The 57,671-nt window shown below is 39.1% G+C and carries 43 protein-coding genes (2 of these 43 cut by a window edge); 42 read left to right on the top strand and 1 reads right to left on the bottom strand.

Features of this window, described 5'->3' with window-relative positions; genetic code table 11:
• From BMZ99_RS06615 to BMZ99_RS06605, 3 genes are all read left to right on the top strand, one after another.
• A protein-coding gene (locus tag BMZ99_RS06615) for a thiamine pyrophosphate-dependent enzyme (RefSeq protein WP_090934229.1) crosses the window boundary here: on the top strand, nt 1-263 show its end. 484 nt of this gene lie to the left of the window's left edge; 263 of the gene's 747 nt are visible here — the last part of the coding sequence; its start codon lies off the left edge, out of view; its stop codon occupies nt 261-263.
• 1 nt (nt 264) lies between these two features.
• On the top strand, nt 265-804 hold the full coding sequence (locus BMZ99_RS06610; protein WP_090934226.1) for a 2-oxoacid:acceptor oxidoreductase family protein: 540 nt from the start codon (nt 265-267) through the stop codon (nt 802-804).
• Nucleotides 805-1,002: 198 nt separating this feature from the next.
• Nucleotides 1,003-2,745, top strand: a complete 1,743-nt coding sequence (locus BMZ99_RS06605; protein ID WP_090934223.1) for a sigma-54 interaction domain-containing protein — start codon at nt 1,003-1,005, stop codon at nt 2,743-2,745.
• Between the two features lie 101 nt (nt 2,746-2,846).
• On the opposite strand, the gene BMZ99_RS06600 is transcribed toward BMZ99_RS06605, so the two are convergent.
• Nucleotides 2,847-3,449 carry a spore coat protein gene (locus BMZ99_RS06600; protein ID WP_090934221.1) on the bottom strand — a complete coding sequence of 201 codons (603 nt, stop codon included), beginning with the start codon at nt 3,447-3,449 and terminating at the stop codon, nt 2,847-2,849.
• A 213-nt stretch (nt 3,450-3,662) separates the two neighbouring features.
• On the opposite strand from BMZ99_RS06600, the gene BMZ99_RS06595 reads away from it, so the two are divergent.
• The 39 genes from BMZ99_RS06595 to BMZ99_RS06405 form a co-directional block, all read left to right on the top strand.
• Nucleotides 3,663-4,220 carry a hypothetical protein gene (locus BMZ99_RS06595; protein ID WP_090934218.1) on the top strand — a complete coding sequence of 186 codons (558 nt, stop codon included), beginning with the start codon at nt 3,663-3,665 and terminating at the stop codon, nt 4,218-4,220.
• A gap of 234 nt (nt 4,221-4,454) precedes the next feature.
• Nucleotides 4,455-5,531, top strand: coding sequence for a 23S rRNA (adenine(2503)-C(2))-methyltransferase RlmN (gene rlmN / locus BMZ99_RS06590; RefSeq protein ID WP_090934215.1), 1,077 nt, complete (start codon nt 4,455-4,457; stop codon nt 5,529-5,531).
• A gap of 197 nt (nt 5,532-5,728) precedes the next feature.
• Nucleotides 5,729-7,987, top strand: coding sequence for a HelD family protein (locus BMZ99_RS06585; protein ID WP_090934212.1), 2,259 nt, complete (start codon nt 5,729-5,731; stop codon nt 7,985-7,987).
• A 62-nt stretch (nt 7,988-8,049) separates the two neighbouring features.
• Nucleotides 8,050-8,892, top strand: coding sequence for a site-2 protease family protein (locus BMZ99_RS06580; protein ID WP_090934209.1), 843 nt, complete (start codon nt 8,050-8,052; stop codon nt 8,890-8,892).
• A 193-nt stretch (nt 8,893-9,085) separates the two neighbouring features.
• On the top strand, nt 9,086-12,172 hold the full coding sequence (locus tag BMZ99_RS06575; protein ID WP_090934206.1) for a tetratricopeptide repeat protein: 3,087 nt from the start codon (nt 9,086-9,088) through the stop codon (nt 12,170-12,172).
• A gap of 231 nt (nt 12,173-12,403) precedes the next feature.
• Nucleotides 12,404-13,216, top strand: coding sequence for an ABC transporter ATP-binding protein (locus BMZ99_RS06570; protein WP_090934203.1), 813 nt, complete (start codon nt 12,404-12,406; stop codon nt 13,214-13,216).
• On the top strand, nt 13,213-15,618 hold the full coding sequence (locus BMZ99_RS06565; RefSeq protein ID WP_217645057.1) for an FtsX-like permease family protein: 2,406 nt from the start codon (nt 13,213-13,215) through the stop codon (nt 15,616-15,618). The genes BMZ99_RS06570 and BMZ99_RS06565 overlap by 4 nt, the downstream gene beginning before the upstream one ends.
• Nucleotides 15,611-16,690 (top strand): HlyD family secretion protein, encoded by a 1,080-nt coding sequence (locus BMZ99_RS06560; protein WP_090934200.1) that lies wholly within the window; start codon nt 15,611-15,613, stop codon nt 16,688-16,690. The genes BMZ99_RS06565 and BMZ99_RS06560 overlap by 8 nt, the downstream gene beginning before the upstream one ends.
• 260 nt (nt 16,691-16,950) lie before the next feature.
• On the top strand, nt 16,951-17,289 hold the full coding sequence (locus BMZ99_RS06555; RefSeq protein WP_090934197.1) for a PAS domain-containing protein: 339 nt from the start codon (nt 16,951-16,953) through the stop codon (nt 17,287-17,289).
• 22 nt (nt 17,290-17,311) lie between these two features.
• Nucleotides 17,312-18,979 (top strand): formate--tetrahydrofolate ligase, encoded by a 1,668-nt coding sequence (locus BMZ99_RS06550; protein WP_090934194.1) that lies wholly within the window; start codon nt 17,312-17,314, stop codon nt 18,977-18,979.
• Between the two features lie 49 nt (nt 18,980-19,028).
• On the top strand, nt 19,029-20,039 hold the full coding sequence (gene hutG, locus BMZ99_RS06545; protein ID WP_090934191.1) for a formimidoylglutamase: 1,011 nt from the start codon (nt 19,029-19,031) through the stop codon (nt 20,037-20,039).
• 136 nt (nt 20,040-20,175) lie between these two features.
• Entirely contained in the window at nt 20,176-22,212 is a 2,037-nt protein-coding gene (locus BMZ99_RS06540; protein WP_245754852.1) for a urocanate hydratase, read from the top strand.
• A gap of 25 nt (nt 22,213-22,237) precedes the next feature.
• Nucleotides 22,238-23,521, top strand: coding sequence for an imidazolonepropionase (gene hutI, locus BMZ99_RS06535; protein WP_090934185.1), 1,284 nt, complete (start codon nt 22,238-22,240; stop codon nt 23,519-23,521).
• 1 nt (nt 23,522) lies between these two features.
• The gene (gene ftcD / locus BMZ99_RS06530) at nt 23,523-24,413 is read left to right on the top strand and encodes a glutamate formimidoyltransferase (protein ID WP_090934182.1); all 891 of its coding nucleotides are present in this window, start codon (nt 23,523-23,525) and stop codon (nt 24,411-24,413) included.
• A 170-nt stretch (nt 24,414-24,583) separates the two neighbouring features.
• Nucleotides 24,584-25,207, top strand: coding sequence for a cyclodeaminase/cyclohydrolase family protein (locus BMZ99_RS06525; protein WP_090934179.1), 624 nt, complete (start codon nt 24,584-24,586; stop codon nt 25,205-25,207).
• 71 nt (nt 25,208-25,278) lie between these two features.
• The gene (locus BMZ99_RS06520) at nt 25,279-26,715 is read left to right on the top strand and encodes an amino acid permease (RefSeq protein WP_090934173.1); all 1,437 of its coding nucleotides are present in this window, start codon (nt 25,279-25,281) and stop codon (nt 26,713-26,715) included.
• 39 nt (nt 26,716-26,754) lie between these two features.
• Entirely contained in the window at nt 26,755-28,284 is a 1,530-nt protein-coding gene (gene hutH, locus BMZ99_RS06515) for a histidine ammonia-lyase (protein ID WP_090934169.1), read from the top strand.
• Between the two features lie 121 nt (nt 28,285-28,405).
• Complete coding sequence (locus BMZ99_RS06510; RefSeq protein ID WP_090934166.1) at nt 28,406-28,948, top strand: folate family ECF transporter S component; 543 nt, start codon at nt 28,406-28,408, stop codon at nt 28,946-28,948.
• Between the two features lie 145 nt (nt 28,949-29,093).
• A complete protein-coding gene (locus BMZ99_RS06505) occupies nt 29,094-31,256 on the top strand; it encodes a BglG family transcription antiterminator (protein ID WP_245754851.1) in 2,163 nt (720 codons plus the stop codon).
• Between the two features lie 7 nt (nt 31,257-31,263).
• Nucleotides 31,264-31,548 (top strand): PTS sugar transporter subunit IIB, encoded by a 285-nt coding sequence (locus BMZ99_RS06500; RefSeq protein WP_090934286.1) that lies wholly within the window; start codon nt 31,264-31,266, stop codon nt 31,546-31,548.
• A gap of 12 nt (nt 31,549-31,560) precedes the next feature.
• Entirely contained in the window at nt 31,561-32,934 is a 1,374-nt protein-coding gene (locus tag BMZ99_RS06495) for a PTS ascorbate transporter subunit IIC (protein ID WP_090934159.1), read from the top strand.
• 80 nt (nt 32,935-33,014) lie between these two features.
• Entirely contained in the window at nt 33,015-33,965 is a 951-nt protein-coding gene (locus BMZ99_RS06490; RefSeq protein WP_245754849.1) for a carbohydrate kinase family protein, read from the top strand.
• Between the two features lie 123 nt (nt 33,966-34,088).
• Nucleotides 34,089-35,441: a tetratricopeptide repeat protein gene (locus BMZ99_RS06485; protein WP_090934152.1), complete on the top strand. Its 1,353-nt coding sequence runs from the start codon at nt 34,089-34,091 to the stop codon at nt 35,439-35,441.
• A 54-nt stretch (nt 35,442-35,495) separates the two neighbouring features.
• Nucleotides 35,496-36,314 carry a D-alanyl-D-alanine carboxypeptidase family protein gene (locus tag BMZ99_RS06480; protein ID WP_090934149.1) on the top strand — a complete coding sequence of 273 codons (819 nt, stop codon included), beginning with the start codon at nt 35,496-35,498 and terminating at the stop codon, nt 36,312-36,314.
• Nucleotides 36,315-36,417: 103 nt separating this feature from the next.
• The gene (locus tag BMZ99_RS06475; protein WP_090934147.1) at nt 36,418-37,470 is read left to right on the top strand and encodes an aldose epimerase family protein; all 1,053 of its coding nucleotides are present in this window, start codon (nt 36,418-36,420) and stop codon (nt 37,468-37,470) included.
• A 487-nt stretch (nt 37,471-37,957) separates the two neighbouring features.
• Entirely contained in the window at nt 37,958-39,655 is a 1,698-nt protein-coding gene (locus tag BMZ99_RS06470; RefSeq protein WP_090934145.1) for a ribulokinase, read from the top strand.
• A gap of 21 nt (nt 39,656-39,676) precedes the next feature.
• Complete coding sequence (gene araD / locus BMZ99_RS06465) at nt 39,677-40,372, top strand: L-ribulose-5-phosphate 4-epimerase (RefSeq protein WP_090934143.1); 696 nt, start codon at nt 39,677-39,679, stop codon at nt 40,370-40,372.
• A gap of 33 nt (nt 40,373-40,405) precedes the next feature.
• Nucleotides 40,406-41,908: an L-arabinose isomerase gene (gene araA, locus BMZ99_RS06460; protein WP_090934141.1), complete on the top strand. Its 1,503-nt coding sequence runs from the start codon at nt 40,406-40,408 to the stop codon at nt 41,906-41,908.
• A gap of 54 nt (nt 41,909-41,962) precedes the next feature.
• On the top strand, nt 41,963-43,444 hold the full coding sequence (locus tag BMZ99_RS06455) for an L-fucose/L-arabinose isomerase family protein (RefSeq protein WP_090934139.1): 1,482 nt from the start codon (nt 41,963-41,965) through the stop codon (nt 43,442-43,444).
• A 145-nt stretch (nt 43,445-43,589) separates the two neighbouring features.
• A complete protein-coding gene (gene chvE, locus BMZ99_RS06450) occupies nt 43,590-44,672 on the top strand; it encodes a multiple monosaccharide ABC transporter substrate-binding protein (protein WP_090934137.1) in 1,083 nt (360 codons plus the stop codon).
• A gap of 103 nt (nt 44,673-44,775) precedes the next feature.
• The gene (gene mmsA, locus BMZ99_RS06445) at nt 44,776-46,299 is read left to right on the top strand and encodes a multiple monosaccharide ABC transporter ATP-binding protein (protein ID WP_090934135.1); all 1,524 of its coding nucleotides are present in this window, start codon (nt 44,776-44,778) and stop codon (nt 46,297-46,299) included.
• Nucleotides 46,300-46,312: 13 nt separating this feature from the next.
• Nucleotides 46,313-47,476, top strand: a complete 1,164-nt coding sequence (mmsB, locus tag BMZ99_RS06440) for a multiple monosaccharide ABC transporter permease (protein WP_090934133.1) — start codon at nt 46,313-46,315, stop codon at nt 47,474-47,476.
• A gap of 216 nt (nt 47,477-47,692) precedes the next feature.
• Complete coding sequence (locus tag BMZ99_RS06435; protein ID WP_090934131.1) at nt 47,693-48,895, top strand: ROK family transcriptional regulator; 1,203 nt, start codon at nt 47,693-47,695, stop codon at nt 48,893-48,895.
• A 237-nt stretch (nt 48,896-49,132) separates the two neighbouring features.
• Nucleotides 49,133-50,896: a sensor histidine kinase gene (locus BMZ99_RS06430; RefSeq protein WP_090934129.1), complete on the top strand. Its 1,764-nt coding sequence runs from the start codon at nt 49,133-49,135 to the stop codon at nt 50,894-50,896.
• A 15-nt stretch (nt 50,897-50,911) separates the two neighbouring features.
• Nucleotides 50,912-52,123, top strand: a complete 1,212-nt coding sequence (locus tag BMZ99_RS06425; protein WP_090934127.1) for a response regulator transcription factor — start codon at nt 50,912-50,914, stop codon at nt 52,121-52,123.
• 5 nt (nt 52,124-52,128) lie between these two features.
• Complete coding sequence (locus tag BMZ99_RS06420) at nt 52,129-53,985, top strand: substrate-binding domain-containing protein (RefSeq protein ID WP_090934125.1); 1,857 nt, start codon at nt 52,129-52,131, stop codon at nt 53,983-53,985.
• A 219-nt stretch (nt 53,986-54,204) separates the two neighbouring features.
• Nucleotides 54,205-55,212 carry an ABC transporter substrate-binding protein gene (locus BMZ99_RS06415; RefSeq protein WP_090934122.1) on the top strand — a complete coding sequence of 336 codons (1,008 nt, stop codon included), beginning with the start codon at nt 54,205-54,207 and terminating at the stop codon, nt 55,210-55,212.
• Nucleotides 55,213-55,351: 139 nt separating this feature from the next.
• Nucleotides 55,352-56,863, top strand: a complete 1,512-nt coding sequence (locus tag BMZ99_RS06410) for a sugar ABC transporter ATP-binding protein (RefSeq protein WP_090934120.1) — start codon at nt 55,352-55,354, stop codon at nt 56,861-56,863.
• 4 nt (nt 56,864-56,867) lie between these two features.
• A protein-coding gene (locus tag BMZ99_RS06405; RefSeq protein WP_090934118.1) for an ABC transporter permease crosses the window boundary here: on the top strand, nt 56,868-57,671 show its 5' portion. The gene runs 276 nt beyond the window's last position; the window shows 804 of its 1,080 coding nt (coding positions 1-804); its start codon is at nt 56,868-56,870; its stop codon lies beyond the right edge, outside the window.

Genomic DNA, 57,671 nt, shown 5'->3' with positions numbered 1-57,671 from the left:
CCGAGATGTTATCTACGATACAAGGAGCACGATTCATTGCGCGGGTTGCCGTTAATAATCCGTCGAATATGGCAAAAGCAAAAGCTGCTATCAAAAAAGCATTTCAGCTACAAAATAGTGGAGAAGGTTTTTGCTTGATCGAAGTGCTGTCTACCTGTCCTACCAATTGGGGGATGACGCCTGTTGAAGCCGTCAAATGGTTAGAAACAAATATGATACCTCAATATCCTTTGGGTGTATTTAAAGATGCAGGAGGGGAGTAACATGACTCACGAGATGATTCTAGCAGGGTTCGGCGGGCAAGGTGTTATGGTTATGGGGCAATTATTGACCTACGCTGGAATGTTGGAGGGGGCGCATGTCTCCTGGATCCCTTCCTATGGTCCGGAAATGCGGGGTGGGACAGCAAACTGTTCAGTTATTATATCGCAAGAACCAATAGGCAGCCCTATTGTCACGGAAGCTACAGCAGTAGTAGCAATGAATTTACCTTCATTTGAAAAGTTTGAGTCTTCGCTGTCTCCAGGAGGTATATTAATATTAAATAGTTCTTTAATTGATCGAAAAAGTAAACGGGATGACATTAAGACCTACAATGTTCCTGCCAATGAAATTGCAAGTTCCTTGGGAGACGCAAGAATGGCAAATATGGTCGCTTTAGGAGCACTCAATGCAGCTCTTGGATATGTAGTAGATACTTCGCGAATCATGGAAGCATTCAAGAAGATTTTTGCAAAAAAACCTGCCATTATTGCACCAAATGAACTGGCAATACTAGCAGGAAACAAGCATATAGCAGTCTAGACACAGGAAAAATTAAAAATAAATATATATCATAAATACGCAATTTTTTGCAAACTTTGATGCAAAAAATTGCGTATTTATTTATATTAATTTGTAAAATAAAACAGGAATTTACAAGTTAGTATGGAAATATGCGCTATAATAGAGTCATTATTATAGATCTCATTTCTGGTACTATATTTGTGCGGGGGAGAAACTATGAAATGTATAAATAAAAGTGATATTAAAACTGCGTGGGACTTTGGCAGCCGTCAACTGCGAGATCTTTTTAATGCAGCGAGTGATGGGATGATTGTTATCAATGAAATGGGGGTCATCATTCTTATTAACATAGCAGCAGAGAGAATACTAGGCATACCAGTACAAGATGCATATGGACAACTTGCAAGAGACGTTATTAGTGGCAGCCGTCTCGATTATGTATTGGAGACTGGAATTGCTGAATTGAATCAAAAGCAAATGATCGGTGAAACATATATTGTCACGAATCGCGTACCACTGCGGGATGAAAAGGATCAAATTGTAGGTGTGGCTGCAGTGTTTCGAGAATTTACTGAAGTAGAGCAGTTAACGGAAGAACTTACTTCTAGGAATGAGATGCAGAAATTTTTAGAAACAATTATAGATGTTACCCAGGATGCTATTTCGGTGGCAGATCAAGAGGGTAAGATCATTATGGTGAACCAGGCTTATACTCAAGTCATTGGCATGCCTAAGGAGGAAGTAGTTGGCAAATTATCTACTGTTGATATCCGAGAAGGAGAGAGTATGCACTTACAGGTTGTGAAGACTTTAGATGCGGTACGTGGTATTCCCCTAAGGGTGGGACCAGGCAATCGAGAGGTTTTAGCAAGTGTCTCGCCAATTATTATTAAAGGGAAATTGTGTGGCAGTGTAGGTGTAGTTCATGATGTTTCGGAAATTAAACGGCTTAGTAAGGAGCTAGCCCGCACACGAATGCTGGTGAATCGATCGCAGCCGCGTTATACGTTTGAAACCATGGTAGCAATAGATGCGGCCATGTCTATTGCTGTAGAGCAATCTCGTCATGCTGCAACAACACCTGCGACGATACTGTTATCTGGAGAAAGCGGAACGGGAAAAGAAGTATTTGCTCATAGTATACATTATGCCAGCTACCGAAGTAATAAGCCTTTTGTTCGGGTGAATTGTGCAGCACTGCCTGAGACTTTATTTGAGAGTGAACTTTTTGGGTACGAAGCAGGGGCCTTTAGCGGCGCGTTGCGCAGCGGGAAGAAGGGACTATTTGAAGAAGCAAACGGTGGGACTATATTTCTAGATGAGATTGGTGAGATTCCTTTAATGGTTCAAGCAAAGCTCTTAAGAGTTTTACAAGAACGTGAGTTCACGAAGGTTGGTGGGGTAAAAGCTAGGAGTATTGATGTGCGGGTAATTGCTGCTACAAATCAAAATTTGGATGTTGCAGTGAAAAAGGGATCCTTTCGTGAAGACTTATACTATCGATTAAATGTTTTTCCTATTGTGATTCCGCCATTGCGTCACAGAATGGCAGATTTACCTCAGTTAATTGTGCATATATTAGAAAAACTAAATCAAGAATATGGAAGGAATGTAACCGCAGTTTCTTCTGAAGCTTTTGCCGTATTTCGTGAGTACCTGTGGCCAGGAAATGTAAGAGAGTTAGAAAATGTTCTTGGCCGAGCGCTGATAAACATGCAATTTTCTGAGACGATAATCTTAAATAGACATCTCCCACCATTTTTTCGAGAAATAAAATCTGCTCATGCTATGGATACGAACTTGATTCACAATAGCTTGCCTCAAATGTTAGAAGCTGTTGAACGTAAAATTATTGAAGATAGTTTGAAAAAAAATAATGGAAATCGAACACAGACTGCTCTCCAACTAGGAATTGCTATTCGTAGTTTGTACTATAAAATGGAAAAACTTAAAATTTAAAATGAAATGATAAGGCAAAAGAAAACTCAAAGGATCAAGGACTGTGTTTCAGCAGTCCTTGATCCTTAGTTAAGGCTGCATAAATGCAGTCTTTAGTCATTTTATTGGTATTGCATTTCTGACACGGGCTGATAAACATGCATATTGGAATGCATGGTATTTGCCTGCATTGTTGATACGTGGTGCATTGCTCTTTGGTGCATATGCATCAGCATGTCATAGACCATATTCATACATGAGGTACAACAATTCATAACCATTTTCCGCATAGTGTCATCAGAGCAAGACATAGTTGCAACACTTAAAGACATGACGCATGCTTTGAGTGAACTTGCCATACAACATACCATATCACGCTCATCTAGTCGATTGGTATTCATATTGATTGGTTGATGCATTTGATTGATATTGGACTGCCAGCCCATGATCCGCTCAGGCATAATCTGGTTAATTTCTTTGGTTTGCATATATTTGAGGATATTATTACACATGCTCATCATATGCTCTAGTTGTCTATCGATCATAGACGTTAGTTGAGACTCTCGAAGCTGAGGGCGGTACATACGAAATGTATTCATACAATTAACCATTGTTGTCATAGCTTCACCTACATGCACTAATTGATGAGCTTCAACCAACATATGTCCTCGTCCCATTTCTCCCATTTTTTGTGCTTGTAGTGATCGTTTCATTCCATAGTTCATAAAAATACCTCCTTAAATTTAGATCCTGTGACATTTTTCCCTATTACAGTTTAAAATATTCTCTAAATATTGAGAGAAGATAGAATTTTATAAGTGAATCTCACTAGATAGATATTGTAGAAGGGGAAGAATGAAATATGACGAATATTGGATTGTAGATAATAATATTTTACATTGAGTGAAGAATAAGATATTGAAATGAGGAGGATGACAATGAAAAAATGGAGGCTTCTAGTTTTTGCTTTGCTGGTTGCGCTTTGTGCTAACAGCTATGCAGTAGCGTCTTATTCTCCTAATACTGAGGAGAGGCCGATTACCTTTGAGCCAGGTAAAATCATAGGGTATTTCTTGTGGCAGGATAAAGATGGGCTACATCTAAGAATCACATCTGCTGGAATTCCTCATACTTTCAGTGGAACGATTCGTACGGATGGAAGATTTGAGAATGTTTTGGGGAAATATCAAGGCGGAAATGAAGACTATTTTGAAGTTAGTAAGAGCCAGAATAAAATTACATATAATTTTACGACTGCCCAAGACGAAAAGGGACTTGATTTTCAGCTTTCCTATGGGAGCTATGTGAAATTTAATCTATCCCTCGACGGTCAATCCATTGCCCCTGAGCGAATCTTTATTGGCAAAGATGGATGGCATCCTGCCAGATATGACTTTACACTTAGACAAGATGGTGAATATTTAAAATACGCTGACGGTGAAAAAGTTATAATCATTGGCGGTGGCTTTTGGTGGCCTAAAGGGGGCCATAAGTGATTACTTGCTTTGGGTTTAGGAATTTATACGCTCTATCGGCAAGGATAGCGCGTTTTTTATGTTTTACGATAGCAGGTGATTGATAATGGGAGTATCTTTTAGAATGAAATGAGAAGGTTATTTGACTCTTCTTGTTTTAATAATAAAAATTTGGGATAATAAGAAACAGAGTGGGGATTCAAGTACCTAATAGTAATTAAAGAGATTTTTATTAGTTTGAAAAGAGGACAATGAATGAACAAAGTATCCTTTTATGGATTGACATTAAATCAACTAGAAACATGGCTTATCGAACGTGGACATAAAAAATCACGTGCAGTGCAAGTATGGCAATGGGTTTATCGGAAAAGAGTAAAGCATTTTTCCGAAATGACGGATGTTAATAAAGAGTGTATTCAATTATTAACAGATCACTTTGTCATTGAAACATTAAAAGAAAACTGTAGGCAAGAAGCGGCAGATGGTACGGTAAAATTTTTATTTCAGCTGTTTGATGGCAATTTAATTGAGACTGTTCTCATGAGAAATAAATTTGGTTTGTCGGTTTGTGTTACAACACAAGTTGGCTGTAATATAGGGTGTAGTTTTTGTGCAAGTGGCTTATTAAAGAAGAAACGCGATTTGACCAGTGGTGAAATTGTGGAACAAATTATGAAAGTAGAACAGTACTTAGATCAAGAGAATCAAGAAGAAAGAGTCAGTCATGTTGTAGTGATGGGAATTGGCGAACCACTTGATAATTTTATAAATCTAATCGATTTTTTACTAATTATCAAAGAGCATAACGGGCTAGCAATTGCTGCAAGGCGGATCACCGTATCAACCAGTGGGCTTGCAGATCGAATTGTTGAGTTTGCTGATACGAATTTGCAGGTTAACTTAGCCATTTCTCTACATGCACCAAACAATGAACTTCGATCGCGTATCATGAAAATAAACCGTGTCTTTTCTATAGAAGAAATAATGAGGGCTGTTGATTACTACTTGTCAAAAACGAATAGGAGAATTACCTTAGAATACATTCTGCTAAAAAATATTAATGATAGTAGGGAGCATGCGCTTGAGCTTGCTGAACTGATTGGTGCTAAAAAGAAGAATGTAAATGTAAACCTAATACCCTATAATCCTGTGGATGAACATAGTCAGTATCAAAGAAGCGAATTAGAAGCCATGCGGACATTTTATGACATATTAAAAAAGCATGGTATTCATTGCAGCAAGCGTTTGGAGCATGGAACCGATATTGATGCTGCTTGTGGACAATTAAGAAGTAAACAGATCAAAAAATCTACAGAAAATAATTGTGGTTAATATACACATTAGTAAGGAAACCTCCTGCACCAATTCGAAAGGAATTTTTGGTAGGAGGTTTGCATTTTATAATCCCTAAAATTGAGCACAATAGCCAGAGGAAATAGATTATGATACAATCCTAGATATGATCTTTTCAGGTAACAGATTGACGGTACCTAAGTGTCATATAATCTTTTCTATATATGGAGGTCGAAATGGACGATCAAGAACGACAAAAAGAAGCCGTAAAACTAGAGGAAACTCTTGAAGAAATAAAGAAGCAACTGGCAAAAAGTGAAGAAGATTGCGTAGTAAAACAATCTGAGCTTAAAGAAACGTTATTGAATTATTGGGAGAAATGTGGAAGTGATGAAGCGCAATTGGTAGAAACTGCGAATCGTCAGAGAGCACTTTCTTCTTTAACTCATAGTACTCCTCTTAAATTAAGAAAGATGCTAAACTCCCCTTATTTCGGACGTATTGATTTTATAGAAGAAGATGCTGGGATAAAACCCCAGGAAGAAGAAGTATATATTGGTATTTCTACGTTAATGGATGAAGAAACAGGAGACTTTCTCATTTATGATTGGCGGGCACCGATTTCGAGCATGTTTTATGATTATGGATTAGGTGAAGCGGCTTATCATTGTTCAGAAGGAAACATCAATGGAAAGATCATACTAAAACGTCAATATAAAATAGCAAACGGTTGCATGCAGTATATGTTTAATGCGGATTTAAAAATAGATGATGAAGTTCTGCAAGAGATACTAGGGAAAAGTGTTGATGATAAAATGCATACCATTGTTAATAGCATTCAGCGTGAGCAAAATCAAATTATTCGAGATGCTAATCATAGAGCACTGTTTGTAGAGGGGCCAGCAGGTAGTGGCAAAACTTCTGTAGCCTTGCATCGGATTGCATTTTTACTTTATCGTGACAGAAAGAGTATTAATGAGAAAAATGTTCTGATTCTCTCACCAAACCATTTATTTAGCGATTACATTTCCAATGTTTTACCGGAGATGGGAGAAGAAAATGTGCTGCAAAAGACATTTCACGATTGTGTCTTTGAGGCAATGCACCAGCTTCCCATAAAACTTGAAACCCGTACGTTTCATCTGGAAACGGTATTGTCAAATGGGAGCGATCACCAGCAGACCCTGCGTGCAGAAAATATACGTTTTAAATCATCCTACAAATTTGAGAATATTCTACGAGAATATCTAGAATGGGTTCAAACAAGCTTAGTCGATGAATATCCAGATATTGAGTTTCGGAGGCAATTGATTTTTAAAAAAGAGGAGTGGAAACATTATTTTCTTGGGAATCTTTCTGAGATGCCAGTGAGGATTCGATTAGAAAAGATAAGAGCAGTGATCGAAAGCAGAATGCGTCCGCTGTTTCATGCTGTTCGAAAGGAAAAGGAAGCCGAGATTGTAAATCGCGCTGAAGAGGTTGATGAGAATACCATTAAAGCTTTGGCAAGAATTGCGGCCCGAGAAGAGTTTAGTTCCTTTTACGAGAAAATTGACAAATTGACGAAATTGAGTCCACTTGCAGAATATCGAAGACTATTTAAAGGAGGCTGGCTGCTTGCCAGATCATCAAATAAAGGTGATTTTCCTAAAGAATGGCAGTCGATTCAAAAACAAACCCTTTCTTACTTAAATAATGGTGTATTGCCATATGAAGATACTCCAGGATTTATTTATTTTCAAGGTGTCCTGCAAGGTTTCCCGATAAATCGGGATATTAAACATTTGATTATTGATGAAGCACAGGATTACACCAGAATGCAATATCAAATCCTTGTGACACTCTTTCCCAACTCTACTTGGACGGTAGTAGGAGATCCTGCACAAGCTGTACATCCATTTTTAAATACAGCAAGCTTTAACGATATGAGTGAAATTATCGGAAATGAAAAATCAATTGCCTTCCGGCTAACCCGTAGTTACCGATCGACAAAGCAAATTCAGGCATTTTGTCAGGCAATACTTTCTGATAAAATAAAGGTAGAATCAATCAATCGTTCAGGATCTTTACCTACAGTAACCCAAATTGAAAACTTCCATGAGTACACCTCTGTTCTCGTTCATACCATTAAAAAGATCCTTAAAGAAGGATGGCATTCAATAGGTATTATTTGTAAGAATACCTATCAATCGAAAAAAGTTTTTTCTGAACTAAAAGAACAAATCGACCTGAATCTTGTGATTGATGAAGAGGACTCATTCCATCAAGGTATTGTTGTAATTCCGTCTTATTTGGCAAAAGGATTAGAATTTGATGCGGTGTTGGTCGTAAATGCTGATACAATTAACTTTAGCAGTGAAGAAGAGCGCCATATATTATATACAATTTGCACACGTACATTGCATCGTTTGAATCTTTTTTATTATGGAAAGCCATCACCTTTCTTAAGAGAAATGGATAAGGAACTTTATGAAATCACGCCGATTTCTAAATAACATGTTTTGCTATACATTTACTTGTTTATAGACTAAAAACATATATAAAAGGAGGCTTTTAAATGGAAGATAATAAGAGCAAAGAAAATGAAATGATAGTAGCAAACAGCGAGCCTTCATTGGAAAATGAATTTACTGATAAAAAGAAAAGTAAATGGGGCTGGTTTACGAGCTTTGGAGGATTATTGCTGCTTTTCAAAGCAGGAAAGATATGGGCGCTCATTAAAGGAGCTTTTATATTTCTTAAATTTGGAAAGTTTCTTACGACTGGTTTGTCAATGATGCTAATGATCATCACATATACGTTTTTATATGGATGGAAATACGCTATTGGCATTGTTTTGTTGTTGTTTATTCATGAAATGGGACATCTGACTGCTTCAAGGCGTTTAGGAATTGATACAAGTCTGCCGATGTTTATCCCCTTTATCGGTGCTATCATCCAGATGAAACAAGCGCCGAAGGATGCCAAGACAGAAGCAATTGTTGGTATTGCTGGACCGATCTTCGGAGCTCTTGGTGCATTTATCTGCCTCTTGCTTGGAGAAATATTTAATTCTGCATTATTGCTTGCATTAGCATATTTCGGATTTTTGTTAACGGTATTTAACCTTATTCCGGCCCATCCTCTTGATGGGGGAAGGATTGTTACTGCCATATCCCTAAAACTTTGGATAATTGGTATTCCTGTTATGGTATTGTTCTCCCTATATTTCTTTAACCCAATTGGTATTTTGATTTCGATATTGGCAATCAAAAAGGCATGGGAGGTATGGAAAGATCGAGAAAATCCCTATTATAATACCGATAATAGCTTCCGCCTTAAAATGGGATTATCTTATTTTTCCCTATTTGCTTTATCAGCTTATTACACGTATAGTATACATGAAGTCCTGAATCGATAATTTACTCCTATGGTGAAGTTAGGACCGAAGTTACACCTTGAACTATAAAACAAGCGGAAAAATCATTTTGTGATTTTCCGCTTGTTTTATATAGTATAGACTGCTTATTTAGCAGGATAATGAGAGTAATTGCAAGAAGATTCAGTATAATAGTTGTTTAGTATCGCAAGTTTTTTCAAAAGGGGATGAGTGGATGGCTAAATTACGTGCAGTACTATTTGAAAAACCAACAGTGTATTGGAATGATCAAAAAATGATATTCCCTTTTGCAAAAATGGAAGCCTTGTTGTACTATCTTTTGATTACTGGTGAAGCTACACGAGAGGAGTTGGCAGCCCTGCTCTGGGGGGATATGGGAGATCATGCCGCGAAACGAAATTTGCGAAATACGGTGTATATGTTAAAAAAAATGTTTTCCGTGGATTTACTGATTACTTCATCCCGGGCAAAGATTGCATTAAACCCAGACATAGTGACAGAGACAAATTTGGAGCTAATGACGGTAACTGATATTGTAAGTTTTTTAAAAAAGAATCCTGGTGAGTTTTTAGGAGGCTTTTATTGTAAAGATGCGGCCAGTTTTGACGAATGGGTTACTGAAAAACGCGAGCAGTTTAGGATGGATAGTATAAACCATTTGACGAAATATATCATAAAGCTAATAAATCAAAAAGAATATATGTTAGCCAAGAAGTATTTAAAGCAATTGATTGGAATGGATGCATATAACGAAAGCGCCTATCGTGTATTGATGAAAATCTATGAAAAAGAAGATTCGTATAAAGCAATGGAAATCTATCAAGATCTTGAGAGAAAGATGGCACAGGATTTGTCGTTGCTGCCCAGTCCTAAGACTCAGGAACTCTATAGGCGGATCAAGAACCGGAAAAGCAGCAGAACCATTGAAGAAGGAGCAGTTAGCAATCAGAAATTCTTTGGAAGAGAAAAAGAATTACTGCAATTGCGATTATGGATGGATGATTTTTATCATAAAGGCCATAGTAAGCAGATGATATTGCTCCAGGGAGACCAAGGTGTTGGCAAGTCAGCAATCGTTGAACAACTTTTTGCAAGCATTCCAATAAAGCATAGCAATATTTTTCGTACGCAATGCTATCAAGCTGAATATGAATATCTGTATAAGGCATGGAACAACATTTTTTTACAGGTAATGAGCTGCTTAATGCAAGCCGATATTCATTTGCCACTTCTTTGGCAACAAGTAATCGCTTATGTTTTTCCAACGACGAAAATAAGTGAAACTCTATTACATAAAGAAATAACAGTGGATGCTTATAAATTTAGTGCAACCATGGTTGAAGAGATTATGTGTGAGGTTTTGGGTAAAGCTGCTCATTTGAAGAAAACCATACTAGTGATTGAAGACATTCATTGGATGGATAAGCAAGGATGGCTGCTGTTGTGGCAGGTATTGCGTATTCATGGTAAACATATATTATGTATAGCAACTTGCCATGCTGAGTATTTACAGCAGATTGACAAAACCACGGAAGAATTTGAACGCAGCAATATGTTAGAACACTTAGAAATTGGCCGGTTCAGTGCGCACGACGTAAGGAAACTGTCTGCTTCACGACTGCCCGATATTAGTAAAGAAATGCAGTCTAGGCTATACGACTATACAGGCGGTAATGCGTTGTTTTTGATTGAATGTTTAAATTTAATTGCAGCTGGCAGAGATATTAGTCACGGTTCAATCCGATTAAACAGTGTATTAAAAGAACGGACTGGAAATGTTTCTGATAATGCCAGAAAAATTTTGGAGATTGCATCCGTTTTCTTTAGCAATGTGAATTATGTGGTGTTGCAGGCTATTTCTCAAATCAATGAATTTGATTTGGTAGAAGTGCTGGAAGAATTACAACAAAAACAATTACTGATGGAAGAGCTGGAGGCAGATAGAGGTGGGGCGGCTTATAAGTTTTATAATTTGCAGATTCGTAATTATGTATATAATCAAATGTCAACAATCAGACAACGAATGTTTCATAAGCAAGCAGCATCCTATTTAGAGCAACAGCTGCAAGATGGCATGCAAAGCAAAGACGTTTATGAACATATTTTATATCATTACACAAATGCTGACGAAAAATTGAAAATGTTGGATTATACTATTAAATTAACCGAAAAATATTTTTGTCCCCAATATGAAATGTTTCCGGAACTGAATCGTTACTATCCAACGGGATATGTTGATTTTCGAGAAAGCCGAAGCCAGATCACCATATATCTAGAGAAAATAAAAGAATTGCTGGATGTATTAGTCCATTCTAAAATGGCAAATAAACGATTGGATGCCTATAAAGTTGCATACTGGGAAATGTCTGGTCGCTATCATATTTGGCGGGGAGAGCACCTGTTGGGATTGAAACTAATTCACCAGATGCTGCGTTTAGCTTCAGTGCAAAAGCTTAGAGAGTATCAAATTAAAGGGTATCAACAAATTATTTATTGCGGTATTCAAACTCGGAGGGCATATTTGATCCGGGAATTTGCGCTCAAGTTATTGCATTTGACGGAGCATGATGAACTCCCAGATAAAAAAGCGACAGCTTTACGCTTTTTAGGAATTGCCTGTGCGTTAAAAGGGCAGTATCAAGAAGCCGAAAATTACTACAGACAATCATTAGCACTATTTAAAAAGTTAACAGCTCGCAATCGTTTTTACGCATTTACCATTGCAGCAGCCCAAAATTATATTGGCGATTTAAGACGAGAGAATTCTGATTATCAAGCAGCTTTACATCATTATGAGCAAGCTGTTAGAATCGCTGGACGTAAGAATATTAGCGAAGGAGTGGCCTTATTTTATATCAATGCCGGTTATACAGCCTTTCAAATCAATAATTACGTAAAAGCTATTGCATATCTTAAGGAAGCTTTGTCAGTGGCAGAAGGGTTTGGCGATCAAAAAGGCTATTGGTGCTTACGTGGTTATTGTACACTTAATTGTGTACTGGCATTGATCGCTGTCAGGCAGAATCGTCCTTATGAAGCAAGAATATATTTTGAGCAGGCTAAGGACTTCTTAAAAAAATATAATGATCAATATCAAAACGGGTTAATCTTTCGTACTCAAGCAGAAATAAAACTGCTGATGAAAGAGGATGCAAAAGTAGCAGAAGTATTTGAAGAGGATTTGCCTTTGCCTGCGGTTGCTTATTATCAGCAAGCCCGAAAGGTTTTTGATAAAATGGGCATGGCGGTTGAACTAAAATCTTTAGAAGACATGATGTCTGAATATAACTGCAAAAGATAAAAAATGCCATCTTCACTCAAATAAATGGATTATCAACATTGAGCTGTTGAGGCGGGAGTCTTAGAATAGTCCATCATCATAAAAAAGTTGAACGCCTGCAAGAGGAGTGTAACTCCTTTTAAGGGCGGCTTTTTATTGTTTGTGTAAGGGATGAATTTTGTTTTGCCGTATAAGGGCGGGTTGAAAATAAACCTAATGGATGATATGATTGTAAAAAAATGGAGGCTGTTAATGTATAAGAAATATTTTAGTTTTTTACATAAAGTCGATCAATCTACACATGAAAGTGCTCTGGTAGATAAATATGAGGATAGTAATCATTTAATTGAATTACGTCATGTAGAAAAGACATACCATACGGATGCAGGAGATTTTACGGCACTCCGGGGTGTTGATTTACAGGTTAATGCAGGTGAGTTCCTGGCAATTATTGGCAAGTCGGGTAGCGGGAAATCGACAATTCTTAACATGATTACAGGTGTCGATCGCCCTACGGCTGGTGAAGTAGTGATAAATGGTACGGCCGTGCATAAGATGCAAGAAAACCAAATGGCAGTGTGGCGTGGGCGCAATATCGGTATTGTATTTCAGTTTTTTCAATTACTGCCCACCTTATCCGTTTTAGAAAATATTATGCTGCCGATGGATTTCTGTAATACGTATAGACCTAATGAGCGGCAAGAACGGGCGATGTCATTATTAAAAATGGTTGAAATGACTGGTCAGGCGAATAAATTGCCTACTGAGCTTTCTGGCGGTCAGCAGCAGCGGGTAGCAATTGTACGTGCGTTGGCGAATGACCCGCCGATTATCGTAGCCGATGAACCAACGGGAAATTTAGATTCGAAAACAGCGGATGCTGTTTTTTCGTTATTTGATGAATTAGTTGGACGTGGGAAAACAATTTTAATGGTTACACATGATAGCGACATAGAAAGGCGCGTTGGGCGGTCAATTACAGTTGCGGATGGTGAGATAGTGAATCAAACTGGGGATTATAAAATTTTTAATCAGGCGTCCACAGTAGGCGGAAATCCGTCATGATGATTGGCGTGTGGTGGCGTAAGGTGCTTCGTGACCTATTGAATAATAAGATTCGCACGATGCTGGTAGTATTATCGATAGCAGTAGGTGTTTTTGCCATTGGCATGGTAGCAGGCACTTATGAGATTATATTACGGGATTTAAGCAGTAGTTATAAAGCGGTGAATCCGGCTATGGCAACCATTTATTCCAGCTCATTTAAAGAAGAATTTTTAGAATCCATTCGCAAGGTAAAAGGAGTTTCAGGAGCGCAAGGACAGCGGACACTATCTATGCGCGTAAAGGTGGGGCCAGATAAATGGCAAAAGCTAGAGATGGCTGTAATCCCTGATTATAAGGATATTCATATTAATAAGCTGAAACTGATTAGTGGTTCCTGGCCACCGCCAGAAAAACAGATGCTGATTGAACGCAGCGGATTGAGTGATATAAAGGCCAACGTGGGTGATGAGGTGGAGGTAGAGAGTCCGGATGGTAAAAAACGCAGCCTGCGTATTGCAGGAGTCGTTCATGATATTAACCAGAATCCCACAGCCTTTTCAGGCAGAATATATGGATATATCACGTTGGAAACGTTAGAGGCATTAGGATTGAAATGGGAACTAGATACCGTCAATATTACGGTTAATGGGGATCCCCCTTCGGAAGAATATATCGCTCAAGTTGGTCAAAAGGTATGGGATAAAATTGAAAAAAGTGGACGCAAGGTTTTCTGGATGTATAAAAATAAACCAGGTGAGCATCCGGCTCAATCCATGATCGATGCATTGTTGATGACTCTCGGTGCGATGGGGATATTGTCATTGATATTAAGCGGGTTTTTGCTGGTAAATACCATTTCTTCACTTTTAACCCAGCAGGTCAGGCAAATTGGGGTTATGAAGGCGATTGGTGCCTCCACGAAACAGATTATCAAAATGTATCTTATGTATGTGATTATTTATAGCCTGCTAGCATTGATGATAGCTGTGCCCCTTGGAATTTTAGCAGCGGGAGCTGTTTCGAAATTTATTGCCAGTTACATAAATTTTGATATTTCAGGTCTTGCCATTTCTTATCCTGTATTAGCTGCCGAAGTGGCCACAGGTTTATTGATTCCATTACTGGCTGCGATATTCCCAGTTGTTAGAGGGGCCAGAATTACCGTGCGGGAAGCCATGAATTCTTATGGAGTAGGCAGTGCAGGCGGTTTTGGTACAGGGATGATTGATCGAATTACCAGACGGATGAAAGGCGTGTCTCGTCCAGTTCTTTTATCCCTGAGGAATACATTTCGTCGTAAAGGGCGCTTGGCTCTCACTTTGATTACCCTAACTGTCAGCGGAGTTATTTTTATCTCCATATTCAGCGTGCGCGATTCTATGATGTTAACGCTCGATGATGCATTGGATTATTTTAAATATGATATAGAAATTGATGTTAAGAATTGGTCTAGAGTGGAACAACTCGAACAAACGGCGATGAATGTGCCAGGCGTGTCAAAAGCGGAAAGTTGGAGCTTTGACGGTGCAAGATTAATGAAAAGTGATGGCAGGGAGAGTGAAAGTACTGAGATTGTAATCATGGCGCCACCAAGCGGGACCAAGATGCTTAAACCGATTGTGCTGCAAGGGCGTTGGCTTGTACCTGAGGATGAAAGCGGAATTGTTATTAATACTGAGGTTTTGAAGGACCATCCAAATGTTAAGGTCGGCGATCGATTGGCGATTAAACTGAGTAAGTCTGATAAGCATAAAACTTATTGGACAGTAGTGGGAATTGTCAGGGGAGTTATGGCCGGACCTTTTGTGTATGCCAATTACTCCTATTTCTCAAATGTAGTAGGTAAACCGGGGCAAGGCATTAATGTTTTTGCAGTTACAGAAAGTCGTGATCCTGATGCTCAGATGCAAATCGCTAAAACCTTGGAAAAGCATTTTAAAGATTCGGGCATGCCAGTAAGTCGTATACAGACGATGTCGGATTTAAAGGTGCAAATCCAGTCTCAATTTAATGTAATTATTATATTCTTACTCGTGATGGCTTTGATGCTTGCTATTGTGGGCGGTTTAGGGTTGATGGGAACGATGAGTATTAATGTACTTGAACGTACCCGTGAGATTGGCATCATGAGGTCAATTGGCGCATCCAATTGGGCGGTACGAAGAATATTTATCATTGAAGGTGTGCTGATTGGGATATTAAGCTGGGGGCTGGCCATGATTATCGCGTTACCGACTAGTAAACTATTCAGCAATATGCTAGGGAATGCTTTTATGAATGCGCCCTTTAGTTTTACTTTTTCTATTGGTGGTGCTATATTGTGGCTCATCATTGTAATTGTTCTAGCTGCTGTAGCCAGCTTTTTACCGGCCTGGAATGCTTCTCGGTTAAGTATACGGGAGGTATTGGCCTATGAATAACGAATTGCAAAGGGGATTTCTAATGAATTTAAATAGCAAAGGTAAAAAATGGACAGCCGTTGTGTTAATGGTTATGATCTTAGCGGCTGGCGGCGGATATTATGCTTTCCATCGGGAAAGTACGCCAACGCAGCAGCCTGTACTGCCGCCAGTAAAGGCGAGCAATAAGGTAGTAGCAGAAGGAAAAGTGATTCCGGTAAAATATTCGGTGCTCAGTTTCTCGGTAAGTGGTATCATATCGGAGATTCTTGTGGCTGAGGGAGACAAGGTAGAAGCAGGGCAAGTTCTAGTTCGTCTGGATAGCCGGGAGCTTAAAGCCAAATCTCAGAGTGATCTAGCGGAATTGGCTAAAGCTGAGGCAAGTCATAGTAAAACTAGCGCTGGGCTAAGGCTACAGGAAGTAATGATGAAGCAGGCAGTAATGGAACAGAATCGTGCTTCGAGTGAAGAAGCAAAAGCAAACTTTGAGCGAACAAAGCGACTTTTTGAACAGGGTGCTGTTTCAGGGCAGCAGTTGGATAAAGACAAGACAGCCTATCTAAAAGCACTGGCCGAGTTGCGGCAGGCGGAGGCTGACCTCGACATGGCGAAAGCCGGTTCAAGATCGGAAGATATTGCAGTGTCAGCCGCGGATGTAGCTACTGCTAAAGCAAAATTGCTCGGAACACAGGAAAGTATCGTACTGACAGAACTTCGGGCGCCTTTTAGCGGTACCATAGCCTCGATAGATCTTAAAGTAGGTGAATTTGTTTCGATTGATCCGGCTAAACGTGATGAAAATGTAGAAATAACAGATAATGATAATATTCAGTTAGCAGATTTATCAAAATGGCAAATTAAAACTACGGATTTGACGGAGATAAATATTGCCCGTATCAAGCAGGGGGCGGAGGTGAAAATTACCTTTGATGCGATTCCAGGGCTGGAGCTTCCAGGGAAGGTAACACGAATCAGACCCTTTGGCGAGAAAAAGCGCGGTGACATGACTTACGCGGTATTCATTGAGCCTCTCCATATGGATGAGCGAATGCGTTGGAATATGACGGCATCGGTGTCGATTGACGCATCATAATCTAAATTGAACTCTTCTCATCCAGTGATTGGGCATAATAAAATACAAAGTGGCAGATACGGTTCTTATTTGTATCCATTGAAGACAGCTTAAAATCAAGAAAAGGGCACACAAAAATTTGAGGAAACGATTCCTCTATTTTTTCGTGTGCCCTTTTTCTTACTTATATAAGGTACCACTGCTATTTGACGATATTTAGACATTGCTTTTTATAGAATTCATATAAGCAGAATAACTTGAAAAAAGAAAGGGGAAAGCATATGTCTACCAGATGGGCAAAGGAATTGCCCTTTGCAGTTACCGTTACAGATAAGACTGGAAAAATTATAGAAATGAATGATTCCTCGGTTAAAGCTTTTGAAAAGTATGGCGGTAATTCTTTGATTGGAAAAAATGTAGCAGACATCCATCCTGACCATGCCTGTAAAAAAATCACGACGATTATTGAAACGAAAACTGCCAATAGTTATACCATTGAGAAAAATGGCGTAAAAAAGCTGATATATCAAACTCCTTGGTATCAAAATGGAGAATATGCGGGTCTGGTGGAATTATCGATGGTGATCCCAGCTGAAATGCCCCATTATGTAAGGAGCTAAATTTTTGAAAGAGGTGATTATAATGAAAAGTGATGTGGAAATTGCCCAGGAGGCAAGAATGCAGCCCATTACCAAAATTGCGGCTGATCTTGGTTTAAGTGAAGATGATATCGAACAGTATGGAAAATACAAAGCCAAAATTTCGCTGGCGGCGTGGGATAAAATGAAACAGCGTCCTAATGGGAAACTGGTATTAGTTAGTGCGATTAATCCAACCGCAGCCGGTGAGGGGAAAACAACTACGACTGTTGGATTGGGAGATGCCTTTCGAAGACTGGGGAAAAAGGCGATGATTGCCTTGAGGGAACCGTCGTTGGGGCCTTGTTTTGGCATGAAGGGTGGTGCAGCAGGCGGTGGGTATGCGCAGATTGTTCCAATGGAAGATATCAATTTGCATTTTACTGGTGATATTCATGCCGTGACTACGGCGCATAATTTGTTGTCCGCAATCATTGATAATCATATTCAACATGGCAATGTGCTGGGGATTGATCCTCGCCGCGTTACTTGGCGAAGAGTAGTCGATCTTAATGATCGGACATTGCGTCATATTGTGCTTGGGATAGGTGGAAAGGCTAATGGAGTACCAAGAGAGAGCGGCTTTGATATCACCGTTGCATCAGAATTAATGGCGATTTTGTGTTTAGCGAAAGATTTGGATGATATGAAACAACGAATTAGTAAAATCATTGTAGGCTATACCTATGACAATCAAGCGATTACGGCAGGGGATTTAAAAGTTGCTGGTGCGCTAACACTCTTATTCAAAGATGCTATTAAACCTAATTTAGTGCAGACGCTTGAACATACACCGGCTTTTGTGCACGGAGGTCCTTTTGCTAATATCGCTCATGGATGCAATAGCATAATGGCATCTAAATTTGCGTTAAAGCTATCCGATATATTGATTACCGAGGCTGGCTTTGGTGCTGATTTGGGGGCGGAGAAGTTTATTGACATAAAATGTCGCTTTGCCGGATTTATGCCTGATGCAGTGGTACTGGTTGCTACGGTAAGGGCACTTAAGGCACACGGTGGTATTGCTAAGACAGAATTGACGAAAGTCAATCAAAAGGCGCTAGAGCATGGATTGGAAAATTTAAAAAAACATATCGAGAATATGCAAAAATTTAATATTCCTACGGTGGTTGCCATCAATGCTTTTCCAACTGATACAGAAGAAGAACTATCATTCGTCAGAGAGCAGTGCAAGGAAATTGGTGTCACAGTAACGATTTCAAAAGTATGGGCTGAGGGTGGTGCTGGAGGAATAGAGCTGGCTGAGCAGCTTCTTGACATGTTTAAAGAGCCTAAACCTGTTAGATTTTTATATGATGAAACACTGCCTGTCAAAGAAAAAATTAGTGTGATTGCTAAAGAAATTTATGGTGCTGAAAACGTCAATTATAGCAAGGCAGCCGAAAAGACCATTCAGGATTTGAATGTGATGAGCCTTGATAAAACGCCAATATGCATTGCTAAGACGCAATATTCTTTGTCCGATGATGCAACACAGATTGGGCGACCAAAGGCTTTTACCATGACAGTTAGAGAAATACGAATAGCTGCTGGTGCTGGCTTTTTGGTAGTAATTACTGGTGATATTATGACAATGCCAGGACTTCCGAAAAAAACGGCAGCGGAAATGATGGACATTGATAATGATGGTAAAATTACTGGGTTATTTTAAGCCAATACAAATTGTAAATTAAACGATAAGAATGAGCAGGAGGATAAGTATGTTTCAGGATCGATACGAAACAGCAGATTTTACAATATGGCAGGGGCGGGTTGACAGCAAGGAAAATTTTGATGCATTCCGGTGGCACCAATGGATAAAACCACTGGATTTACGGCAGCCATTATGTAAATTCACGGGTAAAATAGGATTTGCTTTGCTGGGATTTTGCTGTGATGAGGGTATACGGAGGAATAACGGACGCCAAGGTGCTTCTTCGGGGCCGGAGGAGATACGACGTGAACTTACTAATTTACCTTGTTCTTTTTCTTCAGAGGTGTTGTTATTTGATGCAGGAAATATTACCTGTGCAGATGGAGAGTTAACGAGAAGCCAGATGGCACTAGAACAAGCAGTTATTTACCTCCGTCAAGCTGGACTGTTTCCTCTGGTTATGGGAGGCGGTCATGAAACTGCTTTGGGACATTTCCGGGGACAAGCTGACTTTCTGCGACAGAAAGATGGCAAATGTGATCTGGGGATTTTAAATTTTGATGCACACTTTGACCTTCGACCATTTATTGGAGAAGGAAATTCTGGGACGATGTTTCGGCAGATCGCTGAAGATGCACGCAAATGGGGAGAAGTATTCCATTACTTTTGCCTAGGCATCCAGCGCAGCAGCAATACACTTGAATTGTTTAAAACTGCCCAACAATTAGGAGCAGGTTACTTATTAGCAGGTGATATCTCCATGCAATATGAAGAGCATATCCTGGAGAAAATTGATTCTTTTGTGCAGTCGATACCCCATCTTTACGTAACAATTTGTGCGGATGTGTTTTCCTCTTCTTTTGCTCCCGGTGTCAGTGCACCACAGCCCTTGGGGCTGCATCCGGAGATAGTGCTGAAGTATTTAAAACATATACTGCGCACGCAAAAAGTCGTTGGATTTGACATTGCCGAAGTATCACCGCGGTTTGATCATGATAGAGCAACTGCGAGCTTAGCTAAAGTAATCATTTTTGCTGTAGTTGATACTCTTTGTCGACTGAAAGGGTTGGCTAGGTGAAAATGCATGGTACATGATTTGACGATATTTTGACAGTAGAAGCATTATAATCAGAATATAAAGATTATTTTAAATGAAAAATTGATGACTCATTGTATAGATATTTTAATACTATTTTGTGGAAGGAGACATGACGATGAAAATCGATAACAAAGAGATTGCCAGTGCAATGACCATTAAACTGGACAATGTATTACCAGAGCCGCCGATATTTAAGGAGGGGGTACGCAGAGCACCGGATAGAGGCTTTCGGTTAAACATCGAACAAAGTAAAGTTGCATTAAAAAATGCTCTACGGTATATCCCAGAGGAGTTACATAGTAATTTGGCAAGAGAATTTATGGAAGAACTAAAAACATATGGGCGGATTTATGGTTATAGGTATATGCCGAAAGAAGCTATTTACGGAAAACCTTTGGATGAATATAAAGGTCACTGCACCGAGGGAAAGGCATTTCAAGTCATGATTGACAATAACCTTGATCATGATGTTGCACTTTATCCCTATGAATTGGTCACGTATGGGGAGACGGGAAGCGTATGCCAAAATTGGATGCAATACCAATTAATAAAAAAATATCTGGAAGTAATGACGCAGGAGCAAACACTGGTAGTAGAGTCCGGACATCCCCTGGGACTGTTCCCATCAAAACCCGAAGCACCTAGAGTAATTATTACTAATGCTTTGATGGTAGGGATGTTTGATAATCAGAATGATTGGGAAGTCGCTGAACAGATGGGAGTTGCCAACTATGGACAGATGACGGCGGGCGGCTGGATGTATATTGGTCCACAAGGCATTGTACATGGAACTTTTAACACGTTGTTAACGGCAGGCAGGATTAAATTGGGCGTTGCGCCTCAGGATGATCTGCATGGGAAGTTGTTTGTTTCTTCCGGGTTGGGTGGTATGAGTGGTGCACAGCCTAAAGCAATAGAAATTGCTGGTGCAGTGGGGATTATTGCTGAGGTAGACTACTCTCGAATTCAGACACGTTTAGAGCAAGGATGGGTTAGAAAATGTAGTGATGATATTGAGAAAGTATTTAAAATGGCAGAAGAATATCAGGCTGCAGGCAAAGCGTTGTCGATCGCCTATCATGGCAATATTGTAGATTTGCTGGAATATGCAGTAGCCAATCGTAAGCAGATTGATTTGTTGTCTGATCAGACCTCCTGCCATGTAGCCTATGATGGTGGCTATTGTCCACAGGGGTTGACCTTTGAGGAAAGAACTGCACTTCTGACCAACAATCGCAGCAAATTTCATGAATTGGTTAACAAGAGCTTGCAGCGGCATTTTAGATTAATTAAAGAATTGGTAGAACAGGGAAGCTACTTCTTTGATTACGGAAATGCATTTATGAAGGCGGTCTATGATGCAGGAGTTACAGAAATTGCTAAAAATGGACATGATGAAAAAGATGGCTTCATCTTCCCTTCTTATGTGGAAGATATTATGGGACCGCAATTGTTTGATTACGGTTATGGCCCGTTCCGTTGGGTTTGCTTGAGCGGCAAACCAGAAGATTTGCATAAAACGGATCAAGCAGCGATGGAATGCATTGATCCTGAACGACGCGGTCAGGATAGAGATAATTATATTTGGATTCGTGATGCCCAAAAACATGAGTTGGTTGTAGGTACCCAGGCGCGCATTTTATATCAGGATGCAGAAGGACGTAAAAGTATTGCATTACGTTTTAATGAAATGGTGCGCCGCGGTGAGATCGGTCCGGTTATGCTAGGACGTGATCATCACGATGTCAGTGGCACAGACTCACCCTTTCGTGAAACGTCGAATATTAAGGATGGCAGCAATGTAATGGCGGATATGGCAGTACAATGTTTCGCAGGAAATGCTGCGAGAGGTATGAGCCTGGTAGCATTGCACAATGGGGGTGGTGTGGGAATTGGAAAATCAATTAACGGCGGATTTGGTATGGTGTTGGATGGCAGTGAGCGAGTAGACCAAATTTTGCAGTCGGCTATGCTATGGGATGTCATTGGGGGTGTAGCCCGTCGGTCATGGGCAAGAAATGAGCATTCAATTGAAACCATTATTGAATTTAACCGCGATTATGCAGGCAAAGCTCATGTAACAATTCCATATGTTCCAACAGAAGAACTGATCGAAAAAATTGTCGCTGCAATATTAAATAATTTTGAATAAAAAAGTGCCAAAAGGGGGAGATGCTTTGCGTAGTGAAGGTAGTATGTTATTAATTAAACATGCAGCAGAGATTGTTACCAGCACAGGGACAACAGCCAGAAAAGGAACTGACATGAATCGCTTGGAGAGAATCATTGATGGTGCATTATTGGCAAAAGACGGCATTGTTGAATGGGTGGGAAAAACTGCTGAGTTGCCCGAAATTTCCCGTGAAAATTTAACAATCATTGATGCGTCAGGGTGCAGTGTTATTCCAGGATTTGTAGATTCTCATACGCATTTTGTGTTTGGCGGTTATCGTCCAGAAGAATTCTTCTGGCGTCTTAGCGGAACCCCTTACTTGGAGATATTAGAGCGGGGCGGTGGTATTTTAAACACCGTGAAAGCCACCCAGTCTATGGACTATGATGCAATGTTTGAGAGTGCATCTAGGCGGTTAGATGACATGCTGCTTATGGGCGTTACTACTGTGGAAGGCAAGAGCGGTTATGGATTAGATTTTGATACGGAACTCATGCAATTAAAAGTTATGGGAAAATTAAATGCCGTGCATACTGTCGAAGTTGTGCCCACTTTTATGGGGGCTCATGCCATTCCTCCTAAATATCATGGGCGCGGAGATGACTATGTCACATTCATTGTGGAAGAACTTTTGCCAGCAGTGGTAGAGCAGTCAATAGCAGAGTTTTGCGACGTATTCTGCGAAAAGGGTGTATTTTCAGTTGATCAGACACGAAAGATTCTGCAGGCCGCAGGTGATTTAGGATTAAAAAGAAAAATTCATGCTGATGAGATTGTATCCTTTGGTGGAGCAGAGCTTGCCGCTGAACTTGGGGCTGTTTCTGCGGATCATTTGCTGCAGGCATCGGATAAAGGGATTGCTGATATGGCTGCCCGAGATGTAGTGGCGACAGTATTGCCAATTACGGCATTTTGTCTTAAGGAAAAATACGCCAGAGCTAGGTGGATCATCGATAATGGCGGAGCACTTGCACTAGCAACTGACTATAATCCAGGAAGTTGCTTTAGTCACTCAATTCCTATGCTGATTGCATTGGCTGCTATCCAGCTTACGTTATCGCCGGCAGAAATCCTGACGGCGTTGACGCTAAATGGTGCAGCTGCCGTTGGAAGAGCAGATCGCATTGGTACGTTAGAACCCGGGAAGCAAGCTGATATACTTATTCTAAAATATCCATCTTATTTATTTTTGAGTTATCATGCTGGAATGAATATCGTTGACCGGGTTATTAAGAAGGGGCAAGTGGTTGTAGATAAAGGATACAGTAATTTAGGAGGTATTAAATAAGATGAGCAAATTAGTAGAATGTGTACCTAACTTTAGTGAAGGACGTCGTTCAGAAGTAATAGAGGCTATCGTAAATGAAGTGAAAAAAATAGAAGGCATCAAGCTGCTGGATGTACAATCTGATGCCAGTCATAATCGCTCAGTGGTAACGTTTGTAGGCGAACCTCAAGCAGTTAAGCAAGCAGCCTTTTCCTCTTGTGCCAAAGCTGCGGAATTGATTGATATGGAACAGCATCATGGTGAGCATCCGCGCATGGGAGCTACTGATGTGATTCCTTTCATTCCAGTACGAGGAGTCAGCCTTGAAGAGTGCGTGGAACTAGCCAATGAATTAGGAAAAGAAATTGCTGAAAAATTAGACATTCCAGTGTATATGTATGAAGCAGCTGCGAAAAAGAGCGAGCGTAAGAATTTGCCGGATGTGCGTAAAGGGCAGTATGAAGGATTAAAAACAGCCATTACGGAGCCAGAAAGAAAGCCAGATTATGGTCCGGCCAAAATGCATCCTAGGGCTGGTGCTACAGTAGTAGGAGCTCGGCAGTGTTTAATTGCCTATAATATTAATCTAAATACCAGTGATGTTAATATAGCTAAAAAAATTGCAGCCGCTATTCGGGAAGCAAAAGGAGGTTTCAAATACTGCCGTGCTATGGGCATTATGATTGAAGAGCGCAATATTGCACAAGTTACTATCAATATGGTTAATTATGAAGGCACGCCACTACACCGGGTATTTGAAACGGTAAAAAATGAAGCAGCCCGATATGGTGTCAACATTATTGGCAGCGAAATAGTGGGACTGGTGCCAATGCAGGCACTTATTGATACAACTGACTATTACTTACGCCTAGAGGGCTTCCAACGCAAACAAGTGCTGGAAGAAAATATTTAGTTGCCAAACTATACAGCTAGTCTTTTAGGAAGTTTCATTTAGGAGCTAAAGATGAGCAAACTTTTACTTAATATGCATTAATCGTTATGCTTATCTTTTGCCTGTTATTTAGGCTTATATATGGTAGTTTTTTGAGAGTACACTGATAAAATTGGGAGGTAGTTAATAGTATGCTGATCGACAAAAGTATCACAGACTTTTTAGCAGAACTAAAATCAGACTCCCCGGCGCCAGGAGGTGGCAGCGCAGCAGCTTTAGCTGGAGCCATCGGGGCTGCGCTGGGGATTATGGTAGGAAACCTAACAGTAGGTAGTAAAAAATATGAAGTGGTGCATGAACAATGCAAGCGGTTATCATTAGATTTTGAAGAACGTTTGACGGCCCTGGAAAAATATATTGACGAGGATACAAAAGCTTTTAATCAGGTAATGAAGGCCTATAAATTATCTAAGAATACTGAAGAAGAAAAACAGATGCGTACAAAAGTCATTCAAGAATCCCTCAAGGCTGCATCTGCATTACCATTTACTGTTGCCGAGACTTGTCTGGATGTATTAGAGCTAGCAGGAAAAATTCTTTCTATTGGTAACATCAATGCGGCAAGTGATGCAGCTGTAGCAGGAAGAATGGCAGAAGCTGCTATGTGGTCTGCTATCTATAATGTACGAATTAATCTGGGGTCAATCAAAGATGATGATTTTGTTGCTGAGATGGCAAGCCGGGTTGAAACTATGGTGGCACGCTCAGAAGTGTTAATGGATCAACTCGTTAAAACTGCAAATGAAAAAATATGAAATGAAGTGCTGTAAATTTCTAAAAACGAGAAGATAATTAAAAACGAAAAAAGAATGTGGAGGGGATTATTGTGACAACGCTGAAAGGCCCCAAAAAGCAGGCGGTGGATACCGAAGCATTAGTTCCAGAAAAGAAAGGTCTCCATCGTGATTTGAAATCTCGGCATATGATGATGATTTCCATTGGTGGTACCATTGGTACGGGGTTATTTCTAGGTGCTGGGCAAGTGGTGAGTGAAGCGGGACCAATTGGTGCGGTGTTAGCTTTTCTATTTGGCGGGATGGTTATGTACTTGGCTCTCCTATGTTTAGGAGAACTTGCCGTGGCAATGCCTGTATCAGGATCATTTCAAAGTTATGCTATGAAATTTATTTCCCCCGGCGTTGGTTTTACAGTAGGATGGTTGTATTGGATTAACTGGGCAGTTTGTATTGCAGCTAACTTTACCGCATCTGCAATTATTATGTCATTGTGGTTTCCTGATGTATCTATTTGGATTTGGTGTGTATTATTTGCTGTATTAGTAACTGCTCTGAATCTAATTTCCGTTAAAGTTTATGGTGAAACTGAGTTTTGGTTTGCAGGTATCAAGGTTGCAGCTATTATTGCCTTTATTCTTGCTGGTGCAGGTTTGATGTTTGGTGCTGTTGGAAATGAAGGAGCGATTGGATTTTCCAACTTTAACACTGGGACTGGGTTATTTCCAAATGGCGGCTGGGCTTTGTTTTTGACTATGATTACGGTAGTCTATTCCTTCCAAGGATCGGAACTGGTAGGTGTGGCAGCTGGAGAATGTGAAGATCCTGGTAAAAATGTGCCTAAAGTTATTAAAGGTGTTGTTTTTCGCATCATTGTGTTCTATGTTCTGGCAATCATTGTATTGGGAGCAACCATTCCTTATAAAGAAGCAGGTGTGCTAGAAAGCCCCTTTGCCTATGTATTTGGTCGTATCGGAATCCCCATTGCAAAAGATATTATGAGCTTTGTTGTTCTTACTTCGGCCTTATCAGCCAGTAATTCTGCATTATATGTTTGTTCGCGTTTACTCTGGTCAATGTCTAAAGACGGCCATGCGCCAAAATGGTTAGGGCATTTAAATTCGGGGGGCGTGCCCACGAATGGTATTTTTTTGACACTGTTATTATCTGCATTATCATTGTTGACCAGTGAATATGCTGCTGACACTGTTTATATATGGCTGATGTCTAGTGTAGGTTTGACTGGCTGCTTGATCTGGATTGTCATCTCTTGGTGCCAAATTAATTTTCGTAAACATTTCCTTGAAATCGGCGGCAATTTGAATGATTTGGTTTTTAGAACGCCACTATATCCCGCGCTGCCAATTCTGGCAATAATCTTGAATATTTGTATTATCGCAAGTTTAGCCTTCATTGATGGACAGGAGATTGTCCTTTATACTGGTTTGCCAATTATCATAGCTATTTATTTGTATTACATCTTGATTCATAGTAAGCGTGAAGAAAAACCAGCAGAAATTAGCAAATAAATTAGCAGAAATTTTCGAAAAATGCGGAGGGGATTCAGGATGATTGTGTTAGATGGAAATTCCTTAACATTGGAAGATGTCATAAAGGTAGCACGCAATTATGAAGAAGTTAGACTCAGTAATAAAGGACGCGAACAAATTATTGCCAGCAGACAGATCGTTGATAAAATATTAGAAGAAGAAAAACCTGTTTATGGTATTTCCACTGGGTTTGGCGATTTCAGTACCATCTTTATTTCAAAAGATGAAAGGGCAAAGTTGCAGCGTAACCTGATTTTAAGTCATGCTACTGGTGTTGGCGATCATTTGTCAGAAGATGTTGTCCGCTCGGCTATGCTGCTGAGAGCGAATTCATTGGCAAAAGGTTATTCGGGGATTCGGTTGTCAACAGTAGAAATGCTGTTAAATCTTCTTAATAAACGAATATGTCCTGCAATCCCAGCTAAAGGATCAGTCGGTGCCAGCGGTGATTTAGCACCTCTTTCACATATGGTGCTAGTTATGCTAGGGGAAGGTGAGGCTTATCTGAGTGGTCAGTTGCTAGCAGGTGCTGATGCGTTAAAAGCTTGTGGTCTAGAGCCCATTGTATTGAGTGGCAAAGAAGGATTGGCATTGATAAATGGTACACAAATTATGACTGCGGTTGGTACGATTGCCTGGCATGATGCTGTTAATTTGATGAAGGCAGCAGATATTGCAGCAGGATTAAGTGTGGAAGCTTTAAAAGGTACTAGGGCGGCTTTTGATCTGCGCATTAGCCAAGTTAGAGCACATCCCGGTCAGGTTGCGACTACGCAAAATATGTTGCGCCTAACTGCCCATAGTGCTATAATTGCTTCTCATATTAATTGCAAAAAAGTACAGGATGCATATTCATTACGCTGTATACCTCAAGTGCATGGTGCCTCTAAAGATGCTCTTAGGCGTGCAGAGGAAACCTTAAATGTCGAAATTAATGCGGCAACAGATAACCCGCTCATTATGCCGGAAACAGGTGAAGCCATTTCCGGAGGAAATTTTCATGGACAGCCGATTGCTTTAGTCATGGATTATCTTAAACTGGCAATTGCTGAACTAGGCAATATTTCTGAACGGCGTACTAACCGTTTGTTAGATGTGCATTTAAGCGATTTGCCAGCATTTTTGACAGCTTTCCCAGGGGTTGACTCTGGTCTTATGATCACGCAATATGTTGCAGCTGCATTGGTATCGGAGAATAAAGTTCTGGTGCATCCAGCTAGTGCCGATTCCATTCCGACTTCTGCGAATCAGGAAGACCATGTAAGCATGGGAACGATTGCTGCTCGTCAAGCTAGAGAAATTTTGGATAATGTCTGCAACGTATTAGCGATTGAAATGCTGGCCGCTGCACAAGGTATTGACTTTTTAGCACCTCTTACAGCCGGTGATGGAACAGCTAAAGCTCATCAAACCATTCGTAGTGTTGTATCGCATTTAGATGAGGATCGGGTACCGGCACCCGACATTAAAACACTTCATAATTTAATTGCCAGCGGCAGAATCGTTCAAGAAGTAGAAGCGGTGGCTGGACAATTGAAAATTTATTAAAGCAAATGAAATCCTGCAATATAGGAGTGAAAATAATCTGGGGGATTTTATCAGATGGTGAAATGTGCTAAAATATTTTCAACTGCTAAACCAGTAATAGAATTGAAACTTAGGTGATGTAATGACGGTATCGGTTCGAAGTATTACGCTTATGGCCATTTTTATTGCTCTAAATATGATTTTAAGTAGAATTTGTAGCGTTCATATTCCATTTGAAGGTGTTGAAAGTATTAGAATCGGGTTTGGCACGCTGCCATTAGTACTGAGTGGTATTTTGTTAGGTGCAAGATTAGGTTTTCTTGCAGGCTTGATTGGTGATGTGCTGGGATTTATCCTGGCACCATCAGGTATATTTCTGCCAACTTTTACGATTGCTGCCGGATTACATGGTTTTCTTGCAGGGATCATTGCAGGAGGTGGCAATTATAAAGATTGTTTGCGATGGCGTATGTATTTAGCAATTGCTGTAAGTCAGATTTTAGTTGCCATGATCCTAGTGCCTTGTTTACTGCAATGGCATTTTGGTATTCCTTTTTGGGTTACACTGCCTGCAAGATTGATTACACAAGGTATTCTGATCCCGATATACTGCATGCTGATTTATGCTGTGGTAGACAGATTAAAATTCTGTTATCGTGAACAATCAGTAGGATCATCCCAATAGCCTGTTCTGGCATAAAACCTCCTATACGAATTCCAGCGAGAATTCGTATAGGAGGTTTGTCTTTTTATGATCGATATAAGTTGTTATTAGGTTAGTTTTGTCACAATTAGTACGCCAAATCTTACTCTTTTATGAGTGTCTTTCTGTGTTATATAATGGAAATGAAAAAGAGGTGATAGGTATTACACTCAATGAAATGTCTGCTCAATTATTTCAAATGATTACAAGCAGTGACCAGGCTGTAACGATTTCTGCTTTAGCAGAGGCTTTGCATAGCACTCCGCGACAAATTCGCTATAGCTTGGATAAAATAGATGAGTTTCTAGAATACAATAAGTTTCCACAATTTCTTCGTAAGCCTAATGTAGGAATCACTTATACTGCCTCTCCTCAGATTGTGGAAATGATTATGCAGAAACTGTTAGACCGGGAAAATTATCATTATATAGCTTCTCAAGAAGAACGAGTTGAAATAATTTTGGCTGTATTGCTGCAGCAGGAAAACTATATGACGATTGATGATCTTGGTGAAAGGTTAAAAACAAGCCGTAGTACCGTAATTAAAGATTTAAGTAAAGTAAGAGAAGTATTGAAAGACAATCACTTAACATTGATTTCCTCCACAAATCATGGGATAAAAATCATGGGAGAGGAAAGATATCTGCGTCGCGCATCCATTGAACTATTAATGAAATGTATAGAAGTGCGAGGTTTCTTAAATCAAGAAATATCACAAATGTTAAAAAATATGAATACGATTTTTTCTCAATCGGAAATTTCTAATATGTTTTCCAATATGAATATCCCTTTTATTGAGGGGTGCGTGATTGAGGCAGAAAAGCAGTTAGAAACCACTTTTTCTGATGAGGCATTTTATGGCTTGGTCATGCACATAGCAATTGCTATAAAAAGAATCAATTTAGGCAGAGATATTGTAATGCCGTATAACGAGCTTAAAAGCTATGAGACCACAAAGGAGTTTGCCGCTGCATCTTATGTCGCAAGCAAGCTGGAAGAAGAATTTAAGATTGAAGTTCCCTATGCTGAAATTGGATATATCACCATTCATCTGCTTGGCAGCAACGTATATGCATCAAATACCTCATCCAATGAAGATTGGCCGGCTCTTCAAATTGTAACAGGGAAGATTCTAGAAGAAGTAAGTCAAAGGTTGCAGCAGGAATCTTTGATTCAGGATGAAGACCTATTTAGCGGTTTGCTAGAGCATTTACGACCTGCCATCTATAGACTTAAAAATGATTTAAAATTAAAAAATCCAGTACTAGATGAAATTAAAGTAAGATATCATCAACTGTTTCAAATTGTAAAAAACAGTATGGCATCGGTAGAAGGTTATATCGGCAAATCATTTAATGATGAAGAAATTGGGTATTTTACTTTACATTTTGGCGCGGCTTTAGAAAAATTAAAAGACAAGAATGAAATGGAAAAGAAAATTCTGGTGGTTTGTAGTACGGGGTTAGGTACTGCCAGATTATTATCTTCCAGATTACAGCAATTATTCTATGTGAAGATTGTGGATGTGATTGCTTATCGTCAAGTAAATCAAGTTCTCAGAGATCGGAAAGTTGATCTTATAGTAACAACACTACCCGTAAAAACTGATGTAGTTCCCTGTGTACAGGTCAATCCGATGCTTTTGGAAAAAGATGTTGAGAAATTAAAAAAATATTTAATCCAATATCACTTTCAGCCAAAGGATATTTTTCTCCAGACACTAACATTGATTGAAGAGCATTGTGACATAAAAAATTATGATGCATTAGTAGCAGGATTGGCGAAAATTTTAAAAGCAGACAATATAGGGAAGAAGGGAGTTGTACAACCATTGTTAAGAGAGCTATTAACAGCAGATATGATAGAGGTAAATGTAAAAACGAAGAGCTGGGAGGAAGTGATTTATAAAGGAGGAAAACTTTTAGAGGATTCTGGTTTGATTGAACATCGCTATGTGGATGCCATGGTGAGCACGGTAAAGAAAATGGGAGCCTATATCGTTATCGCAAAAGGGATTGCCATGCCTCATGCAAGGCCAGAAGATGGAGTAAAAAAAGTGGGAATGGCGTTGATAACTTTAAAGGCCCCAGTGAACTTTGGCAGTAAGGAGAATGATCCTGTTAGCGTAGCAGTTTTCTTGTGCGCCGTAGATAATACTACCCATTTAAAAGCGTTAGCTGAATTAATGCAATTATTAGATGATGAAGAGTTTAAAGCAACGGCGGATGCAGCGAGTAGTAAAGAAGAAATAGTAGCATATATCAACAGCAAAGAAGTAGATAGGAGGTGACCCAATGATGCTTACGATCTTAACCGTGTGTGGAAATGGGATTGGCAGCAGTATTATGTTGAAAATGAAAATTGATGAGATTTGTGAAGATCATCATATTAAAGCTTCTGTAGAATCAGCAGACTTTAATTCGGCCCAAGGGAAAAAGGCGGACCTGATTATTACGGTAAAAGAGTTGGCCTATCAATTTGAGGGGCGTAAAGTGGCGGTGGTTCGAAGCTACATTAATAAGAAAAAGATTGAAGAAGATGTACTTGAGATTCTAAAAAGAATACAAGAAAGTAAAATGTAGGGGGTATGATCTATGTCCACATTTACCATCATTCTAGAATTCTTTCGGGACGTACTAAAACAACCGGCATTATTAATGGGAATCATGGCACTTATCGGTCTAGTAGCCCTAAAAAGGCCTACGTTCAAAGTCATGACAGGAACCTTGAAACCAATTCTAGGCTATTTGATGCTAGGAGCGGGTGCTGATTTTATTGTTGCCAATTTGACACCCCTGGGAAAAATGATTGAAGAAGGTTTTCACATTACTGGTGTAGTTCCTAATAACGAAGCCATCGTTTCCGTAGCACAAAAAGTACTTGGCATTGAAACCATGTCCATTCTTGTAGCTGGTTTAGTAATTAATCTTCTTATTGCAAGATTTACCAAATATAAATATGTGTTTCTAACAGGGCATCATAGTTTTTTCATGGCGTGTCTTCTTTCAGCGGTTTTAGGTGCTTCAGGCATGAAAGGGGCTGAACTGATTTTTATTGGTGGTTTTATTCTTGGAGCGTGGAGTGCCATCTCACCAGCAATTGGTCAAAAATATACGTTAAAGGTGACAGATGGTGATGAAATTGCCATGGGACACTTTGGTAGCCTAGGTTATTATTTATCTGCATGGGTTGGCAAATTTGCTGGAAAACCAGAAGAGAGTACAGAAAAAATGGAAGTACCTGAACAATGGGGATTTCTCAGAGATACTACTATATCTACAGCTTTGACCATGATGATATTTTATTTAATTGCAGCTTTTGCTGCGGGAGCTAGCTATGTAAATACTTTATCTGGTGAAATGTCACCCTTTCTATTTGCAATCATGTCGGCTCTAAAATTTGCTGTTGGTGTTACCATTGTGTATGCAGGTGTTCGAATGATTCTTGGTGATTTAATTCCTGCTTTTCAAGGAATTGCAACGAAAATCATACCTAATGCGATTCCTGCTGTAGATTGCGCTGTATTCTTTACTTATGCCCCGACAGCTGTTGTAATCGGCTTTATTAGTTCCTTTATTGGCGGTATAATAGGTATGTTACTATTAGGAACCGCTGGAGGTGTGCTCATCATACCAGGGCTTGTTCCACATTTCTTCTGCGGTGCTACGGCTGGAATCTATGGAAATGCTACTGGCGGTAGAAAAGGAGCTGCATTGGGAGCTTTTGTAAATGGTTTGGCCATTACTTTTTTGCCTGCATTTCTACTTCCTGTTCTTGGGCAGTTAGGATTTCAGAACACAACTTTTGGTGATGCAGATTTTGGTTTTCTAGGAATTTTGTTAGGTAAAGCATATGATGCAGTAGGCCCAGCAGGGATTTATATCCTTGTTGCGATTCTAGTAATAGTACTGGTGATTCCAAATCATATAAAAACCAAAGCTCATGCCATTAACAACGTGCAGGGCTAGGCTGAAAAATCGAGAAAAGCGTGCCGTTCTAAAAAGTAAGAATAGCACGCTGCTTCTCTTTGTAGTATAGTAGATAATAAGTGAAAAGAGTGAGTGATGTTATGTATGATGAAGTAAATAACAAGGTGGATGTGGTAGGGATTGGGGTATCCACTATAGATATGTTTACTGTTGTGGATGCTTTTCCTAAGACCAGAGAAGTACAAAAGGCATCCAATATGGTTCTTGATGGCGGTGGACCGGTTGCCACAGCGATGGTGACGCTGGCAAAATTAGGAGCAAAGACGATAATGATTGATAATCTAGGGGATGATTGGAGCGGCTTACTGATTGCAGAAGACTTTAAAAAGTATAATGTGCAAACACACTGCCTTGAAATTTTCTCGGAACAGACTTCTTCAATAGCCAATATACTAGTGGAGAAAGACACTGGCATTCGTGCGATTCTCTATCATCCTGGATCAGTTCCAGAAATAAAGGACATTACAAAGTATACCCACATTATACAAGGAGCCAAAGTTCTTCATTTGAATGGTAGGCATTTAGAAGCTAGTTTAGCGGCTATCGATATTGCAAAACATGCGGGAGTTAAAATATCATTTGACGGTGGTGCAAATCGATATAATCAGAATATGCGGCAGATTGTACCAAAGGTAGATATTTGCATTTTGGCAAAAGAATTCGCTTTTGCCTATACAGGTGAAACTAAAATAGATCGAGCAGGCGAGACATTGATAAAATCCGGCTTAGAACTTGTTGGAATAACTGATGGAATCAATGGAAGCTGGGTCTTCGACAACGATATTGGTGTATTTCATCAACCTGCATTTAAAATGGACAATGTCGTAGATACCACAGGATGCGGGGATAGTTATCACGGAGGTTTCTTATATGGAATTCTCCACAACATGTCCCTGAAAAAATGTGCAGAATTTGCCAGTGCTGTAGCGGCTCTGAATACTCAGGCTCTTGGGGGAAGAAAGGGATTGCCATCTTTAAAAACCGTTGAAATGTTTTTACGAAATCATTGAGTCAGGCAGTAATCTGCTTGACCCTTTTTATTCAAGATCAGGCATTAGAGCAAATCCTGTTTCTTTAGGGTTGTGTATTTTCCAAATTATGCGATAATTAATATAATAAAAGGAGGGTTGGTTTTGAGTATCTTTTCGTGGTTATTTGCAAAAAATACGGAAAAAAATTCGATGGTTCGGAAATGGATACTACAAGAAATTAAGAAAGTGGACATTGAAAATCCAGATGTTTACGTGTTATTTCTAGGACTCATACAGACAGCTGTTTCTTGGGGAAAGCATGACATAAAAGGGCAGGATGACCAAATGTTAGAAGTATCCAAGCAATACCTAGGAGATGCTACGATCTTTGAAATTGCTGCGTATACCTATTATCGAGTTGAAATCTGGTTAGACAAGGAGCAGCCAGAGCTTGCAAAGCAAATTGCTCTTCCGATTCGCGAATGGATAGCAGAGAAGTTCCACACTGTACTTTATGTGGATGAAAGACTGTTTAATCAATTATTTGAAGAACAATTGATCCGGTATAAGAGCTTGACTGGTGCAGGTAAGACCCTTACTGATTTGCATTTGGAATTAGAACAGCGTATTTTATTGACAAGAGGAGATCGATTTAATAAACAATCGTTGTCCAAAGATTCTGCTAGTGCAGCTCTTGAGTCTCAATATATTAAAAAGAGTTTGGTAAAATATGAAGAAATCAATATACCAGAAGTAATTGCAAACATACAGCAATATTGTGAAAAGCAATCGAAAATAAAATTGGAGGAAAGAAAGAGCAAAGGTCAGCAATTAATGGAAAACCATGAACAGCGTGACTATTTATATGGAATGGCGCTAGTTGCACAGAACGATTGGGTAAGAGCCTGCAACGCTTTTACAAAGGTATTAGCTGCAAATCCTAAGCATTATGATGCGTTAATACAACGAGGTTTGTTGTACAGCACATTGCACCAATATGTAGATGCATTGGAAGATTTCACAGTGGCAATTGAGGTAAATCCGAATGAATCGGCAGCTTATATTCATCGAGGTAAATGCTACCACCGCAACTTGCGGGTAAAAGATAAATCGTTAGCCGATTATTCAGAGGCGATTCGACTGGCACCTAATCTTGCAGCTGGATATTTCGGGCGTGGTGAATTATATGACGAAATAGCATTACATAAAGAGAAACAAGCTCTTGAAAAACATGACCATCTCACATATGGACATCTTTCAGAAGAATTCTTGGCTGCGATCCATGATTATAGTCAAGTAATTGCATTAGAACCTGAATATGATGCTGCTTATGCAAATCGAGCATTGCTATATGCACGAAAGGCTCGTGCACATCAGCATATAGATGATATAACAAATGCGATTGCAGACTTTGAAAAGGCCATGAGTTTAAACTGGGAACATGGTTATTTATATAAACAACAAGATGAAATGAAAGAATTATTAGAGGAAAGCCAATTAGAGAAAGAAGCTTAATTTGAAACTGACCAGAGTTATGTTTGCGGTCAAAATAAATCGGAGGCAACGGATATGCATCGTCGACTTATACTATTATTTTTATGCATGATCTTAGGGGTAAATATTGCTTTTGCCGCTCCAGCGCCCCCTCAAGTAGAGGCTGAAGCGGCCATCGTAATAATGGTCAATACCAATCAGGTTTTATTTGAAAAGAATTCAAAAGGTATTATGTATCCAGCAAGTACTACTAAGATCATGACATTGATTACTGCGTTAGAAAAAGGCAATTTGAATGATATCATTACTGTAAGTTCTAGTGAGGCAGCTTGTGAAGGGTCAAGCCTCGAACTTAAAGCAGGGAATCAATTAACGCTAAAAAATGCATTGTACGGTATGATGTTGGTGTCAGGTAATGATGCAGCAGAAGCTATCGCTGATCATATAGCAGGATCAATACCCGCTTTCGTGGAGATCATGAATAACAACGCAGAAAAAATCGGAGCAACAAATACTCATTTTACCAATCCTCATGGACTGCCTGATCCAATAAATCATTTTACTACTGCTTATGATCTTGGATTAATTACAGCATATGGGATGAAAAATCCTGATTTTGCAAAAATTGTATCCACTCAAGAATATGATGTTAACTTTCTAAACCGAAGTACAATTCATGTACGCAATACGAATAAATTATTAAAGACATATTTGGGGAGCAATGGAGTGAAAACAGGCTATACTAATGATGCAGGTGATTGCTTAGTGGCTTCTGCAAAACGAGGCGATGTACAATTAATAGCCGTTATATTAAATAGCGATTACCGCTGGACAGACGCTTCTAAACTGCTTGACTATGGCTTTGAGCAAATAGCGTTACAACGAACTAAATAACACAAGAATTAGAATAATATAAAGAGTGGGCATGTCAGCTAAGTTGCTGATATGCTCTCTTAGTAAACGTAGGATGCCCTATATATTACACAAGGGAGTGAAAATGATGTCAATTAGTAAGCGACTATTTGGCAAGGTAGAAAAACAAGAGATATACGAATATGTGTTTAAAAATGATAATGGTGTAGAGATTTCTTGTTTGAATTATGGGTGCATTATTACTAAGATTATAATACCTGACCGTAAGGGCAATTATGAAAATATTGTAATTGGATTTCAAGACCTAGCAGATTACCAAAGAAGTTCGTTATTTGCTGGTGCAGCTGTGGGAAGAGTAGCTGGTAGAATACGTGATGCACAGTTTGTATTAGAGGGAAAAAAACATATCTTGCCCCAAAATGATGGCCCCAATAATCTACATAGTGGTCCAAAGGGGTTTCATAATGCAATATGGGATGCAGTGGTGATTGATAAAGTACAAGAAGATACGATCAAATTTTCACATACTAGTTTAGACGAGATAGAGGGATATCCAGGAGTATTAACAACCCAAATCACCTATACATTAAATAACAAGAATGAATTCATCATTCATTATCGGGGGCAGTCAGATAAAACTACGTTGTTCAATCCTACAAATCATACATATTTTAATTTAAGCGGTAATTGCAAACATGATATCTCTCAGCACAGTTTAAAAATAAACAGTAGTCGCTTTTTAGAATTAACACAGCAGCTGCTTCCTACTGGTAAGCTGCTGGATGTTACAGATACTGTTTTTGACTTTAGAAATAGCCGGAAAATAATGGAGGGAATTAATTCGGATCATCCCCAAAATACGATAGCCGGCCAAGGCTATGACCATCCTTTTATTTTAGACAGTAATCATGATAGCGAAATTGTCTTACAGGATGAGGAAAGCGGACGCATTTTGACAATTGAAACAGATGCAGTGGGTGTAGTACTCTATACGGGAAATTACATACCAAATGATTTTGATATCTATGGGGTAAAATCTCGACGTTATTTAGGATTGTGTCTTGAAACTCAGGGGCTTCCTGACGCAATTCATCATTCGGATTTTCCACCCTGCATTCTGCAGAAAGATCAAATTTCTACCACAACGACGAAATACACTTTTAATGTAGCACTGTAATGACGATGTGATTGAGCAGATGTGTGTACGGACCTAAATACGAAAAAAGAGTTTAAACAAGAAATGTATAATAGATGCTCCCTCTACAAACAGGGTTATTAAACCAATACCTGTCTATAGAGGGAGATTTATTATATTTAAGAAAAAATGTTGTGCAAAAGGAGGAAATCCAAAATATATAGCGTATTTATAAAACAATTAATTTAATATTTAATTAATTGTTTTATAATATGGACGCGTATTATAAATATTATGGAATTATACAAGTTATGAAGAATATAATTCCATATAACAAATTCAAAATTAAATAATATAATAAATTTAATTTATTAACTATTGGATTGTGTTTCCATTTCCGAGAAAAAGCATTTATTCCTAACACCAATCGTTTTCTAAAATATTAAATTGGTTAGCCTTTGTGAAGTTGAACTAATAAACAATATTTTTTAATGTTAGTGTCACGATTTAATAAAAGGAGGTCAGTGATATGGGAAATAAAAAGTATAGTATTGGAATTGATTATGGGACGCAGTCCGGTAGAGCCATGCTTGTTGAGGTGGAAACTGGCAAGGAAATTGCGACTGCAGTAGTACCCTATGCCGATGGTGTAATTGACAAACAATTACCAGGCACTGCTATTCAGTTAGAGCATGATTGGGCATTGCAAAATCCAGAGGACTATTTAGATGTTTTGTATCAAGCAGTACCACAGGTTTTAAAGGATTCTCAGATAGATTCAGCAGATGTAATTGGCCTGGGAATTGACTTTACTGCTTGTACGATGCTTCCTGTAGCTAAAGATGGTAGGGCCTTATGTCAGCTTCCAGAGTATCGAAATAATCCTCACGCTTGGGTTAAACTGTGGAAGCATCATGCTGCGCAAGATGAAGCTAATTCGTTAAATCGCATTGCAGCTAGCCGTGGAGAGACGTTCTTAGCTCGGTACGGCGGCAAGATTTCTTCTGAATGGATAATTCCGAAAATTTGGCAAATTCTTGACGAGGCTCCTGAGATTTATGAAGCAGCTGATCGGTTTATGGAAGCTACTGACTGGGTAACCATGCAAATGACCGGAATTGATGTACGTAATAGCTGCACTGCTGGCTATAAGGCAATATGGCATAAAAAAGACGGATATCCTGGAAAGGATTTTTTTAAAGCCTTGGATCCTAGATTGGAAAATCTAGTGGCAGAAAAATTAAGCAGCGATATTATTGCGATTGGCAGTAAAGCCGGAGGCTTGATTTCTGGTATGGCCAAACAAATGGGACTAAAAGCAGGAACGGCTGTAGCAGTAGGTAATGTAGATGCTCATGCTGCTGTTCCAGCGGCAGGGGTTGTTACACCAGGAAAAATGGTCATGAGTATGGGAACATCCATTTGTCATTTAGTCTTAGGTGAAGAAGAAAAAAACGTGGATGGTATGTGTGGTGTAGTCGAGGATGGTATTGTTGGCGGCTATTTTGGTTATGAGGCTGGTCAGTCTGCTGTAGGAGATATTTTTGAATGGTTTGTAGCAAACTGCGTCCCTGGCAGCTACTTTGCTCAAGCAAGTGAGAGAAATATTAATATTCATCACTTACTTGAAGAGAAAGCTAGCAAATTTGTACCTGGGGAAAGTGGCTTATTAGCTCTTGATTGGTGGAATGGGAATCGTTCGGTACTTGTTGATACGAATCTTACGGGAGTTTTGCTAGGAGCTACCTTACTTACCAAACCAGAAGAAATTTATCGGGCACTGATAGAAGCCACTGCCTTTGGAACCAATATGATTGTCGAAACATTTATCAATGCAGGGGTGCCAATTGAACAATTGTATGCATGTGGTGGTTTATCTCAAAAAAATAATATGCTAATGCAAATTTATGCAGATGCAACGGGCTTAGAGATTCGTGTTGCTACCTCTTTGCAGACGCCTGCACTAGGAGCTGCGATGTTTGGTGCAGTTGCAGCAGGCAAAGAAGCTGGGGGATATGACACTATTTTTGATGCAGCCGCTAAGATGACGAGTATAAAACAGGTTTATACACCGAATCCAGAAAATGTTGCTCGTTATAAAAAGCTGTATGCAGAATATAAAATCCTACATGACTATTTTGGCCGTGGTGCTAATGATGTTATGAAGCGACTCAAAGAAATTAAGAAAAATACAAAAGTTATAAAAAGTAAAATGCTTGAGAAGTAAGAGAAGGAGGTTCAGATTGTTGTGTTAGAGGAACTGAAAGATCAAGTATGGCAAGCAAATATGAATTTACAAAAACACGGATTAGTTGTATTTACATGGGGGAATGCCAGTGGCATTGACAGGGAAAAGGGCTTGATCGTGATCAAGCCTAGTGGTGTAGAATATGATGCGATGCGGCCTCAGGATATGGTCGTTCTGGACTTGGAGGGAAACCAGGTGGAGGGAAGCCTCAGACCTTCTTCAGATACGCCCACTCATTTAGTCTTATATCGTAACTTTTCTGCTATTGGCGGTGTTGTTCATACTCATTCTACCTGCGCTACAGCGTGGGCCCAGGCAGGAAAATCGATTCCAGCATTTGGTACCACTCACGCAGATTATTTTTATGGCGAAGTTCCTTGTACGCGTAATCTAACTAAAGAAGAAATTCAAGGGGAATATGAAGAAGAAACAGGTAATGTGATTGTGGAACAATTTGAGCAGAAAAAGCCGCTTCATGTTCCGGGGGTTCTAGTTGCCAATCATGGACCTTTTTCCTGGGGAAAAGATGTTCATGATGCAGTCTATCATGCTGTAGTTTTAGAAGAGTTGGCAAAAATGGCCTTTTATACTTGTTCAACGAATCCAGAGGTCAAAGCTATGGATAAGCTGTTATTGGATAAACACTTTTTAAGAAAACATGGCGAAAACGCTTATTATGGACAAAACAAGATGTAATAATATGGGATAAGAAAAAGGAGGACTGCAATAATGTTTACAAATCTAAAAAACAAAGAAGTATGGTTTATAACTGGCAGCCAGCATCTTTATGGTGAGGAAACGCTAAAAGAGGTAGCAAAGCATTCACAGACGATTGCTGCATCACTTGGGGAAAATGAGAAAATACCTGTAAAGGTTATCTTTAAACCTGTATTAACCAGTTCAGATGCCATATATGATCTTTGCGTTGAAGCCAATACCTCGAAAAATTGTATTGGACTGATTGCCTGGATGCACACCTTCTCACCAGCCAAAATGTGGATTAATGGCCTGAATATATTAAATAAGCCATTGGCTCATCTTGATACCCAGTACAATCGTGATATTCCTTGGTCAGACATCGATATGAACTTCATGAATAGCAATCAATCTGCTCATGGGGATCGAGAATTTGGATTTATTTGCACCAGAATGAAAAGAGCGCGTAAAGTTATTGTTGGATACTGGAAGGATGAAGCTGTCATTCAGAAGCTGGCTGTTTGGTGTGGAGCAGCGTTAGCGTGGAATGATTTACAGGGGGCTAAATTTGCTCGCTTTGGTGATAATATGCGAGAAGTTGCCGTGACGGAAGGTGACAAGGTTGAGGCACAGATGAAGTTTGGATACTCCGTCAATGGATATGCCCTAGGGGATCTTATTAAATATGTGGATGGTGTCAGCAATGCGGAAATTCGCTCATTGGTTGCTGAATATGAAGAATCCTATGAGATACAGCCTGAATTAGCGCAAGACGGGGCAAAGCGGGCTTCCTTAAAAGATGCCGCTAAGATTGAATTAGGTATGAGGCAATTCCTGGAAGAAGGTAATTTCAAAGGATTTACCTCAAATTTTGAAAATTTATATGGTTTATCACAATTACCAGGATTGGCTTGCCAGCGCTTAATGGCAGCTGGGTATGGTTTTGGCGGTGAAGGAGATTGGAAGACGGCAGTGCTCATTAGAGCCATGAAAGTAATGTCTTATGGTCTTATAGGCGGAACCTCTTTCATGGAAGATTACACCTATCACTTAGAAGATGGCAATATGAAGGTACTTGGTTCTCATATGCTGGAAGTATGTCCATCAATTGCAAATAAAAAACCTTCAATGGAAATTCATCCCCTCTCTATTGGCGGTAAGGATGATCCTGTTAGATTAGTGTTCAATGTAGCCGCTGGCAGGGGGCTTAATGCAACAATTATTGATATGGGCAGTCGTTTTAGATTGATAGTTAATGAACTAGATGTAGTGAATCCCGATTATGATTTACCCAAGCTGCCAGTTGCTAGAGCCTTATGGGTGCCACAGCCTGATCTTAAGGTTGGTACACAAGCTTGGATTTTGGCAGGTGGAGCCCATCATAGCGGCTTTAGCCAAGCGGTAACGAAGGAACATTTAGAAGATTTTAGTGAAATAGCTGGAATCGAATTCGTTTTGATTAATCATGAGACTAAAATTCATGAACTCAAGAAAGAGCTTCGGTGGAACGATTTATATTATCATTTGGCAAAATAACTGATTGAAGAACAATGAATAATCTAAGAGCAAATGATAAAGGAGATCATGACAATGATTAATATCCCAAAGGTAAAGCTTGGCATAGTTGCTGTCAGTCGGGATTGTTTCCCCCTGGAGCTTAGCAAGCAACGAAGAAAAGCTGTTGTAGAGGCGTGTAAGAATGAGAAGATAGAAATTTTTGAAGCACAAACTGCTGTTGAAAATGAGAAAGATGTACTTAAAGCCTTGGAAGAATTGCAAATAGCAGGTGTAAATGCATTGGTTATTTATCTCGGAAATTTCGGACCGGAAGGACCAGAAACAATTCTTGCTCAAAAGTTTAGGGGACCTGCAATGTTTGTTGCAGCGGCAGAAGAGACAGAGGCTAATTTGATTAAGGGTCGTGGTGATGCATACTGCGGTATGCTTAATGCCTCTTATAATCTATCATTACGAAAGTTAGTTCCCTATATTCCTGAGTATCCTGTTGGTATTGCTGATGAACTTGCCGTGATGATTGGGGACTTCGAAAATATTGCCAGAGTCATATTAGGACTAGGAAAATTGAAGGTATTTAGTTTTGGACCGAGACCACATGATTTTTTAGCCTGTAATGCTCCAATTAAACCTCTATATGATGTAGGCATTGAAATTATGGAAAATTCAGAATTAGATCTATTTGAATCTTTTATAAAACATGAAAATGATCGAAGAATTCCTACAATCATAGAAGAAATGAACGATGAGCTTAAGGAAGGAAATGGTTATCCAGGGATACTTCCCAAACTTGCTCAGTATGAGCTGACACTGCTGGATTGGATGGGAAATAATCTTGGGGCATCAGAATATGCTGTATTTGCCAATAAATGTTGGCCAGCTTTCCAGACTCAATTCAAGTTTGTTCCCTGTTATGTAAATTCAAGACTGGCGGCTAAGGGAATTCCTGCAGCTTGTGAAACCGATATTTATGGTGCAGTAAGTGAATACATTATTACTTGTGCGACGCATATGCCTGCTACCTTACTTGATATTAATAACAGCGTTCCCAAGGACATGTATGATAAGAATAAGGTGAAGTTTGCCAAGTATCAACTGACCGATCTCTTCATGGGTTTCCATTGTGGAAATACGCCTTCTTGCTGTATGAAAGATTCGGCGATGAAGTATCAACTCATCATGCATAGATTATTAGAACCAAGCAAAGAGCCTGATATTACCAGAGGAACGTTAGAAGGAGCCATAAGACCAGGGGATATTAGCTTATTTCGCCTTCAAAGTACATCTGACTGTCAGCTGCGAAGTTATATAGCCAATGGGGCAATAATAGACGTGGATCCTAAATCCTTTGGCGGTATTGGCATTTTTGCCATACAGGAAATGGGTAGATTTTATCGCCATGTATTAATCGGTAAGCAGTTTCCTCACCATGCAGGCGTTGCCTTTAAGCATGCGGGTAAAATTCTCTTTGCAGCAATGAAGATGCTCGGTGTGGCGGATATTGCTTTTAATCAGCCACCTTCTATGATGTATAAAGACGAAAATCCTTTTCAGTAAAATACGGTATATGGTTGGTTGAATTCACTTTTTAAAAATTGTTATTTAGGTTAGCAGGCGAATTTGCTAGAGAAAGTAGGTGATGGAGAGTTAACAAGAAGTAGTGGATTGAGGCTGCCAAGAATAAAAAGAAGGGGAGATTTCAATGAAAAAGGTAGTAGCTTTTTTTCTGATGTTTGCCATGGTATTAATGTTGACCGCATGTGGTTCAAGCCCTAGTACAGCTCCCAATAGCTCCGATAAGAAGAAAGTAGGTATTGCAATGCCTACGAAGTCGTCATCTCGATGGATAGCAGATGGTGACAATATTGTCAAACAACTAAAAGCAAAAGGATATGAAACGGATTTACAGTATGGCGAAGACAATGTTGAAAACCAGCTTGCACAAATTGAAAATATGATTACAAAAGGGGCTAACGTATTGGTAATCGCCAATATCGATGGTGAATCCTTAACAACGGTATTGCAAAAAGCCAAAGATAAAAATATTCCCGTTATCGCTTATGACCGTTTGATTAAAAAGACTGCAAATGTAGATTACTATGCAACTTTTGATAATTTTCAAGTTGGAGTTCTTCAAGCTGCTTATATTGAAAAAAGCTTAGGCTTAAAAGAAGGTAAAGGTCCATTTAATATTGAGATCTTTGGCGGTTCACCGGATGACAATAATGCGTATATGTTTTTTGATGGTGCGATGTCAATTTTAAAGCCTTATATTGAATCGAAGAAACTAGTTGTAAAAAGCGGGCAAATGGACATGGGGGTCTGTGCTACATTACGATGGGATGGCGCTACTGCTCAGGCAAGAATGGATAACCTGCTAAGTAAGAACTATACGGGAACAAAAATAGATGCGGTTCTATCTCCTTATGATGGTATTAGTATCGGCGTTCTTTCTTCCTTGAAGGCAGTTGGATATGGAACGCCAGCGCAGCCAATGCCGATCGTTACGGGACAAGATGCGGAAGCCCCTTCCATTAAATCTATTATTAAGGGTGAACAAGCTCAAACAGTATTTAAAGATACTAGGGATCTTGCTAAAGTAGCTGTTGATATGGTAGATGCAGTACTTAGCGGTAAAAAAGCAGCAACTAATGATGATAAGACCTACAACAATGGTGTTAAAGTGGTGCCTTCCTACTTATTAGTTCCTGTTTCTGTTGATAAATCAAATTATGAAAAAGTATTGGTTGAAAGTGGATATTATACTGCAGATCAACTTAAATAGTAAACAGCAGAAAGGCCAGAATGATTTAGTGATGACTATAAAGTCATTACTAAATCACTCTATGGCCGAGTTTAGAGAGTGATATGCAAGGAGTTGAGGATACATGGAAGATGTCATTTTAGAAATGATCAATATAACTAAAGTATTTCCAGGTGTTAAAGCTCTAAATAATGTGAACTTACAAGTACAAAAAGGTGAGATTCATGCATTAGTTGGGGAAAATGGTGCGGGAAAATCAACCTTAATGAAAGTATTAAGTGGCGTATATCCTTACGAGACTTATACGGGGGATATTCGTTATAAAGGGAAACGATGTGAATTCAAAAATATTAAAGAAAGTGAAAAATTAGGCATTGTTATTATTCATCAGGAATTAGCCCTCATCCCGTATCTATCGATCGAAGAGAATATATTTCTTGGTAATGAACAAGGCAAACATGGTCTTATTGACTGGCATGCAACTACTATGCATACTCAAAAGCTGCTGGCAACAGTGGGGCTCAAAGAATTGCCAAGTACTTTGGTTACCAATATAGGCGTTGGTAAACAGCAATTAGTGGAGATTGCCAAAGCCTTATCAAAGGAAGTTGAATTGTTAATTCTGGATGAACCCACGGCAGCATTGAATGAAGATGATAGTGATAATCTCTTAGAATTATTGTTGGAATTTAAAAGACAAGGAATATCCTCGATTATTATTTCACATAAATTAAATGAAATTTCAAGAATTGCTGATTCCATCACTGTGCTGCGTGATGGAGCTACCATTGAAACCTTAAATGTAAGAAACGATCATATTACAGAAGAGCGAATTATCAAAGGCATGGTAGGACGAGAACTAACTGAGCTATACCCTAAACGAGATTCAGCCATTGGCGAGATCATCTTTGAAGTTCAGAATTGGACTGCATACCATCATCTACATAGTAGCCGTAAAGTGATTGATCATGTTAACTTTCACGTTAAACAAGGTGAAGTTGTAGGAATTGCAGGACTCATGGGGGCAGGGAGAACAGAGCTTGCTATGAGTATTTTTGGCAGATCCTATGGGCAAAAAATAAGTGGACAGATCTATAAGAATGGGGTAGAAGTACATTTGAAAAATGTAAGCCAGGCGATTGAGCAAGGTATTGCATATGTAACAGAAGATCGAAAACAGTACGGTTTAATACTAAATAATGATATTAAACGAAATATTACCTTGGCGAATTTAAAAAATATCGCAAACCATTCTGTAATTAATGAGAATAAAGAAATTTTGGTGGCGGAGAAAAGTCGTCAGCAGATGAATATTAAATGTTCTAGCGTTTTGCAAAACACTGTAAATTTGAGCGGTGGAAATCAGCAAAAAGTTGTTTTGAGTAAATGGATTTTTACAGAGCCAGATGTTCTAATTTTAGATGAACCTACCCGGGGAATTGATGTAGGAGCTAAATTTGAAATTTATAGCATCATTAATAAGCTGGCTAAAGATGGAAAAGGCATTGTATTGATTTCTTCAGAACTTCCTGAATTATTGGGAATGTGTGATCGAATCTATGTTATGAGTGAAGGCAGCATTACTGGAGAACTTGCAGGGGCGGAAGCATCACAAGAAAGAATTATGCAATATGTAATGAGCAAATAAAGGAGGGATCGTCATGGAAACTCTAAAGCAGATGTTTAAAAGTAATATTAGAGAATATGGTATGGTTATTGCATTAGTGTCGATTGTACTATTCTTTGAAATTGTCAGCAAAGGTGTACTCCTACAACCGCTAAATGTAACCAACTTAATTCAGCAGAATAGTTATATACTCATATTGGCGATCGGTATGCTGTTAGTGATCGTTGCTTTTCAGATTGATTTATCTGTAGGATCTATCGCTGCTTTTGTTGGTGCCGTTTCTGCAATTTTGATGATCGATTATCATATTGGTGTTGTGCCTGGAATATTGATTTCTTTGCTGATAGGAGGTCTTGCTGGAGCTTTTCAAGGATATTGGGTTTCCTATTTTAAAATCCCTGGATTTATTGTTACATTAGCAGGAATGTTAATTTTTAGAGGGTTAACTATGACTGCTCTAGAGGGGCAATCAAAAGCTCCTTTTCCAGAGGTTTTTCAGAAAATGAGTAATGGATTTATACCCGATATATTAAGTGGAACATCTATACATATTACAACCCTTGTGGTTGGGATTATTTTGACATTGGTATATATTTTTTTTGAATTAAGTCATAGAAAAGCTAAGCTAGAGTATAATTTCGAGGTAATCCCGGTACAGTTTTTAGTTGCAAAATTAGCTTTTGTTGGCATAGCAATTAACTGGTTTATGTATTTGCTAGCCTCATATAAAGGAATTCCTAATGTGTTGATATTATTATTTATTCTAATTGTATTTTATACCTTTATAACGACTAAAACAGTGGTAGGGCGTCATATTTACGCATTAGGCGGTAATGAAAAAGCGGCAAAGCTATCAGGGGTTAAAACCGAACGTATTGTATTTTGGGTTTTTGTAAATATGGGAGTATTATCAGCCCTTTCGGGTCTTGTTTTTGCAGCTCGCCTTAATGCAGCAACACCAAAAGCAGGTACAGGTTTTGAATTAGATGCGATTGCTGCTTGTTTTATTGGCGGAGCCTCCACGGCAGGAGGAATTGGTGTTGTTATGGGGGCCATTATTGGTGGGCTGGTTATGGGGGTTATGAATAATGGAATGTCTTTAATTGGAGTTACCATTGATATGCAGCAGACCATTAAAGGCTTAGTATTATTATTAGCTGTAGCTTTTGATATTTATACAAAATCAAAACAAACATAAGACTTATCATGTAAGAGCAGTCGAAGCAATTCTCTCATTAGTAAATTTCTCTTATGTAGTAGAAGTATAAATCATTAATTAAAAATTTAATTAGGCATTTTAGCTTTTGATATTATATAATGATTAAATAAATCTTTCATGTCTTTGATATAGTAAAAAGCAAATGAATATAAAGGGTGTCTATAAAAATATTGAAAGCAAGAGTGTAGGTGTTTTATGGAAGGTGTAAATACGATTAATTCAAAAGCTGTAGGTGGAGGGGCAAATGAATCACTAATTATTAATGCGATTCGTAGACGGGGCCCAATATCTCGTGTTGATATTGCAAAATTAACGGGTTTAACAGCACCAACTGTAACCAATATATCAAGTAAACTTATTGAAAATGGATTGATTCATGAGTATATGGTTGGTGAATATAGTGGAGGCAGGCGTCCTGTGCTGCTTAAAGTTCATTCCGAAATAGCGAATATGATTATTGTAGATATTCGCTCCAAGGAAATGATCGGTTATCTGATCAATGGAGGCTTAGAGATAAAGGAAGAGATATGTCATGATATTCAACATCTTAAGGAAGAAAAGATTTTGTCTTTTTTGGAAAATACAATTGCGCAATGCTATGCTTCAGAGGATGGCAAATTGGCCTTAGCGATTGGTATAATTGTACGAGGACCTGTTATGTCCAAAGAAGGGCTTTCCTTATTTTCTCCTAGTGCTGGCTGGCGCAATGTTCCACTAAAATATCTTGTAGAAAAGCAGTTTCAATTGCCCGTTTTTGTTGAGAATGATATGCGTGCTATGGCATTAGGAGCCTATCACTATGGTCCATACCGCGATATTAAAAATGCAGTTTTTCTGGGAGTCGGGGGTGGAATTGGCTCCGGCATTATTTTAAATGGTGAACTATATCGAGGCTTAGGTGATAGTGCAGGGGAAATAGGTCATACGGTTGTAGATGTTCATGGTCCTTTATGCAGCTGCGGAAATCACGGATGCTTAGAAGCCATGGCATCTGAGACCGCATTGGTAAGTAGTATGATTCAGTCAATTACCGAAGGCAAACATTCTGTAGTATCAGATATGGTAAAAGGCAATCTAGATGCCATTAGACCAAAACACATTTACGCTGCGGCTGAAGAGGGAGATCTGCTCTCAATAAATACTCTCCAGCAAATTGCTCAATATATTGGTATGGGTGCTGCCAATATCATTAATATTTTTAATCCCCAGCTGGTGCTCATAGGCGGGGGCATTGTTAAGGGACGAAGATTCATAGAGGAGACAATCATGCAAGTTATAAAAGAAAAAGCGTTAGCAAGCTGTTATTCGTTAGCTCGCATTGAGTTTTCCTCGGAAGGCAGGCAAGATGCGCTAAAGGGCATTGTTGATGTGGTAATGGAAGGGATTTATTTACGGTAATATGACAAAATGCTCTCTATGTTGGCAGGGGTGTAAAAAGTACCCTAAAAACTGCTCATATAGAGAGCTTTTTGCTAAGCAAATTTCCTCATAGACTAGCCTAAACACCTTTCACCCCTTGTCTCTTTTTCTGTTTAAATATTGATTTTATTTAACAAGAAAAAATTACCAATTTTGGAACTCTATTGTGTATAATAAAGAAGTAGTAGAAAAACTGAGTGCTAGGATGGTGCAATATTGGACTTTTTTCGCAAGTTACTTAAGATAGAAGATATACGTTCAAAATTGTTATTCTATTTTTTCACTCTTATTTTACTGCCCATTGTGACACTTGGAGTATTAGGTAATGTTATCTATAGCAAATCGATTGAAGAACAGGCCAATGAACATACAGAACAAATGATTGAGCAAGTCACTCGCAACGTTGAGTTTTATATTCATGATATGGAAAATATAGTATCGTATCTTCTGGGAGATCCTCAGATCATTGCATTTTTACAAATTACGAAAGAGGATGAGAAAGAGGCATTGCTAGAGAAGGAAGTTCGGCGAATTTTAAGCACGTATACCAATGTGCATCCAGAAATTGCCGGAATACTCATTGTAAATGAGAATAATCTGTATATTAGTAATGAAATGCATCGAATTTCACGTGATCCTCTTACGGATGAAAATTGGTACAAAAGAGCAATTCTATCTCCTAATGCAATGCAATTATTTAGTAAACCGATTGGCCGCAATATAACAACAACTCTAAACTATAGTGCAGATGAAGTAGTTTCGATTGCAAAAGCGGTTATTGATCCGAAGACCAGTCAGCGTCTTGGTGTCATACTGATTGATCTGAAATTGAATAAAATTAAAGAAGTAATTGAGACGATTACATTGGGGAAAAATGGCTTTTTGTATATTATGGATGCAAATGGTGGAATTGTATATGCACCAGTCAATCCAATTGTATATCGCGTAAAAAATGAGTGGTTCAATCCTTCTGTCAATAATATTGTTAAAACCATTCAGGGAAGTGAATTTCAGATTATCTATAAAGATTCAGCTTATACAAAATGGAAGACTATCGGTGTTTTCTCTCTTAGCGAGACGCTAAAAGAGGTAACGATTCTGCGTCATTACTCCATACTTATTGGGCTTATCACCTTAATATTAGCAGTAGCCGCCGCCTTCTTTTTTACTGCTTCCATTGCCAAACCTTTAAGTAAACTTCGCAGTTTAATGAAAAAAGCTGAGGAAGGTGATCTTAGTGTGCGATTTAACAGTAAATATAACGATGAAATTGGACAGCTTGGTAAAAGTTTTAATACGATGATCAAAGAAATTAGTAATTTGGTGGATATGGTATATACAGAACAAAAACGAAAACGAGAAGCAGAGCTGAAAACTTTGCAAGCTCAAATAAAACCACACTTTTTGTATAATACTCTTTATACGATTCAGTGGATGGCTGGAGAACATGGTGCACAGGAAGTGGTTCGTATTGTGGGGGCACTTGCAAACTTATTCCGCATTGGTTTAAGTAAAGGGAAAGAGATGATTCCAGTTCACGAAGAATTAGAGCATGTACGGAGTTATCTAATGATTCAGAAAGCTCGTTATGAGGATAAACTGATGTATGAAATAAATTACGACGAAGATTTATTAAATTACAAGGTACTTAAACTGATATTACAACCTCTTGTTGAAAATGCAATTTACCATGGTATTAATGCGAAAAGAGGAGGTGGAACCATCACCATTACCGCTCGTATTGATAAGGAAAAATTATTTTTTAGCGTAGTCGATGATGGTATTGGCATGAAAGCGGAAAGACTCGAAGACTTAAGAAAGTCATTAGATAATCAGCATGGAGAGGCAGCAAGGAATGGCTTTGGGATCTTTAATGTTAATGAACGAATTCGTTTATCGTTTGGTTTAGAATACGGTTTACGATATACTAGCGTGGATCAAGAAGGTACGAAGGTAGAAGTTTGGCATCCAATATGTTAAATAGGGAGTGGTTCGATGTTGAAAGTCGTAATCATCGATGATGAGCCAAAGATTCGCCGTGGTCTCAAAAGTCTAGTTGAGAAAGCAAGGCTTGATTTGGAGGTTGTAGGTGAGGCTGAAGATGGAGAAATGGCATTGGAAATGGCGAGAAAAACCCTTCCAGACATTCTACTAGTTGATATATGCATGCCTTTTTTAAATGGATTGCAGTTTATTGAACAAATAAACTGCATACTACAAGATTGCATCATCATTGTCATTACTGGACATGATGAGTTTTCTTATGCTCATAAGGCAATTAAGTTGCAAGTATTTGATTACTTATTAAAACCTGTTTTTGAAGAACAGTTGGAAAATGTGTTAAAACGAGCTAAACAGCAATTATTAAATTCTCGCCTGCAGAATCATTATTTAAATTGGACCAATCAAGAAACAAAAAAGCATTTGCCGCTGTTAAGAGAAGCTTTTTGTAAGGATTGGGTAACTGGCCTATTAAGTGAGGGATACATTAGAGATCAGCTCTCCTTTTTAGAATTAGATTTTTCGCCAATATCCGGAATGATTGCTCTGAAAGTGGCTGGACAGTACACCCGTGGGCAGCTTCTCAAAGATTGGGATCGAGAATTGCTGGTGTTTTCCATAGAAAATATTTGTAAAGATTTATTAGAGAAATGGCAGCCTTATATCATTTTTCATGATAGCGCGGATCAGCTGATTGCGATAACACCCATTCTTAATCCAAGTGATTGGTATGAACTTAGTGCTTCTTTACAGCAGGTTATTGAGCAGAATTTAGAGCAAGTCGTAATTGTCGCTCAACAACCATTAATGGATTTACTAAGTAGTGTTTCCGCCGTTTATCATGAATTAACCTTAGAGCTAAACCGTAAGGTTAGTTATACTCCCGCTGTACTTCTTTCCCAGAAGCACATAGAAGCCAATTATTACAAGGAAGACTTTTCACTTCAGAATCTAGCGGAAATGATTAAGATTAGTCCTACGTATCTAAGCCGTTTATTAAAAAATGAAATTGGTGTTTCTTTCGTCGAGTATTTAACGCAGGTGAGAATCGAAAAAGCCATTCAAATGATGGGGGATCCTACGATTAAACTGTATGAAGTGGCAGAAAGAGTAGGATACAGTAATCAACATTATTTCAGTAATACCTTTAAGAAAGTCGTGGGATTATCTCCGGCAGAATATCGTAAAAAAGGCAACTGGCGGTGAATTGGGTGTTTAGAGTCAAGCAGAGTATGATTGTTCTTTTGGTTACAATGACAATGATGGCAGGGTGTTATCATCCATCAAGCCAAGTAGCAAGTTCCGATCAGGTGAAGTTTGTAATTGGTGTTTCCCAGGCTAATTTAGTTGAGCCTTGGAGAGTGATTATGAATGAAGAAATCAAAGAAGAAGCACTAAAACATGCAGATGTTAAAATCGTTTTTACAGATGCCGTACAAAACAGTGATAAGCAGATTCGAGATGTAGAAGAACTGCTGGAAGCGGGAATTGATTTATTAATTATTTCACCCAATGATTCTGCGGATCTGACACCAATTGTAGCAAAGGCTTATAAAAAGATTCCAGTCATTGTATTGGATCGAGCAGTTGAAGGATATGCGTACACATTATATATCGGACCTGATAATAAATCTCTTGGTAAAGAAGCAGGGAAATACATCGCAGATCTATTGCATAATGGCGGGAATGTAGTAGAAATTCAGGGGCCAGCAGGATTACCTTCTCTTAAAGAAAGAAGTGCTGGATTTCGGGAAGTCCTGGGACAGTATAACAATATTAAAATTGTTGCAACTGTAATTGCTGATTGGCAAAGAGACAAAGCAGAAGATGAAATGGAAAAACTGCTGCAGCAGTACCCCCAGATTGACGTTGTTTTTGCTCATAGCGACTATATGGCGCTGGGGGCTTACAAAGCTGCAAAAAAGCATGGGGCTAATGGAATACAGTTTGTTGGAGTAGACGGTTTTTCGGGTCCTAATGGGGGATTGCAATTGGTAGAAAAAGGTATATTGGAAGGGACATTTACTTGTCTCACAGGTGGACGAGAGGCTATTTTATATGCTGTGGATATATTAAATCATGAGAAGGGAATACCAAAGAAGATTATCCCTCGGAGCAATAAAATTACCCGTTACAATGTCTTGGAATATTTGAAAGCAGGGAATGAACCTAAAAAAGAAAATCGAAGCAAAAAAATTGTATTGGGATTTTCTCAGCTTGGGGCGGAGAGCGATTGGCGCAGGGCAAATTCTCAATCCATAAAGAATGCAGCATTAGAGGCAGGTATTGAGCTTATTTTTTTAGAGGCTGATCAAAAACAAGACATGCAGATTCACGCCATACGATCTTTTATTACCCAGGGGGTGGATGTGATTGCTTTTTCTCCTGTTGTAGAAGGAGGCTGGGATGAGGTATTGGAAGAAGCTAAAATGGCAGGAATTCCTGTTCTTTTATCGGATCGAGCAATTAAACCTGATGATAATTCGCTATATGCTACTTTTATTGGCAGCGATTTTCTTGAAGAAGGGCGCAGAGCTGCCCGATGGCTCGTGGAAAAAAAAATAGCTAAAAAATCAGTCAATGTGATTGAATTGGAAGGAACAATTGATTCGGCGCCGGCTATTGATAGAAAAAAAGGATTTGCTGAAATTATTGCTAATTATCCTCAATTTCAAGTGATTTATTCTGCATCTGGCGATTTTACCGAGGCTGGCGGGCAGGAGATCATGAAAGCTGCGTTAGCCATATATGGCAATCAAATTCATGTTGTTTATGCTCATAATGATGACATGGCTCTTGGTGCCATTAAGGCGATTGAGGAATTTGGACTTAGACCGGGCAAGGATATTCTGATTGTCTCTGTTGATGCTACAGCAGCGGCTTTTAAAGCGATGATGGCAGGTAAGTTAAACAGTACTGTGGAGTGTAATCCTCTTCTTGGTCCCCAGCTTATGCAAGCGGTAAAAAGTTTGATGGCAGGGCGGCAGCTCCCAATGAGGATTATTACTTCTGAAGGCGTATTTTCTGCAGAAACGGCAAGGCAAGACTATCTGCATCGCAGGTACTAAAACAGTGCGGAAAAATATAAGAAATTACTGATTATTCTAAATACGAACAAACGCTGCCGCCTTATAATAAAACCAGTACATTGGTCATATAAAACATTGGATAAGTGTGCAAATATTCTTTCGATCAGCGAGGCGAAAAAAGAATGCAAATTTACCATTGCTTTTAGGTGACGCATGAACTAGCACTACTGGTTCTAAAAAATAAGGAGGGTAAGAAACATGGCAAAGTGGAAAAAGGTTACGATTGCCTTGAGTGTCGGAATTATGATGTTAGCTCTGGCAGGCTGTTCAGGAGCTAAGCAGGAAACAACAACTAAGCCGGCAGACAAAAAAATCGTTCTGGGATTCTCCCAAATCGGTGCAGAAAGTGAATGGCGCACAGCAAATACCGAATCCATAAAAGCATCTGCACAAGCGGCTGGTATTGAACTTAAGTTTTCGGATGCCCAGCAAAAACAAGAAAATCAAATAAAAGCCATACGGTCATTTATACAGCAAAAAGTGGATGTAATTGCTTTTTCTCCTGTTGTAGAAACAGGCTGGGATGCAGTACTGCAAGAAGCAAAGGCTGCTAAAATACCTGTAATCTTAACAGATCGGTCCATTAAAATGAGCAGTGGCAATGCAGAAGATTATTATGTTACCTTTATGGGCTCCGATTTTGTGGAAGAAGGCAGACGAGCTGGTAAATGGCTAGTTGATTTCATGAAAAAAGATAATGAGGCTGTAAATATTGTTGAATTGCAAGGAACCGTTGGCTCTGCTCCTGCGATTGATCGTAAAGCTGGTTTTGAAGAAATCTTAAAACAACACGCCAACTATAAAGTCATTAAATCGCAAACTGGTGATTTTACACGTGCCAAAGGTAAAGAAGTGATGGAATCATTCCTAAAATCAGCCAAAGCTGATGGACAAAAAATTGATGTATTATATGCCCATAATGATGATATGGCAATTGGTGCGATTCAAGCAATTGAAGAAGCTGGACTAAAACCAGGCAAAGATATTATCATTGTTTCGATTGACGGAGTTAAAGGTGCATTTGAGGCTATGATTGCAGGAAAATTAAATGCAACGATTGAATGCAGCCCACTGCTCGGCGATCAATTGATGACAGCTACAAAAGACTTGGTGGCAGGTAAGACCCTTGACAAACGCATTGTCACAAAAGAAGGTGTGTTCCCTGCAGAAGTGGCTTCCAAAGAATTACCAAATCGTAAATACTAAAATTATACAGATATACCGATCCACCCCACCAGTTCTATGTAAAATAGAAACAATCAGGGGTTATCTTTACAAGATAACCCCTGGAGGAGTGGGTTTTTCTTTTATCGATTACTGATTTTGATACGGAGGTGAAATGACAATGGATGATGCAAATTCTTTATTAAAGGCAAAGGGGATTTGTAAAGCATTTCCTGGGGTTAAAGCTCTCAACAATGTAGATTTTGAACTAAAACCTGGAGAAATTCACTGTTTAATGGGAGAAAATGGAGCTGGAAAATCGACTTTGATTAAAGTGTTGACAGGTGTTGATCCTCTTGATGCTGGAGATATCTTTTTAGACGGTAAAGCCATTGCGCCCAAGTCGCCTCATCATGCCCAGCAGCTAGGAATTAGTACAGTTTATCAAGAGGTTAATCTTTGTGCCAATTTATCAGTTGCCGAAAATATTTTTATAGGCAGAGAGCCATTGCGCTTTGGCAGTATTGATTGGAAGGAAATGAATCGCAAATCGCAGGAGCTATTGGCGCGCTTGAGCCTTGGGATTGATGTTACCCAGCCTTTAGAGCGTTACTCTGTTGCAATACAGCAAATGGTAGCGATTGCAAGAGCACTTGACATATCGGCTAAAGTGTTAATATTGGATGAACCGACTTCGAGTTTGGATGCTCAAGAAGTTGAAAAACTGTTTGGACTTATGCGTAAGTTAAAAAAGCAAGGTTTAGGAATTATTTTTGTAACTCATTTTATTGAGCAAGTTTATGACGTTTCCGATAAGATTACCATATTACGTAATGGTGAATTGGTTGGTTCCTATGAGACTGTAAATCTGCCCCGTGTTCAGTTGATTGCAAAAATGATTGGCAAAGCGTTTGATGGATTTGAAAGTAGCTGCAAGACACTAAAACTGGATATTCTTCAAGAACGGCGTAATAATTTTTTGCAGGTGCGTGGTCTTGGTCACAAAGGTTCGATTCATCCCTTTGACCTAGATATATGTAAAGGTGAAGTGCTTGGTCTTGTAGGTTTATTAGGATCTGGTCGAACAGAAGTTGCCCGTACTATTTTTGGTATTGATAAAGCCGATAGCGGAGAAATCGTCATTGAAGGACAAACTGTTGCCATACAAAGCCCCGCTGATGCAATTCAATATGGCCTGGCGTATTGTTCTGAAAATAGAAAAACGGAAGGGATTATCGAAAATCTTTCTGTAAGAGAAAACATTATTTTGGCATTACAAGCCAAGTTAGGGTGGATGAAACACATAACGAAAAAAAGACAGGATGAGATTTCAAAAAAATATATTGCATTACTAAATATTAAGACTGCTGGACCCGAACAACTAATCAAAAATTTAAGCGGAGGAAATCAGCAAAAAGTAATATTAGCCAGATGGCTGCTGACAGAACCTAAGCTTTTAATACTGGATGAGCCTACACGTGGGATTGATGTAGGTGCTAAAGTTGAGATTCAAAAATTAATACTGTCTCTGGCAGAAACCGGCATGTCCGTTGTATTTATATCTTCAGAACTGGATGAATCGGTTCGATGCTCCAGTCGTATGGCAGTTTTAAGAGATAGAGTAAAGATAGCAGAGATTTCAGGTGAAGAAATGGAAGAAAAATATATTATGCAGACGATTGCAGGGGTGTAGAAGGATGGAGAAAATACAGTCTAATTGGAATCGATTTACAAGTTCTAGACTCTGTTGGCCTCTAGCAGCATTATTTTTTGTCTTACTTTTCAATTTCTTTTTTACGAAGGATTTTTTTATGATTGAAATGAAAGATGGACATTTCTACGGGGTTACCATTGACATTTTAAATCGTGCCGCACCTTTAATGTTGCTGGCCATTGGTATGACCTTGGTCATTGCTACAAAAGGAATTGATATATCTGTAGGATCGATGATTGCTATTTCTGGAGCGGTAGTAGCTTCCCTAATTGGTGGAAAATTAGAATACGTAGATGGCGTTAAAACACTCATTACACTTGTTCCCATGCCTGTTGCCATCATTACTGCACTTTTGGTTACCACTCTTTTAGGAATGTGGAATGGATTATTAATTTCTAAAGTGGGAATTCAGCCGATTGTTGCCACGCTGATTCTACTGGTTGCTGGTCGAGGAATCGCTCAGCTGATTACGCAAGGACAAATTATTACAGTATATTATAAACCCTTTCAATTTATTGGCACTGGATATATATTGGGTTTGCCTTTTTCCCTCTTTGTTGTAGGGCTGGTTTTCGGCATTACCTTTTATGCAGTACGAAAGACAGCTTTAGGTATGTTTATTGAATCAATCGGAATTAACGCTGTTGCTAGTAGGTTTGCAGGAATCAAAGTGAGTAAATATATCTTTTCTGTCTATGCCTTCTCTGGATTGTGTGCTGGCTTGGCAGGACTTATTATCTGCTCCAATGTAAGTTCAGCGGATGGAAATAATGCGGGGTTATTTATC

This window comes from Pelosinus propionicus DSM 13327 (assembly GCF_900114615.1).
Lineage (GTDB): Bacteria > Bacillota > Negativicutes > DSM-13327 > DSM-13327 > Pelosinus > Pelosinus propionicus.
The sequence above is the reverse complement of the archived record's forward strand: the minus strand, read 5'-3'. Positions and strand labels throughout refer to the sequence as shown.

Coding starts and splice junctions, on each gene's coding strand:
- BMZ99_RS06610 (WP_090934226.1), top strand. CDS start 265: ATGACTCACGAGATGATTCTAGCAGGGTTCGGCGGGCAAGGTGTTATG.
- BMZ99_RS06605 (WP_090934223.1), top strand. CDS start 1,003: ATGAAATGTATAAATAAAAGTGATATTAAAACTGCGTGGGACTTTGGC.
- BMZ99_RS06600 (WP_090934221.1), bottom strand. CDS start 3,449: ATGAACTATGGAATGAAACGATCACTACAAGCACAAAAAATGGGAGAA.
- BMZ99_RS06595 (WP_090934218.1), top strand. CDS start 3,663: ATGAAAAAATGGAGGCTTCTAGTTTTTGCTTTGCTGGTTGCGCTTTGT.
- rlmN (WP_090934215.1), top strand. CDS start 4,455: ATGAACAAAGTATCCTTTTATGGATTGACATTAAATCAACTAGAAACA.
- BMZ99_RS06585 (WP_090934212.1), top strand. CDS start 5,729: ATGGACGATCAAGAACGACAAAAAGAAGCCGTAAAACTAGAGGAAACT.
- BMZ99_RS06580 (WP_090934209.1), top strand. CDS start 8,050: ATGGAAGATAATAAGAGCAAAGAAAATGAAATGATAGTAGCAAACAGC.
- BMZ99_RS06575 (WP_090934206.1), top strand. CDS start 9,086: ATGGCTAAATTACGTGCAGTACTATTTGAAAAACCAACAGTGTATTGG.
- BMZ99_RS06570 (WP_090934203.1), top strand. CDS start 12,404: ATGTATAAGAAATATTTTAGTTTTTTACATAAAGTCGATCAATCTACA.
- BMZ99_RS06565 (WP_217645057.1), top strand. CDS start 13,213: ATGATGATTGGCGTGTGGTGGCGTAAGGTGCTTCGTGACCTATTGAAT.
- BMZ99_RS06560 (WP_090934200.1), top strand. CDS start 15,611: ATGAATAACGAATTGCAAAGGGGATTTCTAATGAATTTAAATAGCAAA.
- BMZ99_RS06555 (WP_090934197.1), top strand. CDS start 16,951: ATGTCTACCAGATGGGCAAAGGAATTGCCCTTTGCAGTTACCGTTACA.
- BMZ99_RS06550 (WP_090934194.1), top strand. CDS start 17,312: ATGAAAAGTGATGTGGAAATTGCCCAGGAGGCAAGAATGCAGCCCATT.
- hutG (WP_090934191.1), top strand. CDS start 19,029: ATGTTTCAGGATCGATACGAAACAGCAGATTTTACAATATGGCAGGGG.
- BMZ99_RS06540 (WP_245754852.1), top strand. CDS start 20,176: ATGAAAATCGATAACAAAGAGATTGCCAGTGCAATGACCATTAAACTG.
- ftcD (WP_090934182.1), top strand. CDS start 23,523: ATGAGCAAATTAGTAGAATGTGTACCTAACTTTAGTGAAGGACGTCGT.
- BMZ99_RS06525 (WP_090934179.1), top strand. CDS start 24,584: ATGCTGATCGACAAAAGTATCACAGACTTTTTAGCAGAACTAAAATCA.
- hutH (WP_090934169.1), top strand. CDS start 26,755: ATGATTGTGTTAGATGGAAATTCCTTAACATTGGAAGATGTCATAAAG.
- BMZ99_RS06510 (WP_090934166.1), top strand. CDS start 28,406: ATGACGGTATCGGTTCGAAGTATTACGCTTATGGCCATTTTTATTGCT.
- BMZ99_RS06500 (WP_090934286.1), top strand. CDS start 31,264: ATGCTTACGATCTTAACCGTGTGTGGAAATGGGATTGGCAGCAGTATT.
- BMZ99_RS06495 (WP_090934159.1), top strand. CDS start 31,561: ATGTCCACATTTACCATCATTCTAGAATTCTTTCGGGACGTACTAAAA.
- BMZ99_RS06480 (WP_090934149.1), top strand. CDS start 35,496: ATGCATCGTCGACTTATACTATTATTTTTATGCATGATCTTAGGGGTA.
- BMZ99_RS06475 (WP_090934147.1), top strand. CDS start 36,418: ATGATGTCAATTAGTAAGCGACTATTTGGCAAGGTAGAAAAACAAGAG.
- BMZ99_RS06470 (WP_090934145.1), top strand. CDS start 37,958: ATGGGAAATAAAAAGTATAGTATTGGAATTGATTATGGGACGCAGTCC.
- araA (WP_090934141.1), top strand. CDS start 40,406: ATGTTTACAAATCTAAAAAACAAAGAAGTATGGTTTATAACTGGCAGC.
- BMZ99_RS06455 (WP_090934139.1), top strand. CDS start 41,963: ATGATTAATATCCCAAAGGTAAAGCTTGGCATAGTTGCTGTCAGTCGG.
- chvE (WP_090934137.1), top strand. CDS start 43,590: ATGAAAAAGGTAGTAGCTTTTTTTCTGATGTTTGCCATGGTATTAATG.
- mmsA (WP_090934135.1), top strand. CDS start 44,776: ATGGAAGATGTCATTTTAGAAATGATCAATATAACTAAAGTATTTCCA.
- mmsB (WP_090934133.1), top strand. CDS start 46,313: ATGGAAACTCTAAAGCAGATGTTTAAAAGTAATATTAGAGAATATGGT.
- BMZ99_RS06435 (WP_090934131.1), top strand. CDS start 47,693: ATGGAAGGTGTAAATACGATTAATTCAAAAGCTGTAGGTGGAGGGGCA.
- BMZ99_RS06425 (WP_090934127.1), top strand. CDS start 50,912: ATGTTGAAAGTCGTAATCATCGATGATGAGCCAAAGATTCGCCGTGGT.
- BMZ99_RS06415 (WP_090934122.1), top strand. CDS start 54,205: ATGGCAAAGTGGAAAAAGGTTACGATTGCCTTGAGTGTCGGAATTATG.
- BMZ99_RS06410 (WP_090934120.1), top strand. CDS start 55,352: ATGGATGATGCAAATTCTTTATTAAAGGCAAAGGGGATTTGTAAAGCA.